A 56,711-nucleotide genomic window follows, 5' to 3' on the forward strand; every position below is an offset into this window, starting at 1 on the left:
CGAGCGAACCGGTCCGCTGACTGGTCAGCCACCCCGGCCCGAGCTCCCCCGCCCGTTCCAGGAGCCGCCCCCGCAGCTCCGACTTGACCGCCGCGCTCGCCCGGTGCGCGGCGAGCTCGGTCAGCCAGGAGACCAGCCCCCGCCCCGCCGCGACCACGGCGAGCAGCACCAGCGGTGTGCCCAGGTCGCCCACGGAGCGCCCGTCCTGGAAGGCGCCCACCACGATCTCGGCGATGAGCATCGCCTGCCCGACGACCAGGCCCGCCCCGGCCACGCCCAGGCCCACCACCGCAACGAGGAAGAAGCGAGTGGCGCGGGCGTACCGGAGCAGGCGCGGGTCGATCGGTTTCACGTGAAACACACCCTCCAACAGGATTGGTGAACGGCCTCAGTACGCGGCCTCAGTGAACGGCCTCAGTGCGCGGCGTCAGCGATGTGCTGCGTACCGATCCGCTTGCGGAACACCCAGTACGTCCACGACTGGTAGAGCAGCACGACCGGCGTCGCGACGCCCGCGCACCACGTCATGATCTTCAGCGTGTACGGACTGGACGAGGCGTTGGTGACCGTGAGGCTCCACTCCTCGTTCAGCGACGAGGGCATGACGTTCGGGAAGAGCGTCAGGAAGAGCATCGTGACGGCCGCGGCGATCGTGATCCCGGACAGCGCGAACGACCACCCCTCACGCCCGATCTTGATGGCCGCGATGGCGCCCACCAGGGCGACCACCGCCACGATCATCGCGACCAGGCTCTTGCCGTCGCCCTTGCCGGCCTGGGTCCAGATCATGAACCCGAGCGCCAGCACGGCAGTGACCAGACCGAGGCCCAGCGCCATCTTCCGCGCCCGCACCCGGATGTCGCCCACCGTCTTGAGCGAGGCGAACACCGCCCCGTGGAAGGTGAACAGCGTCAGGGTGACGAGGCCGCCGAGGATCGCGTACGGGTTGAGCAGGTCCCAGAAGTTGCCCACGTACTCCTTGTGGGCGTCGATCTTCACGCCCCGCACGATGTTGCCGAACGCGACGCCCCACAGCACCGCGGGGATCAGCGACGTCCAGAAGATCGCGTGTTCCCAGTTGGTCTGCCAGCGCTCCTCGGGCCGCTTGGCGCGGTACTCGAAGGCGACACCACGCACGATCAGGCAGATCAGGATGATCAACAGCGGCAGATAGAAGCCGGAGAAGAGCGTGGCGTACCAGTCGGGGAAGGCGGCGAAGGTCGCGCCGCCCGCGGTGAGCAGCCACACCTCGTTGCCGTCCCAGACGGGCCCGATGGTGTTGATGAGGACCCGCTTCTCGACCCGGTCACGGGCGAGCAGCTTGGTCAGAATGCCGATCCCGAAGTCGAAGCCCTCCAGGAAGAAGTAGCCGATCCACAGGACGGCGATCAGTACGAACCAGACGTCGTGAAGTTCCATGTCCTCGTCGCTCCTTCCTTCAGTAAGAGAAGGCCATGGGCCGGTCGGAATCGGAGTCGGAGTCCGAGTCGGAGCCCTTGCCCGAGCCGGGGCCGCCGATCTTGGTGGGCGGGTTGAGGTCCGCCTCCGTCAGCTCGGGCGGGCCCTTCCTGACGTACTTGAGCAGCAGCTTCACCTCGATCACGGCGAGGATCGCGTAGATCAGCGTGAACCCGATCAGCGAGGTGAGCACCTCACCCTGCGAGACCCCGGGCGAGACCGCGTCCCGGGTGCGCAGGACTCCGTAGACCACCCAGGGCTGCCGCCCCGTCTCGGTGAAGATCCAGCCCCAGGCGGTGCCGATGAGGGGGAAGATCAGCGTCCACTGCGAGAGCTTCCACCACCAGTTGCCGATCTTCGGCGCGAGCTCCCTGTTCTTGGTGAGCATCAGCTTGGGGATGTCGTCCGCCCCGGTGCGGTGCTCGGGCGCGAGCCAGAACTTCTTCCGCGTCAGCCACAGGCCCGCGGTGCACAGCGCCATCGAGACGCCGCCGAAGCCGATCATCCAGCGGTAGGACCAGTAGGCGGTGGGGATGTTGGGCCGGTAGTCGCCGGGCCCGTACTTCTCCTGTGCCTGCTTGTTGAGGTCGTTGATGCCGGGGATCTCGGCGTTGAAGTTGTTCTTGGCGAGGAAGGACAGGACGCCGGGCACCTCTATGGCGACGTCGTTGTGGCCCTTGGCCACGTCGCCGTACGCGAAGAGCGAGAACGGCGCCGGCTTCTCGGTCTCCCACAGCGCCTCGGCGGCCGACATCTTCATCGGCTGCTGCTCGTACATGACCTTGCCGAGGGTGTCGGCGCTGACGACGGTGAGCAGGGTGCCGACGAAGGCGGTGACCAGGCCGAGCCGCATCGACATCCGCATGGTGCGGATGTGCTGCTTCTTGCGCAGGTGGAAGATGGCGATGCCGGTCATGAAGGCGCCGCCGACCAGGATGGCCGCCGAGATGACGTGGAAGAAGTTGACGAGCGTCGTCTCCTGGAAGAGCACCTTCGCGAAGTCCGTGAGCTCCGCGCGCTTGCTGCCGTCCCGCTCCACGATCTTGTAGCCGACCGGGTGCTGCATGAAGGCGTTGGCGGCGATGATGAAGTACGCCGACAGCACGGTGCCGATGGAGACGATCCAGATCGTCGCGCAGTGCAGCTTCTTCGGCAGCTTGTCCCAGCCGAAGATCCACAGGCCGATGAAGGTCGACTCGAAGAAGAAGGCGATCAGCGCCTCGAAGGCGAGCGGCGCCCCGAAGACATCACCGACGAACCGCGAGTAGTCGGACCAGTTCATGCCGAACTGGAACTCCTGCACGATGCCGGTGACGACACCCATGGCGATATTGATCAGGAACAGCTTTCCCCAGAACTTGGTCGCTCTGAGGTAGTGCTCCTTGCCGGTCCGCACCCACGCCGTCTCGAGGATCGCCGTGAGGGCGGCGAGCGAGATCGTCAGGGGAACGAACAGGAAGTGGTAGACGGTCGTGATGCCGAACTGCCATCGCGCCAGTGTTTCGGGCGCCAGAGCCAGGTCCACTGCGTCTTCTCCTTACTCGCCGTGGTCATAGCGGCAGTTTGCCCCTTTTATCCGACTGATCTCCGGAGGAAACGGGACACGCTTGTGAACGCGTTCACATTCACAAGCATTATGTCGTACTGACTGTCGGCTCCCGAGCGGGGGGTCCCCCTTACCGACGGAAACGGGCCACGCCTGTCGACGAGGGCACGAAAAGGCCCCCGGAGCTCACCCCGGGGGCCTTCCCAAGAACTTCAACATATTGTTGAATCCGCGCCATGCAGATACGGATCTCCTGGCCCGCGGGCCATCTCACCGCGACCCTCGCCGAGACCCCGACCAGCCAGGCACTCGGCAAGGTCCTGCCGCTCTCCGCCAGCGCGAACACCTGGGGCGAAGAGGTCTACTTCGACACGGGCGTGAGCGTCCCGCGCGAACCCGACGCCCAGCAGGTCGTCGAGCCCGGCACGGTCGCCTTCTGGACCGACGGCGACGCCCTCGCGCTCCCCTACGGCCCCACGCCGATCTCGCGGGGCGACGAGTGCCGCCTCGCGAGCCCGTGCAACCTCCTGGGCCGCATCGACGGCGACCCCGGAGCGCTGGCCTCCGTGCGCCCCGGCGACCCCGTACGCGTCGAACTCGTCCAGGACTAGGGCACACCCGCAGGGCCGGGGCGCACCCGACGAGGACGGCCTACAGCTCCTTGCGGAAGGCCTCCGCCGCCTGCAGGAAGATGTCGTTGGCCTCGGTCTCGCCGATCGTGGCCCGCATCCCCTCACCCGCGAAGGGCCGCACGACCACGCCGGCCTTCTCGCACGCCGCCGCGAAGTCGGCCGTACGGTCCCCGAGCCGCAGCCACACGAAGTTCGCCTGCGTCTCGGGCACCGTCCAGCCCTGCCCGCGCAGCGCCTCGACCACCCGCGTGCGCTCGCCGACCAGCGAACCGACCCGGCCCATCAGCTCGTCCTCGGCGCGCAGCGACGCCACCGCCGCGTCCTGCGCGAGCTGGCTCACCCCGAAGGGCACCGCCGTCTTGCGCAGCGCGGCGGCCACCGGCTCGTGGGCGACCGCGAAGCCGACGCGCAGCCCCGCCAGGCCGTACGCCTTGGAGAACGTACGCAGGACACAGACGTTCGGACGGTCGCGGTAGATCTCGATGCCGTCCGGCACCTCGGGGTCACGGATGAACTCGCGGTACGCCTCGTCCAGGACGACCAGGACGTCGCTCGGCACCCGGTCCAGGAACCGCTCCAGCTCGGCCTTGCGGACCACCGTGCCCGTGGGGTTGTTGGGGTTGCAGACGAAGATGAGCCGGGTGCGGTCGGTGATGGCGGCGGCCATCGCGTCGAGGTCGTGCACCTCACCGTCCGTGAGCGGCACCCGCACCGACGTGGCGCCGCTGACCTGCGTGATGATCGGGTACGCCTCGAAGGAACGCCACGCGTAGATCACCTCGTCGCCCGGCCCCGAGGTGGCCTGCAGCAGCTGCTGGGCGACACCGACGGAACCGGTGCCGGTGGCGATGTGCGAGGCGGGCACCCCGAAGCGGTCGGCCAGCTCGCTCATCAGGGCGGTGCAGGCCATGTCGGGGTAGCGGTTGAAGGACCCGGCGGCGGCGAGCGCGCTCTCCATGACGCCGGGGAGCGGCGGATAGGGGTTCTCGTTGGAGGACAGCTTGTAGGCCGCCGGACCGTCCGCCGCCGCGGGCTTGCCCGGCTTGTAGGTGGGGATCCCCGCCAGCTCGGCGCGCAGCCTCGGGTTCATCTCGCTCACCGCAGTCCTCCTCGTGGCCAGTCACACTCTTGTCAGTCACACCAGTTCGAATACTGCTTACCTTATGAGGATTCGGCGCCGCTGCGAATGGGCTGCCGACATCGGCGTACGAACTTCCGGCTCCGCACCCCCGAAGGCGCGCAGAGAGGGGGGAGCGCCCCGTGCTCCCCCATGCGCCGGTGGCTCGCTCCGTGGCGCGCATCCCTCGTGAAGGTGAGTTGAGACCTCTTCGAGACCTGGCACCTTTGGCAGGCCCGCGCTCGACGATCAGGGGCAGCTATCCCTTGAACCGTTCAACTCCCTTGCATTCCAAGGCGATTGCCCCTCTTCCGCCATGCAGAAACGTGCCTGTCAACGAGTGAATATGCGCCCCTGCTACCCACCCTCATGAGCCCTACTATCGGCTCGCCATGACAGCAGCAGGGAAGCACCAGGTGAGCCGAGCGGAGACCGCACGCCGGGGCAACCGGCAGAGTCGAGCGGGCATCAGAGACGTCGCCGCCGCCGCCGGTGTCTCCATCACGACTGTCTCCGACGCCCTCAACGGCAAGGGTCGGCTGCCCGACGCCACCCGACGCCACGTCCGCGAGGTCGCAGAGCGGCTGGGCTATCGCCCGTCCGCCGCGGCCCGCACCCTCCGTACCGGCAAGTCCGGCCTCATCGGCCTGACCGTGACGACGTACGGGGATGAACCTTTCACCTTCACCGAGTTCGCCTATTTCGCCGAGATGGCCAGAGCCGCCACCTCGGCCGCCCTCGCCCGGGGCTATGCCCTGGTCATCCTGCCCGCCACCTCCCGACGCAGCCCCGTCGACGTGTGGTCCAACGTCGCACTCGACGGCACCGTGGTCGTCGATCCCTCGGACCACGACCCCGTGGTCAGCGAGCTGGTCCGACAGGGCCTGCCGGTGGTCTCCGACGGCCGCCCGGCAGGCTCCCTGCCGGTCACCGCCTGGGTCGACAACGACCACGAGGCCGCTGTCCTGGAGATCCTCGACCACCTGGCCGCCGCCGGCGCCCGCCGGATCGGCCTGCTCACCGGCACCACCACGGACACGTACACCCACCTGTCCACGACGGCCTATCTGCGCTGGTGCGAACGCGTCGGGCAGGACCCGGTCTACGAGTCCTATCCCGCGCACGACCCGTGCGCGGGCGCCGTCGCCGCCGACCGCCTGCTCGCCAGACCCGACCGCCCCGACGCCGTCTACGGCCTCTTCGACCCCAACGGCACCGACCTGCTCGCCGCCGCCCGGCGGTACGGCCTGCGCGTCCCCGACGACCTGCTGCTGGTCTGCTGCAGCGAGTCGACGGTGTACGCCACCACGGAACCGCCCATCACCACGCTCTCCCTCAAACCGCGGCGGATCGGCACAGCCGTCGTCCAGCTCCTCATCGACGCCATCGAGGGCCTCGATTCCGGGCGTCCCGTCGAGCAGGTGATACCGACCGAACTGATCGTGCGCACCTCGTCCGAGCGACGCCCGCCGCGCACGACGGTCAGCCCGCCCCGCTCGCCCGGCTCCGGCTGATCGCTCCCGTCCACGCTCCCGGCCCGGGCAGAGGTCGGCATACTCCCCGCCACCAGCGGGGAAACCTCTGCCCAATTCGGGAGAAAAGCGCGGTGAACCGGGGTCCGGCACCGATTCACCACCCCTGGTGCACCACACAGCGGGAGCCGCATTCCTATGATGGGCGGACGACACCGTGGGCCGCTGCGACCAAGCAGTCCGATCTCGGTGCAGATGCGGCGCAATGGTGGTGGAGGGGTCGATGACTCAGGGGGCCGGTCAGGGACCCGATGTGCGGACGGCGACGCTTCGCGACTTTCGCGTACCCGCGTACATCCATGAGACGACCGGTCCCGCCCCGGTGAGCCCCGGAGCTCCGGGCGAGGCGCCGGACGAGGGGTACACCCCCACCCAGCGCGATCTGCCGGTCATCAACCGCGGAGACACCGTCCAGGTGCAGATCATGCCGGAGCCCCCGCAGCCGCGGGCGAGCGAGGAGCACGGCCCCCTGTTCGTCGTCGGGGACGTGCACGGCTATCTGGACGAGCTCGTCGCGGCCCTCCAGGAGCAGGGCCTCGTCGACGCCGAGGACAACTGGTCCGCGGGGAACGCGCGCCTGTGGTTCCTCGGTGACTTCACCGACCGCGGGCCCGACGGCATCGGCGTCATCGACCTCGTGATGCGGCTGTCCGCGGAGGCCGCCGCCGCCGGCGGCTACTGCAAGGCCCTGATGGGAAACCACGAGCTGCTCCTGCTCGGCGCCAAGCGCTTCGGGGACACTCCGGTGAACTCCGGCGCGGGCACCGCCACCTTCCAGGCCGCCTGGCTCCTGAACGGCGGGCAGAAGACCGACATGGAGCGCCTGGAGGACCACCACCTGCAGTGGATGGCCCGCCTGGACGCGATGGAGGAGGCCGACGGCCACCTGCTCGTGCACTCCGACACGACCGCCTATCTGGATTACGGTGACTCGATCGAGGCGGTGAACGACACCATCCGCGAGACACTTACGCGCAACGACGCCGACGAATGCTGGGACCTCTTCCGCAAGTTCACCAAGCGCTTCGCGTTCCGCGACGAGTCCGGCCCCTCGGCCGTGCGCGAGCTTCTCGACATGTACGGCGGCACACGCATCGTCCATGGTCACAGCCCTATCCCGTACCTCCTGGGTGACGTCGGCTCCGAGGACGAGTCGGACGGCGGCGGCCCGGTCATCGAGGGCCCGCACGTCTACGCCGACGGCCTGGCCATCGCCATGGACGGCGGAGTGACCATGGCCGGAAAGCTACTGGTCCGCCAACTCCCCCTGGGTATCTGAGCGTTCTCTGGGCAGGCGCCCCTCTACACGATCACGCTGGCCAGGGGGGCAATTTCCGGAAACCCCCTGTCACCGCGTGCCGTCACGGCTCTACCATCGGCTTATCCGTAGCAGGCTCCCCTCCGTTTCTGCCCAACGGCTCGTAGCCATGCGAGCCTCAGCCCTACGGAGCATCGGGGGATGCACATGAACAGCGCTCCACACCTGCTCAATGAGGACCGCGCCGAGTACGAGCGGATCCTCGATGAGGCGCTGCGCACCGCACCGGACCGTCCCGAACTCGCCGCAGTGGGCCAGCGGCTCAACACCGAACAACTGCGCACCATGGCCCTGAACGCGACAGCACTGATCACGGCCGCGGCCGCGGCCGAGTACGCGCACTACGTGAAGGTTCGCGAGGAGTTGCGCGAACCTCGACCGAGGTCCACTTCGATCCGCGAAGGGAGCGGACAGAGCGCCGCGGAGTCGGGTTCCGGCGGCGTCAGCCTCGCCACCACGATGGGCGAGGTGGCGGAACCGGCGGCAGCGGGAGCCGGGGCGATCGCGATCGTCGCGGTCCTGGCGCCCGTCCTCGCGGGGACGGCCGCCGCGATCTTCCTGCTCGTCGGCTACATCCTGAAGATGCTCACCCCCGAGCCCGCCTTCGCGGACACCCTGCTCACCGCGGGATGGCTGTTCGGCGCGCTCACCGCGGGGGGCATCCTGGTCGCAGCGGCCGGTCTGCTCCTGACCGCCCTGCGCAACGGCTCCACCTCGCTCCAGGCAGGCCTGCACGGCGAGCTGCACGAGGAGGTGTCCCGCGCCAGGGAAGACTGGGGCCGGGCGCTCCTCGAGCGGGGCGTCGTGCCGTTCCTCCGGGAGGCCCTGACGGAACCGGGCGGTGCTCCCGCCCGCACGCCGTCGGTGCACCAGAGTGGTGCGGGGGCAAGCGGCCGCATGCCCCAACTCGGCTATCACAGGCCGGGGTTCAGCAGCCCGGACGGCGGCCAGACGGGGCCGCGGCCGAGCTACTCGAGCCCCGACTTCTCCAGCCCCGACTTCGGCGGGCCCGACCAGAAGCCGGAGTAGCGGCCCCGGCCGCACGCACCGCAACGCTTCGGGGCTGTGACACCGCTTCGTGGCCCCGCCACCCATCAGGGGCGGGACCACGGAGCACCAGTCACGGTGTCTCAGTCGGCGATCGGCAGATAGACCCGGTTGCCCGCGGCTGCGAACTCCTTGGACTTCTGCTCCATCCCGGCCTCGATGTCCTCGGACCCGAGGTCACCGCCGTGCTGACGCCGGATGTCCTGCGAGATCTTCATCGAGCAGAACTTCGGCCCGCACATCGAGCAGAAGTGTGCCGTCTTCGCGGGCTCGGCCGGCAGGGTCTCGTCGTGGAACTCCCGTGCCGTGACCGGGTCGAGGGCCAGATTGAACTGGTCCTCCCAGCGGAACTCGAAGCGTGCGTCCGAGAGCGCGTCGTCCCAGTCCTGGGCGCCCGGGTGCCCCTTGGCGAGGTCCGCCGCGTGCGCCGCGATCTTGTACGTGATGACACCTGTCTTCACGTCGTCGCGGTTGGGCAGGCCCAGGTGCTCCTTGGGCGTGACGTAGCAGAGCATGGCCGTGCCCCACCAGCCGATCATCGCGGCGCCGATGCCGGAGGTGATGTGGTCGTAGGCGGGCGCGATGTCCGTGGTGAGCGGGCCGAGCGTGTAGAACGGCGCCTCCTCGCAGATCTCCTGCTGGAGGTCGATGTTCTCCTTGATCTTGTGCATCGGGACGTGACCGGGGCCCTCGATCATCGTCTGTACGTTGTGACGCTTGGCGATCGTGTTGAGTTCCCCGAGCGTCCGCAACTCGGCGAACTGCGCCTCGTCGTTGGCGTCGGCGATCGATCCGGGCCGCAGGCCGTCGCCGAGCGAGTACGTCACGTCGTACGCCGCGAGGATCTCGCAGAGCTCCTCGAAGTGCTCGTAGAGGAAGCTCTCCTTGTGGTGCGCGAGACACCAGGCAGCCATGATCGAACCGCCGCGCGAGACGATGCCGGTCTTGCGGCGCGCGGTGAGCGGGACGTACGGGAGACGCACGCCCGCGTGGACCGTCATGTAGTCCACGCCCTGCTCGGCCTGCTCGATGACCGTGTCCTTGTAGATCTCCCAGGTCAACTCCTCGGCCTTGCCGTCCACCTTCTCCAGGGCCTGGTAGAGGGGGACGGTGCCGATCGGCACGGGGGAGTTGCGCAGGACCCACTCGCGGGTGGTGTGGATGTTGCGGCCCGTGGAGAGGTCCATGACCGTGTCGGCGCCCCACTGGGTCGCCCAGGTCATCTTGTCCACCTCCTCCTCGATGGACGAGGTGACGGCGGAGTTGCCGATGTTGGCGTTCACCTTCACCAGGAACTTCTTGCCGATGATCATCGGCTCGATCTCCGGGTGGTTCACGTTGGCGGGAATGACCGCGCGGCCCGCGGCGACCTCTTCCCGCACGATCTCGGGGTCCATGCCCTCGCGGATCCCGATGAACTCCATCTCGGGCGTGATCTCGCCGCGCCTGGCGTACGCGAGCTGCGTCACCGCCTGACCGTCGCGGCCGCGCCGCGGCTGACGGGGGCGGCCGGGGAAGACCGCGTCGAGGTTCTTGAGCCCGCCGCGGGGCGAGGTGTGCTTGATGCCGTCGTCCTCGGGACGCGGCGGTCGGCCGACATACTCCTCGGTGTCGCCGCGGGCGATGATCCAGTTCTCCCGCAGCGGCGCCAGACCGCGGCGGACGTCGGTCTCGGCCGACGGGTCGGTGTACGGGCCCGAAGTGTCGTACAGCGTGACGGCCTTGCCATTGGTGAGGTGCACCTGGCGGACCGGCACACGCAGGTCGGGGCGCGAACCCTCGACATACGCCTTGTGCCAGCCGATGGACTTTCCGGCCTCGTCGCTCTGGTTCTGCGTCGAGGCAGGCGTGCGTGCGTCCGATGTGGTCATGAGACCTACTCCCTACGCCGGCATTACCCGGTAACAGGTTCGGCGGTCGACGCAGCGGCTTCCGTACGATTCGTGCACATCTCGTGCCGATTCGTACGAAGGTCAGCGCCCTCTCAGCCCGGTGCTCCGAGCTCCCGCGATTGCAAAGGTGGCTCCACGCTAGCGTCATGTCGGGCGCGCTGAACAGAGGGCCCCTGCCGTTCTTGCGATGATCGGGCAGTGACCACCACAGAGCCGCCGCCCCCGCCGCCCCCGCAGCCGCCTGCCTCCGCGACGCCTCCGGAGGGCCATGGACACGGCCACGGACATGGGCATTCCCACAGCCACGGACCGGCCGCACCGGTCTCGAAGCACCTGCGCAAGGTCATCGCCGCGGTACTGATTCCCTTCGCCGCCGCGGTCGTCGTGGGCCTGCTGGTGCTGTGGCCGGGTGGCACGCCGAGCCACGAACGCACCGGCGTCGGATTCGACCGGCAGACGCAGTCGGCGAAGGTCACGAAGGTGCAGGAGCTGCCCTGCAAGGACCTCAGCCCCTCGCAGACCCCGCCGAACGGTGACACCTCCACGGCCGAGGGCCAGTCCGCGCAGTCCACGGCCACGGGCGTCTGCAAGAAGGCCACGGTCGAGGTGTCCAGCGGCGACGACAAGGGCCGCACCTTCACGGAGATCATCCAGCCGGACTCTCCGCGCCAACTGAAGCAGGGCCAGCAGGTGGTGGTCGCCTACGAGCCCAAGGCCCCCGAAGGCCTGCAGTACTCGGTCACCGATGTGAACCGCAAGTTCCCGATGGCGCTGCTCGCCGGGATCTTCGCGCTCGCCGTCGTGGTCGTGGGCCGACTGCGCGGCGTGATGGCCCTGGTCGCACTCGCCATCAGCTTCATGGTGCTCACGTTCTTCATCCTCCCGGCGATCCTCCAGGGGTCGAATCCCCTGGTCGTGGCGGTGATCGGGGCGAGCGCCATCATGCTGATCGCGCTCTATCTCTGCCACGGCCTCACTGCCCGGACATCGGTCGCGGTACTCGGCACGCTCATCTCCCTGCTGCTGATCGGCCTGCTCGGCTCGCTCTTCATCGGCTGGGCCGCGCTGACCGGCAACACGGACGACAACACCGGTCTCATTCATGGCCTGTACCCGTCCATCGACATGAGCGGCCTGCTCCTCGCGGGCGTCATCATCGGCTCGCTCGGCGTCCTCGACGACGTGACGGTCACCCAGACCTCCGCCGTCTGGGAACTCCATCAGGCCAATCCGACGATGGGCTGGCGCGGCCTGTACCGCGCGGGCATCCGCATCGGCCGCGACCACATCGCCTCGGTCGTCAACACCCTCGTCCTCGCCTACGCGGGCGCCGCCCTGCCCCTGCTGCTGCTCTTCTCCATCGCCCAGTCCAGCGTGGGCACGGTGGCCAACAGTGAGTTGGTCGCCGAGGAGATCGTCCGCACCCTGATCGGCTCGATCGGCCTGGTCGCCTCCGTGCCGGTGACGACCGCGCTGGCCGCCCTGGTCGTCTCGGCGGACCGCACCACCGGCCCCGACGCCGTCCGGGCGCCCCGTGGCGGGAAGGGCCGTCGCCGCAAGCGCTAGCTCCGGCGGCGACTCAAGCGCAACCTCGCGAAATGCACCAAAATGCCATCAGCTCCCGCCCGTTGACGCCATCGGTTCACCCCGCGTTCTGCTCCTCCCCGAGGATTCGGTCGAGCGCCTCGTCGAGATGGGTGTCGAAGTCGGCGAGCGCCCGCTCCTGCCCCAGCGGCACCAACTTGTCCGTACGGTCGAGGAAGGCGAGCAGCGGAGGGATGCCCACCCTGAACCGTGCCTGATCGGCGCCGACCTGAAGCCTGATCAGGGCCTCGTCGAGCATCGCGGAGTCGGTGGGTTCGACGCGCACATCCCCGTCCCCACACGGCCTGCCCACCCCGTCGACCAGCAGCTCCCGGCCGAAGGTCCAGGTCACCGGGGCGTCCCCCGGCAGATGGAACGTCAGCCGCACGGCATAGGGGTCCGCGAGCTCGTAGCGCAGCTCCACCGGGATGCGAAACGACAGCTCCTCGGAAACGAGGAAGCTCATCATGACCTCTGCCTGCACCGTCTCGCCCATCGCGCCCTACCCCGTCACTTGGCCCTCAAGTGGCCAGGAACCAGCTCCCTGACACACCTGGCATCTTGCTTAACGTGAGCACCAGATCACAAGGAGTGAGTTTTCAGATGCTGATAGAGAAGGCGAGTGTCCTTAGTAGCTTTCCGATCTCCCGCTGCAACTTCTCGGCTGCGGGCAGCAGTCGATCGGCTTGTGAGGAGGGGACGGAAATGGCCATGGTCGCCGCGGTGTCCCCGGCCGTGATCGGAACAGCCGCGCAGAGCGTCCCGAGTGCGTACTCCTGACGCTCCACGACGGGCCGCATGCGCTCCATCGCGTCGAGCCGCCGGATGAGCGTGCGGTCGTCCCGGACCGAGTAGCGCGTGATCGACTGCACCGGATACCGGTCGAGGTGGTCCTGTCGTGCCTTGTCGTCGAGCTGGCCCAGCAGGCACTGGCCGATCGCGTGGGCATGGCCCGTCTCCCGGAAGTCCGCCCACTCCTCGACGGCGGGGTTGCCCGGGGTATCCGCGACGGCCATGATTTCGATCTCCCCCTCGCGGTAGACGGCGAAGTACACGGGGACGCCGATGGTGTCGCGCCAGTGCGCCAGGGTCTCGTCGATCCTCGCGCGTCGATTCTGCTGTGCTCCGCTGCTGCTGAGCCGCTCGGCTGCCTCGCCGAGCACGAACACGCCCTTGTCCCGGCGCAGATAGCCCTCGTGGGTCAGGGTGCGGAGCAGGTGGTACGCGGTGGGGAGCGCGATGCCCGCTTCCCGAGCCAACTGCTTTGCGGGCGCCCCGTTCTGGTGCGACGCGGCGGCTTCCAGCAGGCGCATCGCCCGCTGCACGGAGCCGATGAGGGTCGGCCCGCCGGTGGGGTCCGTGCCGGTGGCGGTGGGGTCCGTACCGGCGCCGGTGGCAGGTTCCGTGCCGGTGGTGGTGGCGGGGTCCGTGTCCGCCGGTGCAGTGGTGGCGTCGACCGGCGAGCTGGTGGTGTCGACCGATGAGGTGCTGGTGTCGACCGCGGCCAAGGTTCACTCCCGAAGCGCGTGGAGGGCCCGCCCGTGCCCGGGTAGCGAGGAAAGAGCGGTACGCGTACGCCCTACGTGGGGATCTACCCCCACGTCGGATTCCGGACTCTAATCCTCAGCCACCGTCCTACGGCGCCTGACCGGGAAACTTCCCCCGCCCGAGGGAACCCTCTCGCAGAATCACCAGTCGGTGCGCGACGAGGACGAGCCGGATATGAACTTCCGTACGACATAGATGAGTCCGCCGACCAGGGCTACGAATAGCAGCGCCTTGAAGAGCAGGCCGACCACGAATCCGACCACGGTCGCTATCAGGCTGCCGAACACGACGAGTGCGACGACCGGAACGGCCACCCACTTCACCCACCACGGCATTCCCGTAAAGATCTCCTTGGCTGCCATCGTCCTTACCTCTCTCCGCTCTGTTTCCTGAATCTCCGCAGGTTCCTGGCTTCTTGCATTCGATGCTAAGGCGCCGAAGGGCTCCGCGGGGACCTCGGAGCCCTTGTCCTCCCCTGATCCGACCCCTAGGGAACCCCGAGGTCGCAGCCCTGAAGAGGTCAGCCTCCGGAGGGAGATCAGCACTGCCGAGGAGGAGGCCGGGGCCGCCGAGGAGGAGCTCAGGGCCGCCGGGAAGGAGCTCAGGACTCCGGGGGAGAGAACACGACGAGCACCCGCAAGTCCTCGCTGATGTGATGGAACTTGTGGGCGACACCGGCCGGCACGTAGACGACGCTGCCCCGCGCGACCTGTGTCGTCTCCATGCCGACGGTGATCGCCGCGCGGCCGCTGACGACCATGTACACCTCGTCCTGCCCGTGCGGCTGCTGCGGGTCGGTGTCCCCGGCATTGAGCGCGTACAGCCCGACCGACATGTTCCTCTCGCGCAGGAACTGCAGATACGCGCCGTCGTTCGCGGCGCGCTCCGCCTCCAGCTCGTCCAGTCGGAAAGCCTTCATCGCCGTCGTACACCCCTCGCTGATGACCGTGGTGCCACTGCGCGCCCTGCTGCTCGCGGGCCCACGTGAGCCGACTGTTCCCGACCCGTGTCTGCCACGATCAGACACATGAAGAATTTCGTAGTCAAGACGATCGCCAACGCCGCGGCCCTGGCCGTCGCCGTATGGCTGCTCGACAAGATCACCCTGACCGGCGACAGCACGGGCAAGAAGGTCGGCACGCTGATCATCGTCGCCCTGCTCTTCGGGCTGGTGAACTTCCTGGTCAAGCCCGTGGTGAAGGTCCTCACGTTCCCCCTGTTCATCCTGACCCTCGGCCTGATCACCCTTGTGGTCAACGCGCTGATGCTGCTGCTGACCTCGTGGCTGGCCGACAAGTTCGACGTCAGTTTCCACGTCGAGGGGTTCTGGACCGCCGTGCTGGGTGGCCTGATCATTTCGATCGTGTCCTGGGCCATGAACGTCGTCCTGCCCGACGACAACGACTGACCGAGGGGTCCGGGGCGTACCCGAGAATGGTGCAGGCGGCGAGTGAAGGCCTGCTCGACGCTGTACGTGAAGCAGTGGAAAGGCGGGCGGCATGACGGAATCGGGACCGGCGGGACCCATAGGCTCGGCCCGGCGCGGTGGCCCGGAGGGGGCCCACGGCAACGGTGCGGGTGTCGGCGACGGCACGCGGGCGGTCCGGGCCGGACTGCCCGAGCCGGTGAAACACGAGCCGACGCTGCCCGGCCCCGTCTTCGCCGCCCACTTCCACCTGCCGGGCGACCCCACGGGCGGCTACGCCTACGGGCGCGACGAGAACCCCACCTGGACGCATCTGGAGCGCGCCATCGGCGACCTCGAGGCGCCGGACTCGGGTGGGGAGGTCGAGACCCTGGTCTTCGCCTCCGGCATGGCCGCGATCTCGGCGGTCCTGTTCTCGCAGCTGCGCGCCGGTGACGCGGTGGTCCTGCCGGACGACGGCTATCAGGTCCTTCCGCTGGTCCGCGAGCAGCTCACGGCGTACGGCATCGAGGTGCGCACCGCCCCTACCGGCGACGACGCCCAGCTCGACGTCCTGGACGGCGCCAAGCTGCTGTGGATCGAGACTCCGTCCAACCCCGGGCTCGACGTGTGCGACGTGCGACGGCTCGCCGACGCGGCACACGCGCGCGGCGTGCTGGTGGCGGTCGACAACACCCTGGCGACACCGCTCGGCCAGCGCCCTCTCGAACTCGGCGCGGACTTCGCGGTGGCCAGCGGCACCAAGATGCTCACCGGCCACGGAGACATCCTCCTGGGGTACGTCGCCTGCCGTGACGCGGAACTGACGGCGTCGGTGCGGCGCTGGCGCAAGATCGTCGGGGCGATCCCGGGGCCGATGGAGGCCTGGCTCGCGCACCGCTCGCTGGCCACGCTGCAGCTGCGTGCCGACCGGCAGAACGCGAATGCCCTGGTCCTCGCCGAGGCCCTGCGCGGCCGCACCGAGGTGACGGGACTGCGTTACCCCGGGCTGCCCGACGATCCCTCGCACAAGGTCGCCTCGCGGCAGATGCGCCGCTTCGGATGCGTGCTCTCGTTCACGCTGCCGACGCGCGCGCGTGCCGAGCGTTTCCTCGAAGCACTGCGTCTGGTCGACGACGCGACCAGCTTCGGCGGCGTGCGGTCGACGGCCGAGCGCCGCGGACGCTGGGGTGGCGACGCCGTTCCGGAGGGCTTCATCCGCTTCTCCGCGGGCGCCGAGGACCCCGACGACCTCGTGGCGGACGTGCTGCGTGCGCTGGACGAGGCGTCCGTTTCCGCCGACTGACCGGCCCAGGGCCGTCGCTCCGACGCCCCGGCTACGCACAACGAACGGTCCGAGCCTCCCCCCTCGTGGCTCGGACCGTTCCGGTTCTGCGCGCGAAGAACCGCGCGAACAAGGCTAGTTGACTCTGTGTCAGTGTCCAATCACAGTAGCGACAGAAAGCTATCGACATATTTATAGTTGGGCGCGCCCTGAGGACACGAAGGGGAGGCACGTCGCCATGGATCTGGCCCTGCTGCGCACCTTCGTGACGGTGCACCGGGCCGGCTCCTTCACGCGCGCGGCAGCTCTGCTGGGCCTGTCACAACCCGCCGTCACCTCCCAGATCCGCACGCTGGAGCGGCAGTTGGGCCGCCCCCTCTTCCTGCGTCAGGCCCGCGGGGTGACCCCCACGACCATCGGCGACGAGCTAGCGCACAAGGCCGCACCCCATCTGGACGCCCTGGTGGAGATCGCCGAGACCGGACTCGAAGAGGACTCGTCGGTGCGCACCCTCCACCTCGCGGGACCGCCGGAGTTCATCGCGGAGCGCGCACTGCCCGCACTGACCGCACTGACCGGCCAGGACGGCCACAGCCACGCCCTGCGCGCCTCGTTCGGCACCGCCGAGGAGACGCTGGAAGGCCTCGCCGCAGGCCACCACGACCTGGCGATCACCACGGCCAGGCCACGCGGCCCGCTGCTCACCGCGACACCGCTCTGCGACGAGGAGCACGTCCTGGTCGCGGGGGAGCGCTGGGCGGCCCGCGTCGAGGCCGCCAGGCTGCGTCACCGGGCAGCCCTGCCCTTCGAGAACCTGCCGGTGGTCGAGGTCCACGAATCGCTGCCGTTCGTCTCCCGCTACTGGGCCGCCGTCTTCGACGCCCGCCCCACGGCGTCGGGCGCCGTCATCGTGCCGGATCTGCGCGCCGTCCTCGCCTGTGCGACCGCGGGCGCCGGGCTCGCCGTCCTGCCCCGCTACCTGTGCGCCCCGGCCCTGGAGCGCGGCGACATCGTGGCTCTGCTCGATCCCCCGGTGCCCCCTCTGCGTACGTACTTCCTGGCAGTGCGCACCGGGACACTCGCCATGCCGCACATTGCGCGGGCGCACGAGTGGCTGCTGCGCGCTGCGGTCGACTGGGCTTGATGGGGGCCGCGACTGGTTCACGATGTTTCACGTGGAACAGTCCGGGCCACATTTCCCCCATGACCGTCCGACCCGTGGTCAAGCGCACCGCACGCGCCGTCCTGCTGGACGGAGACGACCTGATCCTGATCAAGCGCACCAAGCCGGGCGTGGATCCGTACTGGATCACTCCCGGAGGCGGCGTGGAGGCAGAGGACGACTCTGTCGTCGACGCGCTTCATCGTGAGGTCCACGAAGAACTCGGCGCCAAGATCACCGATGTCGTGCCCTGCTTCGTCGACACCGTCGAGCACATCGGCGAGGACGGCGGCGCGACGGGCGTGAAGGTGCAGCACTTCTTCGTCTGCCGCCTGGAGTCCATGGACACCGGCCTGCGACACGGCCCCGAGATCGAGGAGCCGTGCGGCGAGTACGAGATCGTGCACGTGCCCTTCACGAGGGTCGGCATCGCCTCGGTCCATCTCGTACCGCTGTCCCTGCGGCACTATCTGGACGGCAACATCGAAGGCGTGCGCGCGATGCACGCACCGGACCTGGGTTAGCGCCGCCGCCCCGGGACGGGACTCGCATCGGGGTCAGGGGCCGGCTAGTCCGACGTCACCAGTTCCTCGACGGAGTCGTGGCGGATCCGCCCCTCCGGTATGCCGATGTCCCTCAAGGCGTCCACGCCGTTGCGGATCATGCCGGGCGGTCCGGAGAGGTACGCGTCGTACTCGTTCCACGGGCCGTACTCGCGCACGGCGTCCGGCAGCTGGGCCCGCTGGTCGACGACCGGCCGCACGGCGAGCCAGGGGTGGGACTGCTGCAGGCGCAGCATCGTGTCGATGTCGTACAGATCGTGGTCGGTGCGCGCTCCGTAGAAGACCTCCACAGGGCGCCGTCTGCCGTGTTCCGCGACGTCCTCGACGAGGGCCTTGATGGGTGCGATGCCCGTGCCGCCGCCCAGACAGAGCAGTCCGCTGTCGGTGGTGTGGTCGACGGTCATCGAACCGGTGGGCGGGCCGAGCCGCAGGACGTCACCGGGACGGGCGTGGTGCACCAGGGCGTTCGAGACCCAGCCGGCCGGCACCGCCCTGACGTGGAAGGACAGCAGACCGTCCGGGCGCGGGGCCGACGCGAAGGAGTAGTGCCGCCAGACGCGTGGCCACCACGGGGTCTCCAGGCTGGTGTACTGCCCCGCGAGGAAGGGGTACGGCTGGTCGGGCCGGACCGTGACGACAGCGATGTCAGGGGTCCGCAGATCGTGCGAGACGACCTCGGCGAACCACCAGGCCGGGGCGCGCAGCTCGTCCTCGGCGGCCGCGTCGATCATCACCTGGGAGATCGTGGTGTACGTCCGGACCCAGGCGGCCTCGGTCTCCTCGTCCCAGACCGCGCTCGCGTACCGGCTCAGCGCGCCGATCAGGCACTCGCCGACGGCCGGATAGTGCTCGGGCTGGGTGCCGTACTTCCGGTGTCCGCGCCCGAGGTTCTTCAGGTACGAGACGAGCACGTCGGTGTGGTCGATGTGCTCGGCCGCGGTCAGCAGCGCCTTGAGGATGCGGTCTCGCTGGGTGTCCATCGCCACGGGGAACAGGGCGCGGAGCTCGGGGTGGCGGGTGAAGAGCAGCGCGTAGAAGTACGAGGTCACCTTGTCGGCGACGGGCGTTATTTCGGCCATGGTGCGCTGCACCAGAAGGGCATCGGGGGAGGCCTTCTGCACCGGCTTCGCCTGCTGGGCGGATATCGGGGGCGCTGTGGACTGCGCCTGCGGAGGCACGGTCAGCTGCTCCGACGGAACCGCCGAGGCGGCGGGTATTCGCCTGTCTTCCGGTTCGGCGGCGGGCGGTGTGAAGGCACCTGGACGGGCTTCACCGGCGGGCGGTGCGGAGGCGTCGGGCCGGCGCTGCTGCTCCCCGTCCTCCGGGCCCCTCGACGGCTTGCGCGGGGTGAACCAGCCGCCTCCGTCGCCGGAAGTGCTGTCGTCCGCCGACGTGGTGGTCGGAGCGTCCATGCTGTGCCTCGCCTCGAACATCTCTCGGTCGGTCTGCGCACTCCCTGCCGGAAGCTGCCTGCTGTCCCCGCCCTGTGCCGTCCCCGCCTGCCCCTGTCCCTGCCCTGTCCTGTCCTGCTCTGCGTCCTTGCTTCTGTCTCGATGGCCGATATGGCCACATTGAACCTCGACCTCGGACCCTACGGACAAGTAGGTCGAGAATGTGACATTGACCGCAGCCACCTCATCGCAGCATCCCATTCCCCGCCGCCGCGTCGGCCGCATAACAGGAAGTACGGGTTCTTGATCTCTATGCCCCGTTAAGCTTCATTCACCTGCGCGCCGCGCCCCGGAGTGTGAAGAGACCCACCCGGTACGGACCTTGATCGACCATACCGGCAGCCGCCAGACGCACAAGTCCCTCTCTCCTTCGCCTTGAATTCCAGGGGCCCGGCTACCAATTGCCTCAATTACCGGTCGTGCCGGACCAATTCGTACGCCTTACGCAGATCACGCCCGACATAGGAGTGGGTGGCCAGGCTCACCAGCCGTTGATCCGCATTGATCGCCACGGAAACAGGCACGGCGCCGAACAACTCGAGGTCGGAAAGCGAGTCACCGTACGCGACGCAATCGCTCCTGCCCAACCCGAACTCTTCACAGAGCCGGTCCGTGATCTTCACCTTGGCCGCCGCGTTGAGGATGCCTGCGGGATCGACGGGCTCGGTGAAGGGCACGGCGGGGAACAGCGACCCGTGCGCGGCATGCGCGCCCCATCCGACGAGCCGCTCCACGAAGAACGACGGCGAGAGTGACACCACCGCGCAGTAGTCACCGCCCTCGCGGATCTCGGCCCAGGTCTCCTGGATGCCGTCGAGCCAGGGGGCGCCCTCGAAGGCCGCCGCCACTTGTGTCTCCGTGAGCTCCGCCCACAGGGCGTGCACCCGCTCCGCGTACTCGGGTGAGCCGAGGTGCCCGGCGACGAAGTCCCGCTCGAGTTCGGCGATCTCCGCGTCCAGACCGAGTTGCCGGGAGATCTCCACCGGGGCCGCCGTGCCGTGCAGCAGCGTCCCGTCCAGATCGAAGAGGTGTAGGCGTGCCATGTCCGCCGAGGCTAGTACCCGCGGCACTTCTGCCACCAGAAGCCCCCGTCTCCTCCCTCGGTGCCGTGTTTCACGTGAAACGAGCAGCTGAACCGTGGCCAAAAGCTACGTGCTTCTGCCCACAAACGGGTGGACGCCGACGATGTACGTCAGACAGCCTGACCCGCGTGTCGACACCTTCCCTCTCCGCACCGCCCATCCGCCGACTGACCCCCCGCGATCTGCAGGCCTGCGCCGATCTGTCCGAGGACCGGGGCTGGCCGCGTGAAGAACACAAGTGGGGCCTGCTGCTGTCGGCCGGAACGGGCTACGGCATCGACGCCCCTGACGGCAACGGCCTCATGGGCGCCTACGTAGTGACCCAGTACGGCCCTCATGAGCGCCCCGCCCTCGCGGCGATCGGCATGGTCCTCGTAGCCGAGCGGTACGCCCGCCAGGGCATCGGCCGTCGGCTGATGCAGTACGCCATCGAGGAGTCGGGCACTACCCCCCTGACCCTCCACGCGACCCCGAACGGGCGACCGCTCTACGAGCAGCTCGGCTTCCAGGTGATCGGCCGGGCCGAGATGGTCAAGGGGCACTTCGCTCCGGTGGGCGCACTGCCCGATGTCGCCACCCGGCCGGCCACCGCGGAGGACCTGACCGCCATCCTCCGGCTCGACACCGAGGTCTTCGGCCAGGACCGCATGCATGTGATCACCCGACTCCCCGCCTTCACGGACCAGCTGCGGGTCGCGGAGACCAACGGCAAGATCGTCGGCTACGCGGGCGCCTGGCCCAACATGGAGACGCATGTCGTGGGCCCGCTCGTCGCGCCGGACACCGAGACCGCGAAGGCCCTCATCGCCTCTCTCGGCGCCGGTACCGACCGACCGCTGCGCACCGACATCGACGTCCGGCACGAAGAGCTACTGGCGTGGGTGAAGGAGAACGGCCTCCAGTCCGTCGCCTTCAACTCCGTGATGGCGTACGGAACGCCGGAGCTTCCGGGTGACTGGTCCCGCCGTTTCGCCCCGCTGACGGTCGCGGCGGGCTGATCCGGTAGTCGCCGCATCGCAGAAAGGCCCGCCCCCCGTAATCTCCGGGAGCGGGCCTTCTCGTACGCCTCGGACCTGCTACGCGAGGGCCTCGACAGCCGCCGTCGCGAAGCCGTGGTCCTGCTCGGGGGCTCCGCCGCCGACACCGACCGCACCGATCAGACGGCCGTCACGGTGGACCGGAACCCCGCCCGCGATGAAGAGCAGGGGGCGGTCGAGGGCGGTGGGCAGCGTGTGGAAGAGGCCGCCGGGCTGGACCGCGTCGACGAGGTCGGCGGTCGGGGCGTTCAGCTGGAGGGCGGTGTACGCCTTGCGGGTGCTGGTCTCACCGGAGATCAGGACGGCGCGGTCGTCGCGCCGGAAGGCGAGGAGATGACCACCGGCGTCCAGGACGGTGACGCTGACCGTGACTCCGGCTTCCTCGGCGGCGCGACGGGCCGCGGAGACGAGGGCCTCGGCATCCCCGATGGTCAGCGGGGCGACGGCGGTGGGGGTGGTGGTGCTCATGAGGGGTTTCTCCTTGCGGGGCAGTGCTTGGGGGTACAGAGGGGTCAGTGGTGGACGGGCATCCGCTGCTTCTACGGGGTCCGTCAGTGGTGGACGGGCGTCCGCTGCTCGACGGGGGCCGCGCTCGCCACGATCGGGCTGGGGGCTCCGGAGCGACGCTCCAGGGCGGCCGAGACGAAGGCCAGGACGAGGGCGGAAGCGGCGAGGACCGCGCCGACCCAGTTGGGGGCGGTGTAGCCGAGCCCGGCGGAGATGACGAGCCCTCCGAGCCAGGCAGACAGTGCGTTGCCCAGGTTGAAGGCGCCGATGTTGACCGCGGAGGCAAGCGTCGGGGCGCCCGAGGCGTGGTCCAGGACACGCTTCTGCAGTGGCGGCACGGTCGCGAAGCCCAGCGCACCGATCAGCAGCACGGTCACGGCGGCCGCGACCTTGTTGTGCGCGGTGAGGGTGAACAGGCCGAGCACCAGGGCGAGGGAGCCGAGCGTGACGTACAGCATCGGCATCAGCGCGCGGTCCGCGAACCGGCCCGCGACGAGGTTGCCGCCGACCATGCCGATGCCGAAGAGGACGAGCAGCCAGGTGACGGAGGAGTCCGCGTAACCGGCGACGTCCGTCATCATCGGCGTGATGTAGGTGATGGCCGCGAAGACGCCGCCGAAGCCGAGGACCGTCATCGCCATGGCGAGCAGCACCTGTACGTTCCGGAAGGCACCGATCTCGTCGCGCAGCCGCACGCCTTCGGGCTTGGGCAGGTCCGGCACGAGCTTGGCGATGCCGAACAGGCCGACCACGCCGAGCACGGCGACGATCACGAAGGTGATCCGCCAGCCGATGGCCTGGCCCACCAGCGTGCCGAGCGGAACGCCGATCACATTGGCGACCGTGAGGCCGGAGAACATCATGGCGATCGCCCCGGCCTTCTTCTCGGGAGCGACCAGCTCGGCCGCGACGACCGAGCCGATGCCGAAGAAGGCGCCGTGCGCGAGGGAGGCGACGACACGGCCGGCCAGCATCACGCCGAAGACCGGAGCCACGGCGGAGAGCAGGTTGCCGACGACGAAGAGGCCCATCAGCAGCATCAGCATCCGCTTGCGCGGGATGCGGGTGCCGAGCGCGGTCATCAGCGGGGCGCCGAGCACGACGCCGAGGGCGTAGCCGGTCACGAGGAAGCCGGCCGTCGGGATGGAGACACCGAAGTCACCCGCGACCTCGGGAAGCAGCCCCATGATCACGAATTCGGTGGTTCCGATTCCGAAAGCCCCGATCGCGAGGGCCAGAAGCGCGAGAGGCATGGATCTACCTTCCAAACGATTGCAGGTGCGCTTAACGTGCGTCCACAATAATTGCAGACGCGGGCTATATGCAAGCGCTGGATATTGCACCGGGTGGACTACTCTGGGTGCAGCCGCTCCGGGACGGAGGAACAAGAGCCATGACAGCGACAGACCCCGCACTCACCGCGCTCGCCCAAGGCTGGTGCGCCCTCTCTTTGCTCCACGGGAAGATCGAGGCACACGTAGAGCGCGCTCTCCAGGCCAAGCACGGCCTGAGCGTGCGGGAGTACAGCCTTCTGGACGTACTCAACCGCCAGCACGACGGCGAGGGCGGCCACCTCCAGATGAAGCAGGTCGCCGACGCCGTGGTACTGAGCCAGAGCGCGACCACACGCCTGGTGACCCGGCTCGAGGAGCGCGGCCTGCTGGCCCGCTATCTGTGCCCCACCGACCGCCGAGGCATCTACACCGACGTCAGCGAGACCGGCGCGGCACTCCTCGCCGAAGCGCGCCCCACGAACGACACCGCCCTGCGCGAGGCGCTCGACGAGGCCGCGCTGAACCCGGAGCTCGCCCCCTTGGTCAATGCGGTCGAGACGCTGCGCGTAGCCGCGTAGACCCGGAGTTACAGAGGCCCGGAGCCCGCGCAGGCCCATAGGCCGGGCCGAGGCCGCCGCATAGGCTGCGGTCCATGGGAGATCTTGAAATACGCCCTGCTGTCGCCGCGGACCTGCCCGCCATCGTGGGCATGCTCGCCGATGACCCCCTGGGCGCAGCGCGCGAGTCGCCGGACGACCTCGCTCCGTACGTCACGGCGTTCGAGCGGCTGGCCGGTGACCCGAACCAGCATCTCGTCGTCGCCGTACGCGAAGGGCGTGTCGTCGGCACGCTCCAGCTCACGATCGTTCCGGGGCTCTCCCGGAAGGGCGCCACTCGCTCGATCATCGAAGGCGTGCGCGTGCACACCGACGAGCGCGGCAGCGGACTCGGCACTCAGTTCATCGAATGGGCCGTAGCGGAATCCCGGCGCCAGAACTGTCGGTTGGTACAGCTGACGTCCGACGCCACCCGCACCGATGCCCATCGCTTCTACGAGCGGCTCGGGTTCTCGGCGTCGCATGTGGGCTTCAAGTTGCAGCTCTGAAGCCGCTCTTGGTCTCCGCGGCGGCCGAGCCTGTTTCACGCGTGAGCGGGCCTGTTTCACGTGAAACAGGCCCGCTCACCGCACATTGCGAAGAGCCGGAGGAATCCGGCAGCTAGAAGCCCCGCCACCCCTGCGGGTCCACCCCGCCCGGGACCGGCGCTCCCTCGTCGTACGGCTTTCGGGTGAAGACGAACGACCCCAGGTCGAGATGGCTCACCGAACCGTCGGGCCGCCGCACCGCCTTCAGCAGCTCCCCCGCGTAATACCCGTTGAGCCCCGTCCACGTGCCGTCACCGTTGGGCCGGAACCGGGCCTGACGCCCCGCCCCGGACAGCGGCCCCAGCTCCACCCCGCCACCGGCCGTCAGCCGCAGCACGAGCACCTGGGTCCCCCAGTACCAGGGGCCCGCCAGCTCCAGCACCTTCTGGTCGATCTCGGGCAGCGGCCGCCACGGCTCCGGAATCCGGGGCTCGGCATCGGCCACGATCTTCACCAGGTCCACGGCCAGCGCCGCCACCGGCGGCCCGGACGTGCAGTTGGCGAGCGCGACCGCGGCCACACCGTCCACCTCGCTCACCCACAGGGCGGCCAGGAAGCCCGGCAGCGAGCCCCCGTGCCCCGCCAGGCTGCCCCTCTCCCACCGCAGTAGGTCCACTCCCAGGCCGTACGCCCTGTCCCATTCCCCCGTCAGCAGCGGCGCCGACGGCGTCCGCATCTCCCGTACGGAATCCGCACCGAGCACCCGGTCGTCGCCCGTGACCAGGAAGTGCCCGAAGCGCACCAGGTCCGCCGTCGTGGACCACAGCTGACCGGCCGGCGCCATCAGACCCAAGTCCTCGACGGGCTCCGGCATCATCACGTCCGCCCAGGGGTGCACGGCCCAACCACCGGCATGCGGAGCCTGCGGCTGCGCGCTCGTACGGCTAAGCCCCAGCGGTTCAAGGACCTCGCGGCGCAGCACGTCGTCCCACGGAGCGCCCCGCAACGCCTCCACCAGCGAACCCAGCAGCGTATAGCCGGGGTTGGAGTAGTGGTGGAGCCTGCCGACGGGATGCTTGAAGGGCTCCTCACCGAGGACATCGGCGAGCTCCGGGCGGGTCGTCCCCGGGGTGCGCTCCCACCACTCTCCCGGCGTCTCGGCCGCCAGCCCGCCGGTGTGCGCGAGGAGTTCGGCGATCGTCGCCTCGCCCGCGCCGGTACCCGGCAGGTGCTTCTCCAGCGGGTCACCGAGGTCCAGGACGCCCTCGTCACGCAGCCGCATCACCAGGACGGCGGTGAAGGTCTTGGTGATCGAGCCGATGCGGTACTGGACGTTCTCGTCCGGCTCGTGCCCGTCCACCATGCTGCGGCCACCGGCCCACACCAGCTCGCCGTCCCGGGCCACTGCGGCCACCAGCGAGGGGGAGCGGCCCTCCGCCTGGGCGGTGGCGACTCGGTGGAGCAGGGCTCGACGGGTGGAGGGAAGCAGATCTTCACTAGGTGTTGTCATGGGACCAGTTCACCTGCGAGGCGCCCGTGCGTCGAGCGAATTCGACGGGCCCCACCCTGTCAGCACTCCCAGGGCTGTGAGCCGGCGAACCGCCGCGTGGTGATGTTGATCCTGTTGAGCATGTTGGCCACGCCGATGGCGAGGACGATCGCCGCCAGCTCGCGCTCGGTGAAGTGCTTCGCGGCCTCGTCCCAGATCGCGGCCGGCACCGGGTCGGGCCGGTCGGCGAGCCGCGTCGCGGCCTCCGCGAGCGCGAAGGCGGAGCGTTCCGCGGCCGTGAAGCAGGACGAATACCGCCAGGCGGCCACCGCCGAGCGCTGCTCCGCGGTGGCGCCCGCGGCGGCCGCACTGCGCACGTTCCCGTCCACGCAGACGCTGCTTCCGTTGATCTGACTCACGCGCAGCTGCACCAGCTCGATCGTCGCCTGTGACAGCCCCTGCTTCCTGGTGACCTGGGACAGGCTCAGCAGGGCCTTCATGGCCTCAGGGATGATCACGGCGGGGTTCTGCATACGAGCCTGCATGAGTTTTCTCCTCAAGCGTCTGCCCGGCGCCGCTGTTGGCCGCAGTGGCGTCGTTGTGGTCCGTCATTGCACCGACGAATCGCGACGCGGAGATGTGAGCGGCCCCGGCGACCAGAGACCGGCGGCCGTCCCGTCGCGCAGGTGCTGCTCGTAGGTGACGACCTTGCCGTGTATGACCTCCAGACAGGCGCTGAGGTCGTCGATCTTCGCGCGCACGTCGCGCTCGTGCTCCTGGAGAAGCGCCAGGCGATCCCGCTCGTTGCCGGGCCCGGAGCGCACGAGCGCCGCGAACCTCTTGATCGTGGCGATCGGCATGCCGGAGGCCCGCAGCCGCCCGCACAGCAGGAGCCAGTCCACGTCCGCCTGTTCGTAGCTGCGCTGCCCTCCGCCGGTCCGCGGGATCTCGCGCAGGAAGAGCCCTTCCCGCTCGAAGAACCGCAGGGCGTGCACGCTCAGGCCCGTCGCCTCGGCGACCTTCCCGATGGGCAGGCCACTCGCGTTCCGCTCGGGGGCAGCGCCCGGATACTCGCTCATGACGCGACCGTACGTTGCCGGGCCAGCCACCTCTTGACCTAGCGCACGCTCTAGGTTTTAGCGTCGCAGACATGATCACCGAACAGCGGAAGCTCGGCACGGGCTTCGGCGCCCACAGCACGGCCGACGACGTCCTCGCAGGCTTGGACCTGGCGGGCACCACGGCCCTTGTGACCGGCGGATACTCCGGCCTCGGGCTCGCGACGACCCGCGCTCTCGTCCACGCGGGCGCACACGTCGTCGTCCCTGCCCGGCGGCCCGACACGGCCGAGGACGCCCTGCGCGGCCTGCCCCGGACCGAGGTGCATGCCCTCGACCTCGCGGACCTGGAAAGCGTCCGCGTCTTCTCCGAACGCTTCCTCGACACCGGCCGCCCGCTCGGCATCCTCATCAACGGCGCGGGCATGATGGCCTGCCCGGAGACACGCGTCGGCCCCGGCTGGGAGGCGCACTTCGCCGTCAACCACCTCGGACACTTCGCGTTGACCCAGCGTCTGCGCCCGGCCTTCGCACCGGGCGGGGTCCGCGTCGTGGCCGTCGCCTCCTCCGGACACTTCCTGTCCGACATCCGCTGGACCGACCTCCACTTCCGCACCGGCTACGACCGATGGCTGGCCTACGCCCAGTCCAAGACCGCCAATGCCCTCTTCGCACTGCACCTGAACCACCTCGGCGCCGACCATGGCCTGCGCGCCTTCGCCGTGCACCCCGGCAGCATCCTCACTCCGCTGCAGCGCCACATTCCGCGCGAAGAGTGGCTCGCGCAGGGCTGGGTGACTCCGGACGGGACGCCGGCCGTCGGCTTCAAGAGCCCGGAGCAGGGCGCGGCAACGGCGGTGTGGGCGGCGACATCGCCCCTGCTGGACGGCCGCGGAGGGGCGTACTGCCAGGACTGCGACATCGCCGAACCGGCCACCACCGACGACATGCTGATCGGCGGCGTCAAGCCCTGGGCGGTCGACCCCGACGCGGCGGCCCGGCTCTGGGACCTTTCCTGCGAACTCACCGGACTGAGCACGTTCTGAGTCTCTGGGGCCGGTCGAGATCCGAGCACTGCCGCACGTCCGAACGCTGCCACAAGATGGACACGTGCAGCTTCCCTACACCTACCGCGTGACCAAGTACGACCCTGCCGACCGCGACGACCACGGTCACTACACCGGCGCCGAGGACACCGTCAGCGACCACGGCATCCAGGAGGCGGCCTATCTCGGAGCGGTCGAGGCGTTCGCCGCGGAGGCCGGCATCGACCGGCTGTCCGTGCGCGAACCGCAGGTCCCGTCCCTCGGGCTCGGCGCGCTCCCCCCGGCCGGTGCCGACGGCCTCGACGGGCTCCTCGACCTCCTCGACCTCCACGACGGAGCGGAAGTGCCGCTCGCCGTCGGGCTCGAGCTGACACGCCTCATGCTGCGCGAGTCGGGCGTCTGGTGCCGACTGGAGTGGGAGGGCGTGTTCGCCGTGCACGTGGGCTGGGACCAGTACCTCTACGTCGGCAGCGACCGGCCCGTCGAAGAGGCCTTGGCCCGGACCCGCGCGCTGGGGCTTTTCCCGGAGCGCCTGGAGGCCTCTCCGTACGCAATGCGGATCGACGACGAGGGCACGGCGCGGCCGGGCGACGACGATTTCTGGGCCACGGTGTCCTGGGCGGTCGCCACCGGCCGTGCCGGACTCCTGGAAGAGGCGTACGTCGAGGGCGCGACGCGCTGGCACCGTCTCACCCACAGAACCGTCGACGAGGTCCGCTCCCGGATCGCTCCCCGCGCCCGTCTGGCCGTGTGGCCCGGCCTGTCGTGGGACACAGCCGCGGTCCTCGACAGCCTTCCAGAGGACGGCCTGGTCGAGGGGGTCTGGCAGGACGAGGACGGCCTGATCCACAGCGCCGTCGTCGACGAGACCGGATTCGAGCAGCTGGCCGACCTGATGTCCGGGGCCGAAGGGGCGGCGCTGCTGTCCGTGTACGCCGACGAGCGCGTGCCGTTGTTCACCGCCGTCGTGCCGGACAGCGACGGAGTGATCCGCGCCCGCTGGCGGACCGACACCGCGCCGGGCGACCGCACGTACGCCTTCCTCAAAACGCTTCGGCGAGGTGACGTCATCAGCGGCACGGTGGCCCACGTCGCGGACTTCGGTGTCACCTTCGTGGACATCGGCGGCAACGATGAAGGCGACGGAACCGACGGCAACGCCGGCATTGCTGACGGCTCACGTGGAACCGGCAGCCCGGACAGCCCCGGCTTCAAAGCCATCATCAACATCCCCGAGCTGTCCTGGCGCCACCTCGACCACCCCTCCGAGGCCGTCTCCGTCGGCCAGCAGATCCGCGCCGAGATCCTCGACGTCGACCTCACGCGCGAACGCGTGTCCCTGTCCCTCAAAGCCCTCCACGAAGACCCGATGCCTCAGCTCCGGGCGCTGATCGGCCGGACGGTGGTCGGCCCCGTCACCAAGGTCGTGCCGTTCGGCGTCTTCGTACGCATCGAGGAGCGGGCGGACGGCTTCGAGGGGCTGGTGCACAACTCCGAACTGGAGGAGGCGCCTTCGGACGGCCCTCGGCCCGGCATCGAGGTCGGCGACACCCTCCGGGTCAAGATCCTCGACGTGGACCCGACCCGACGACGCATCACCCTCTCGCAACGCGAAGCCGTCCCGGAAGCGTGACCCTCCTACTTCGGCGCCTGGAAGCCGCCGATCTCTTGCTCGAGCAGCTCGGCCAGCCGAAGCGGGGTACGGTCCTCGAACATCGGGCCGACGAGCTGCACTCCCACCGGCAGGCCCTCGGAGGACCGGCCCGTGGGGATGGCGGTGGCGGGTAGGCCGGGCATGGTGGCCAGACCGGCCCAGACGAGCTGGTCGAAGTACGGGTACTCGACGCCGTCGACGTCGATCCGGCGCTCTCTTGGATCGGGGTTGTGGTCGTGCGGGAACGCGGGAGTGGGCGTGATGGGACACACCACGGCGTCGAACTCCGCGAAGAGCTGCCGCCAGCCGTGGCGGTGGACCTCACGCCGGTTGTTCGCCTCCATCCAGTCACGGTGGCTGCACACCATGCCGCGCAGCAGCGACGCATCGAGACTCTGGTCGTCCGCGCTCAGTCCGGCGACGCGCGCCCGCACCTGCTCGTACGCCTCGACGGGAAAGCGTGCGACGGAACTCGAGAACAGCAACTGCCTGTAGAGCATCGCGGCTTCGGTCAGATCGGGCAGCAGCGGACTGCGCCGTTCGACGTGGGCACCGCCGCTGACAAGCGCGTCGGCCACGCGCTGCACGCCCGCCCGCACGGCGGATCCGGTCGCAATGATCGGATGCTCGTCGAGGACCAGGACCCGGAAGTCGCCGAGCCGCTCGTGGCGCGCGGGCGGCAGCTTCAAGTCGTACGCCACACCGTGCGTCAGCGGATCCGGTCCGGCCATGACGTCGAGCAGGAGCGTGAGGTCGCGGGCGCTGCGCGCCATCGGACCGACGACGGCGAGGTCGGGTTCGGCAGGCAACGCCGGCCCGGGCGGCGGGACCATACCGCGGGTCGCGGCCAGTCCGAGCGTCGGCTTGTGTGCGTAGACGCCGCAGAAATGTGCGGGGGTGCGCAACGAACCGGCGATGTCGGAACCGATGGACAGCGCGCCGAATCCGGACGCCAGGGCCGCCGCCGATCCGCCGGACGATCCACCCGAAGTGCGGCTGTGATCCCACGGGTTGTTGGTGGTGCCGTAGATCTCGTTGAAGGTCTGTATGTCCTGCAGCCCCAAAGGCACATTGGTCTTGCCGAGCACCACCGCGCCCGCGGCCTTGATCCGCGACACCTGCACCGCGTCCTCGGCCGGCATGAAGTCCCGATGTTGCGGCATCCCCCAGGTCGTGGGCATGCCGACGACGTCGTAGGACTCCTTGACCGTCACCGGGATGCCGAGCAGAGGCCCGTCCTCACCGTCGGCGCGCGCCTGGTCGGCGCGGCGCGCGGCGTCCCGTGCACGGTCGAAGTCCGGCGCGCAGATGGCGTTGATCGGCTTGTCGTCCCGCTCGATACGGGCGATCGCCTCATCGGTCAGTTCTGCCGAGGTCACTTCACCGGCACGCAAGGCAGCCGTCATTTTCTCGGCCGTCGGATAAATCTGCTCCATGGGTCGGGGACCGTAATCGCACCTGGAGGAGGGCAGGAAATGCCGCTTCGCACAAGCGGTTGAACGGCCCCGTACTTGTGGCGCGGCCATCCGGCCACAGGGAGTGCGTCTCCGCCCGGACGGAGACGCACTGTCACCGGATCAGGTCTGCGCCATGTCCACGAAGCGCGAGTAGTGGCCCTGGAAGGCAACGGTGATCGTCGCCGTGGGGCCGTTACGGTGCTTGCCCACGATGATGTCCGCCTCGCCCGCGCGCGGTGACTCCTTCTCGTACGCATCCTCGCGGTGCAGCAGGATCACCATGTCCGCGTCCTGCTCGATCGAGCCGGACTCACGCAGGTCGGAGACCATGGGCTTCTTGTCCGTGCGCTGCTCGGGGCCACGGTTCAGCTGCGAGAGCGCGATGACCGGCAGCTCCAGCTCCTTGGCCAGCAGCTTCAGGTTTCGCGACATGTCCGAGACTTCCTGCTGGCGGCTCTCGGACCGCTTGGATCCGCCCGACTGCATCAGCTGGAGGTAGTCGATGACGACGAGCTTGAGGTCGTTCCGCTGCTTGAGGCGGCGGCACTTGGCGCGGATCTCCATCATCGACAGGTTCGGGGAGTCGTCGATGTAGAGCGGGGCCGCCGAGACGTCCGGCATGCGTCGGGCGAGGCGCGTCCAGTCCTCGTCGGTCATCGTGCCGGAGCGCATGTGGTGCAGGGCCACGCGCGCCTCGGCGGACAGCAGACGCATGGCGATCTCGTTGCGCCCCATTTCGAGCGAGAAGATCACGCTCGGCATGTTGTGCTTGATCGAACAGGCCCGCGCGAAGTCGAGGGCCAGCGTCGACTTACCCATGGCGGGACGGGCCGCGATGATGATCATCTGGCCCGGGTGCAGGCCGTTGGTGAGCTGGTCAAGGTCGGTGAAGCCGGTCGGCACACCGGTCATTTCCCCCGATCGCGAGCCGATCGCCTCGATCTCGTCTAGAGCGCCCTCCATGATGTCGCCGAGCGGGAGGTAGTCCTCGGTGGTGCGCTGCTCGGTGACCGCGTAGATCTCGGCCTGGGCGCTGTTGACGATCTCGTCCACGTCACCGTCGGCCGCGTATCCCATCTGCGTGATCTTCGTGCCGGCCTCCACGAGGCGGCGCAGGACCGCTCGCTCGTGGACGATCTCCGCGTAGTACTCGGCGTTCGCCGCGGTCGGGACCGTCTGGACCAGCGTGTGCAGGTACGATGCGCCGCCGACCTTGGTGATCTCCCCCCGCTTGGTGAGCTCGGCGGCCACGGTGATCGGGTCGGCCGGCTCGCCCTTCGCGTAGAGGTCGAGGATCGAGGCGTAGATCGTCTCGTGCGCGGGTCGGTAGAAGTCGTGGCCCTTGAGGACCTCGACGACATCGGCGATGGCGTCCTTGGAGAGCAGCATGCCGCCGAGCACCGACTGCTCCGCGTCGAGATCCTGCGGGGGGACGCGCTCGAACGACGAGCCCCCACCGTCCCAGCCGCCCTCGCGACCGCGGTCGTGCTGTTCGTCACGGCCCCGGCCGCCTTCGCGGCGCTGGCGGGAGACGGGCAGACGGTCACTGGGACCGCTGTCGGCCCAGGGGTCGTCCAAAGGCTCGGAGATACTCACCGGGCCACCTCCTCCCGTCCGCCGTGCGGACCTCGCCGTGCCCCTCTTTCCTACGGCACGACACTGACAAATAAGGGGGCCCAACTCCGGTTCTGACGCGTCGGTTTTTCGGTCTTTCCGAGGTCGTACGACGAGGCGGGCGCCGGACCACGGTAGGCCTGTGGGCACCGTCAGCCAATCTGGTTATCCACAGGCGGTGTGGATGACGGGCCCGATGCTGTGGAGAACTCCGCCAAACCTGTGCACGGCCCGGTGGACAGCCCTGTGAACAAGCCCTCAGCAAGTCCACTAAACACCTTCTGGCCTGCAGCTTTCCCATCCACCGGCTGTGCAGAAGAAAAACTTTCCCACTCGGACCAAGATCCCCGCAAACGGCACGTGACGACGCGCCCGGCGAGAGGTCAAGTAAGGGTCTAAATAACATTGCATCTCTTACCTGTGGAAGATTAGATTGGTGTCCATGACACAGGCTCCCGCGGTGCCCAAGACGGCCCGGCGAAAGCACGACCGAGAGATCATCGCCCTCGCCGTCCCCGCGTTCGGCGCCCTGGTCGCCGAGCCCCTCTTCGTGCTGGCCGACAGCGCCATCGTCGGACACCTCGGCACCGCCCAACTGGCCGGTCTCGGCGTCGCCTCGGCGCTCCTCACCACCGCGGTGAGCATCTTCGTCTTCCTCGCCTACGCCACCACGGCCGCCGTCGCCCGCCGAGTGGGTGCCGGGGACCTCCAGGCCGCAATCCGGCAGGGCATGGACGGCATCTGGCTCGCACTGATCCTCGGCGCCGCCGTCATCGCCGCCGTCCTGCCCACCGCCCCCGCGCTCGTGGATCTCTTCGGCGCCTCCGACACAGCCGCCCCGTACGCCGTCACGTATCTGCGGATCTCCTCGCTCGGCATCCCCGCCATGCTCGTCGTGCTCGCTGCCACCGGCGTGCTCCGCGGCCTCCAGGACACCAAGACTCCGCTGTACGTCGCGATCGGCGGCTTCGTCGCCAACGGCGTCCTCAATGTCGGCCTGGTCTACGGCGCGGACCTCGGCATCGCCGGCTCCGCCTGGGGGACCGTCATCGCCCAGTTCGGCATGGCCGCCGTGTACCTCTTCGTCGTCGTACGCGGCGCCAGGCGGCACGGCGCCTCGCTGCGCCCCGATGCCGCCGGGATCCGGGCCTGTGCACAAGCCGGTGCGCCGCTCCTGGTCCGCACGCTCTCGCTGCGCGCCATCCTGATGATCGCGACCGCCGTCGCCGCTCGCCTCGGCGACTCCGACGTGGCCGCCCACCAGATCGTCCTGTCCTTGTGGAGTTTGCTGGCCTTCGCGCTCGACGCCATCGCCATCGCCGGACAGGCGATCATCGGTCGCTATCTGGGCGCCGGTGATCCGGACGGCGCCCGTGCCGTGTGCCGACGGATGGTTCAGTGGGGCATTGCCTCAGGAGTCGTGCTCGGTCTGCTGGTCGTGCTCGCCCGGCCGGTGTTCATCCCGCTCTTCACCAGCGATGGCAGCGTCCAGGACGCCGCACTGCCCGCCCTCGTCGTGATCGCCCTCGCTCAGCCCGTCTGCGGCATCGTCTTCGTTCTGGACGGCGTCCTGATGGGTGCGGGCGACGGGCCGTACCTCGCCTGGGCAATGATCGTCACGCTGGCCGTCTTCACCCCTGTCGCCCTGCTCGTACCGACCTTCGGCGGTGGTCTGACCGCCCTGTGGGGAGCGATGACGCTGATGATGGCGGTGCGGATGCTGACCCTGTGGCTGCGCTCCCGCTCCGGCCGCTGGATCGTCACGGGCGCCACGCGCTGAACGCTCCGAAGCGCCTAGCTGAGCTCTCTAGCGCCTTGCTGAGCTCTTTGCGCTGTTTCACGTGAAACGGTCCGCGTTTCACGTGAAACGGTCCACCGTCCACGCCAGACGTTTCACGAAGCACGTTGGGCCGCACCCCGAGGGGTACGGCCCAACGATTGCTTCAGCTCTGCCAAGCGCAGTGCTTAGGCGGAGACGACCTCGACGTTGACCTTCGCGGCCACCTCGGGGTGCAGACGCACGGACGTCGTGTGGGCGCCCAGCGTCTTGATCGGCGCGCCCAGCTCGACACGGCGCTTGTCGACCTTCGGGCCACCGGCAGCCTCGATCGCCGAAGCGACGTCGGCCGGGGTGACGGAACCGAAGAGACGACCGGCGTCGCCGGAGCGAACGGCCAGACGGACCTTGACGCCCTCGAGCTGGGCCTTGATCTCGTTGGCCTGCTCGATGGTCGCGATCTCGTGGATCTTGCGAGCACGACGGATCTGCTCGACGTCCTTCTCGCCACCCTTGGTCCAGCGGATCGCGAAGTTCCGCGGGATCAGGTAGTTGCGGGCGTAGCCGTCCTTGACGTCTACGACCTCGCCGGCGGCGCCGAGGCCGGAGACCTCGTGGGTGAGGATGATCTTCATTAGTCGGTCACCCTTCCCTTATCGCGCGGTGGACGTGTAGGGCAGCAGCGCCATCTCACGGCTGTTCTTCACGGCCGTGGCGACGTCACGCTGGTGCTGCGTGCAGTTGCCGGTCACGCGGCGGGCACGGATCTTGCCGCGGTCGGAAATGAACTTCCGCAGCATGTTCGTGTCCTTGTAGTCCACGTACGTGACCTTGTCCTTGCAGAAAGCGCAGACCTTCTTCTTAGGCTTGCGCACAGGCGGCTTCGCCATGGTGTTTCTCCTGTGTGATCAAGAAGTGGGGTTACGGCCCACCCTCGGCCCGGAGGCCTGAAAGCCCTGGGGCTTAGAAGGGGGGCTCGTCCGAGTAGCCGCCACCGGAGCCGCCGGAGCTTCCGCCCCAGCCGCCACCGCCGCCGCCCTGCTGCTGGCCGCCGCCACCGGCAGGCGCGCCGGTCGCCCAGGGGTCGTCGGCGGGAGCACCGCCGCCACCCTGCTGCTGACCGCCACCGGAGCCACCGCCCCAGTTGCCGCCCTGCTGGCCGCCGCCACCGCCGCCGTAACCGCCCTGGCCACCGCGACCGGTGGTCTTGGTGACCTTGGCCGTGGCGTTCTTCAGGCTGGCGCCGACTTCCTCGACGTCCAGCTCGTAGACCGTGCGCTTGATGCCCTCACGGTCCTCGTAGGACCGCTGCTTCAGCCGGCCCTGCACGACGACGCGCATGCCTCGCTGGAGCGACTCCGCGACGTTCTCCGCCGCCTGACGCCAGACCGAGCAGGTGAGGAACAGGCTCTCGCCGTCCTTCCACTCGTTCGTCTGACGGTCGAAGGTGCGGGGGGTGGACGCGACACGGAACTTCGCGACCGCCGCACCGGAGGGGGTGAAGCGCAGCTCGGGGTCGTCGACAAGATTGCCGACGACCGTGATGACGGTCTCGCCTGCCATGGGGGAACCTCTCGGCGGGTTTGCTGCTGGCTGCTTGTTGCTGCTACTCGATTCCCGGGTGCTGCTGAGCTAGAAAGCTCAGTGCATCTCGGGACGGAGGACCTTGGTCCGGAGGACCGACTCGTTCAGGTTCATCTGTCGGTCGAGCTCCTTGACGACCGCAGGCTCGGCCTGCAGGTCGATGACCGAGTAGATGCCCTCGGGCTTCTTCTTGATCTCGTAGGACAGACGACGACGGCCCCAGGTGTCGACCTTCTCGACCTTTCCGTTGCCCTCACGGACGACGGAGAGGAAGTTCTCGATCAGCGGGGAGACAGCGCGCTCCTCGAGATCGGGGTCGAGGATGACCATCACTTCGTAGTGACGCATGTGGAACCCACCTCCTTTGGACTCAGCGGCCACGGTCGTTCCGTGGCAGGAGGGTCGTGATGCGTACGCAACGGTATCGGCCGCCACTGACAATCGGCTCCCGCGAGCGGGAGCTCCTGACGTGGCCTGGGCAGACACCGGTGCAGACGGTACAGAGTACCCGCACCGAGGCTTCCGGTTGAAATCCGGCGGGGGACGGGCAGAATCTGTACACATCGGGTGTCTATGGCGCTACGATGCGCCGCCTTCCGCAGGAGGTGCCTCTCATGGCACAGGTAATGCGACCGAACACCGCCACCTCTCTCTTCGCCACGGACGGCAAGCCCCATCCGCTCCAGGACACGCTGCTGGGCGTGACGCTGGTGCTCGGGGCGATCGCCTTCGTGACCGCGATGTTCCACAACCTCCACCTGATCAGCTCGTGGGCGGGCCTGATCGGGATCGCCACGGGTGCGTACGGCCAGTTCATCTCGGTGACGACGCGAGAGCGCTTCGGCCTGATCCTGGGGCTCGGAGCCTCGGCGGTCGGCTTCTTCCTGGGCATGGCGCACGGCGGACTCTTCGGCGGCGTCGTCGGCTGACGGCCTCGCGGCACCCCGGTCGCACGAGGGGGCCGGGGGCCTTAGTCCCGTACGCCCAGACGGGTCGCTCGCAGGGCGCAGTAGGCTTCGGCGCGAGAGCCGGAGCCCCTGTACCCATGGGGACACACCAGCCCGAGGAGCGCCCCGAATGAGTCTGACCCTGAGGACCATCAGTCGCGAGCAGCATCTGGCATATATCCAGACACTGCCGTCGGCGAGTCATTGCCAGGTCCCGGCATGGGCTGACGTGAAGAGCGAATGGCGCTCGGAGAACCTGGGCTGGTTCGACGACAGGACCGGTGAGCTGGTCGGTGCCGGCCTGGTGCTGTACCGGCAGCTGCCCAAGCTCAAGCGTTATCTCGCGTACCTTCCCGAGGGGCCGGTCATCAACTGGTACGCCCCGAACCTCGACGAGTGGCTGCAGCCGATGCTGGCGCATCTGAAGCAGCAGGGCGCCTTCTCCGTGAAGATGGGTCCGCCGGTCGTGATCCGTCGCTGGGACGCTCCGGCGATCAAGGCGGGCATCCAGAACCCCGACGTGAAGCGGCTGCGGGACACCGAGGCGACGTACATCGAGCCGCGGGCCTTCGAGGTCTCCGACCGGCTGCGCCGGATGGGCTGGCAGCAGGGCGAGGACGGCGGCGCCGGCTTCGGCGACGTACAGCCCCGCTTCGTCTTCCAGGTGCCGCTGGCCAACCGCTCCCTGGACGAGGTCCAGAAGGGCTTCAACCAGCTGTGGCGGCGCAACATCAAGAAGGCCGAGAAGGCCGGCGTCGAGGTCGTCCAGGGCGGCTACCACGACCTGCCCGAGTGGCAGCGCCTCTACGAGATCACCGCGGTCCGCGACAAGTTCCGCCCGCGTCCGCTCGGCTACTTCCAGCAGATGTGGCAGGCCCTCAACTCCGAGGACCCCAACCGCATGCGGCTGTACTTCGCTCGGCACAACGGCGTGAACCTGTCGGCCGCGACGATGCTCGTCGTCGGCGGCCACGTCTGGTACTCCTACGGCGCCTCGGACAACATCGGGCGTGAGGTCAGGCCCTCGAACGCGATGCAGTGGCGGATGCTGCGCGATGCGTACGCCATGGGTGCGACGGTCTATGACCTGCGCGGCATCTCCGACTCGCTGGACGAGACGGACCACCTCTTCGGCCTGATCCAGTTCAAGGTCGGCACCGGCGGCGAGGCCGCCGAGTACATCGGCGAGTGGGACTTCCCGCTCAACAAGCTGCTGCACAAGGCGCTCGACATCTACATGTCGCGCCGGTGATCCCGCACAATTTCCTTCCACAGCTCTGATACACCGCAGATACGAGAAAGGTTCCGGGATCCAGCCATGGCGCTCACGCTCTATGTCGACACCGCGCGCTGGCGGGCACACCAGAAGCACATGCTGGAGCAGTTCCCGGGCATCGTCCCGGTCTGCAAGGGCAACGGCTACGGCTTCGGTCATGAGCGCCTCGCCGAGGAAGCCACGCGCTTCGGCTCCGACGTGCTCGCCGTGGGCACCACCTACGAGGCCGCTCGCATCAAGGACTGGTTCAGCGGCGACCTGCTGGTCCTGACGCCGTTCCGGCGGGGCGAGGAGCCGGTGCCGCTGCCCGACCGCGTCATCCGCTCCGTGTCGTCGCTCGACGGCGTGCACGGCCTCGTGGGGGCCCGCGTCGTCATCGAGGTCATGTCCTCGATGAAGCGCCACGGCGTCAGCGAGCAGGAGCTCCCGCAGCTGCACGCCGCCATCGAGGACGTACGCCTCGAAGGCTTCGCGATCCACCTGCCGCTGGACCGCACCGACGGCTCGGACGCCGTCGAGGAGGTCATCGGCTGGATGGACCGGCTGCGCGCGGCCCGTCTGCCGCTGCACACGATGTTCGTCAGCCACCTCAAGGCCGGTGAACTGGCGCGCCTTCAGCAGCAGTTCCCGCAGACCCGCTTCCGCGCCCGGATCGGCACGAACCTCTGGCTGGGCGATCACGAGGCCACCGAGTACCGCGGCGCCGTCCTCGACGTCACCGCCGTCGCCAAGGGCGACCGCTTCGGCTACCGCCAGCAGAAGGCCGCTTCCGACGGCTGGCTGGTCGTGGTGGCCGGCGGCACCTCGCACGGTGTCGGCCTGGAGGCCCCGAAGGCGCTGCACGGCATGATGCCGCGGGCCAAGGGCGTGGCGCGCGCGGGCCTCGCGACCGTCAACCGCAACCTGTCGCCCTTCGTCTGGGCGGGCAAGCAGCGCTGGTTCGCGGAGCCGCCGCACATGCAGGTCTCGATCCTCTTCGTGCCCTCGGACGCGCCGGAGCCGAAGGTCGGCGAGGAGCTGGTGGCCCACCTGCGGCACACCACCACTCAGTTCGACCGGATCATCGACCGCTGAGACGGATCGATCCAGCACGCGGAAGGGCCGGTACGACGATTCGTACCGGCCCTTCCGCGTGTGCATACGCCCTCAGCGCGGCAGATCGGCCGCCGCGCCCGCACCCCACTTCACGGCAGGCGTCTGCGAGGTGTGCAGAGCGGTCCGCTTCGGATGGCCAGCGGACCCCAGCACGAAGACGTCCCGCGCGCCGTCCAGGACGCCCCCTGACGGGTCGTCGTCCCCTGCCTGCCGCACGACGTCCCGCTCCGGCATGAGGACGTCGCGCACGACCACGGCGCACAGGTACAGCGTGCCCAGGAGATGCACGACGATGGCGAGTTGGTACCCCTCGGTGGGCAGCCCCTTGTGGGCGTCTCCGCTCGTCGTGTACGCCAGGTAGAGCCAGATCCCGAGGAAGTACGCGACCTCGCAGGCCTGCCAGATCAGGAAGTCGCGCCAGCGCGGCCTGGCGAGCGCGGCGAGGGGGATCAGCCACAGGACGTACTGCGGCGAGTAGACCTTGTTCGTGAGGATGAAGGCGGCGACCACCAGGAAGGCGAGCTGCGCCAAACGTGGGCGGCGCGGTGCGGTGAGCCCGAGGGCACCGACTCCCAGACAGGCGAGGAGCATCAGCGCTGTCGCCAGGGTGTTGACCGTGTCGGTGGTCAACGGGGAGTCCATCCGCTGGGAGAGGATCAGCCAGAAGGACCCGAAATCGACGCCGCGCTCCTGGCTGAACGTGTAGAACTTCGACCAGCCGTCGCTCGCGAGCAGTATCACCGGCAGGTTCACCACCAGCCAGGCGCTCACCGTGCCGAGCAGCGCGATCCCGAACTCCCGCCACTTGCCCGCGCGCCAGCACAGGATCAGGAGCGGCCCGAGGATCAGTACGGGATACAGCTTGGCGGCCGTGGCGAGCCCGAGGAGCACACCGAAAGCGACGACGCGCGAGCGTGACCACATCAGCATCGCGGCGGCCATAAGAGCCACGGCGAGCAGGTCCCAGTTGATGGTGGCGGTCAGCGCGAAGGCCGGCGCGAGGGCGACGAGCAGTGCGTCCCAGGGGCGGCGCCGATGGGTGCGTGCGACGCAGACGGCGACGACCGCGGTGCAGACCATCAGTATCCCGGCGTTGACCATCCAGTAGATCTTTTCCTGGTGCTGGATGGATCCGCTGCCGGGCGTCACCCAGGACGCCATTTCCATGAACACCCCGGTGAGGACCGGGTATTCGAGGTACTCCATGTCGCCGGGCAGTCGGTCGAAGTACGGCACCAGACCGTCGGCGAAGCCGCGTCCCTGATAGAGATGCGGGATGTCGGAGTAGCACGCATGCGTGTACTGCGAGCTGGCGCCGAAGAACCAGGCGCCGTTGTAGCACGGCATCTTCTGGATCATCCCCAGCGCGAACATCCCGAGGGCGACGAGCGCGATGATGCGCACGGGAGTCCACCAGGACGCGGTGAACAGCACTCTTCGGCCGACCGGGCCGCCGATCAGCTCACTGCCGACCCGGGCGACCTCGTCCTCCTTCGTGGGGCGCACCGGCTCCTGTTCCTGCTCCTGCGGGCTCACAGGCTCGTACGCGCTCGTGCGCGGCGTCTCTGCGCTGGGGTCTGCACTCGGCATGCCCGACATCCTGCCGTACGCGACTGGGAACGCGGAGAGGGCCGCCGCACCCATCGGTGCGGCGGCCCTCGTTTCACGTGAAACATCCGCGGGGGAGCGCCTGCGGCGGCCCGCCGGGACACTCCGGCGGGCTCGGCTCAGCCTGTCGGCCCGCCGAAGATTCCGCCCCCTCCATTGCCATTGCCATTGTTGCCTGCGCCACCGGCCGGGTCTTCGGTGGCGGGTGGGGACTCCCCACCGGGCCCGCCGTCGACGCCGCCGTCGGCACCGCCGTTCTCCTGACCGCCGTCGTGGTTGCAATCCCAGTCGAACGGATCACAGCTCTCGCCGGGATCGGGGCTGTTCGTCGGCGGCTTCGTGGTCTCGGTCTCCGTGGGCGTCGGTGACGTGGTCTCCTCCGGCTCCTCGGTCTTCGTCGGCGTGGGCGGCGGGGGCGGGGTCTCTCCGACGACCTCACCGATCGGCCCGGGCGCCGGGAAGTTCACGACGGGCTTGCCCTTGAGCGCCTGCTCCATGTACTCCTGCCAGATCTGCGCGGGGAACGAGGCGCCGTGGATCTTCTCCTCGCCACCCGTGCCGAACATCTCCAGGAACTTGCGCTTCTTGTTGGTCTCGTCGTCGTCGAGCCGGTACATGCTGACCGCCGTAGACAGCTGCGGGGTGTAGCCGACGAACCAGGCGGACTTGTTGCCGTCCGTCGTACCGGTCTTGCCGGCGACCTGACGGCCGCTGAGCTGGGCGGAGGTACCCGTGCCCTTGTCCACGACGGTCCGCAGCACGTCGGTCACGTTGTCGGCGACCTCCGGGCTGTAGGCCTGCTTGGTCGTCTTCTCGTGGCGGTAGACCGTGTCGCCCTCGTGCTCGACCTCCTTCACCGAGTACGGCTCGTTCTGCTTGCCGCTCGCCGCGAAGGTGGAGTACGCCCCGGCCATCCGGATCGCGCTGGGCGACGAGGTGCCGAGTGAGAAGGACGGGTAGGTGGCGCCGGCCATGGAGCTGTCGTCCTTGAGACCGGCATCCATGGCGGACTGCTTCACCTTCTCCAGTCCGACGTCCATGCCGAGCTGCACGTAGGCCGAGTTGACCGACTCCCTCATCGCCTCGCGAAGGTCGATCTGGAAGCTGGGACGGTTGTACGACTGGTTACCGTCGTTCTTCTGGTTCCACTGCTTGCCCTCGCGGTCCGTCCAGACCTCACCGTTGTACTTCTGGATCTTCAGCTCGTTCTTGCCGCTGTAGAGGCTCTTCGGATTGACGATGGTGCGCTCGGCCTCGGTCTGCTCCTCCGGGCCGTCCGGGTCGCGCACGCCGTACTTGAACGCGGCGGCCAGCACGAACGGCTTGTACGTCGAACCGACCTGGGCACCGGTCTGGTCGGCGTTGTTCGTGAAGTGCTTGGTCGCGTCCTCGCCGCCGTAGATGGCCTTGATCGCGCCGTCCTTCGGATCCACCGAGGCCCCGCCGAACTGAACGTGCGTGTCCTTCTCCGGACGCACCTTCGGCTTGATCTTCTCCTTGCGGACCTTGTTCACCGAGGCCTCGAGATCCTTGACCTTCTTCTTGTCGAAGGTCGTGTGGATCTCGTAGCCGCCCTGCTGGAGCTGCTCGGCGGTGATGTTGGTGTTCCTGATGACGTACGCCTTGGCCAGGTCCACGAGGTAACCCGTCTGACCGGCCAGGTCCATGTTCGACCGCGGGTTCTGGAGCTTCGGGAACTCCTGGTACTTGGCCCGCTGCTCGGCGGTCAGGCGGCCGTCCTTGACCTCTTCGTCGAGGATCCACTTCCAGCGCTTCTTGGCGCGGGCGGTGTTGTCCTGCTTGTTGGCCCCGGGGTCGATCTCCGGGTAGCCGGCGGGGTCGTAGTACGTGGCGCCCTTGAGCACGGTCGCGAGGAACGCGCACTGGCTCGGGTCCAGCTCGCTGGCTTCCTTGTTGAAGTACGCCCGGGCGGCCGCCTGGATGCCGTAGGCCCCGCGTCCGTAATAAGCGGTGTTCAGGTAACCGGCCATGATGTCCTCCTTGGACACCGTCCGGCCGACCTTTATCGAGATGAAGAGCTCTTTGAACTTCCTGGTGAACGTCTGCGACTGATCGCCGAGTCGCGCGTTCTTCACGTACTGCTGGGTGATCGTGGAGCCACCCTGGGTCTGCCCGCCCTTGGCCATGTTGACCACGGCCCGGGTGATGCCCATCGGGTCGACGCCCTTGTCCTTCTCGAACGACTTGTTCTCCGCCGACATGACGGCGAAGCGCATCTCCTTGGGGATGTCGTCGTAGTCGATGATCTGGCGGTTCCGCTCACCACCGGTCGCGACCATCTGCTTGCCGTCGGCCCAGTAGTAGACGTTGTTCTGGGCCTTGGCCGCCTTGTCGACCTCCGGCACCTCCACCAGGGCGTACGCGATGCCCGCGACCGCCATCAGGCTACCGAGGAAGCCGAGGAACATGCCGGTGACCAGGCGCCACGACGGGACCCAGCGGCGCACGCCGCTCTTGCCCGCTCGCGGGTAGTCGATGAACCGCTTCTTACGGGGAGGCTCGGCACCGCGGCCCCTGCCACGGCCTGCGCCGCCCGGTCCACCGGGCCCACCGCCGCCACGGCGGCCACCGCCACCACCGCCCGCGCGTCCGCCGCCGTCGGGCGCCCTGCGGCGACCGCCGCCCGCGCCGACCGAACCGCTGCGCTGCGCTGCGCGGCGGGCCTCGGCCCTGCCGCCGTAGGGGCGGTCCCCATCGTCCGAGGCCCCGGAACCGGGCCCCGGTCCTCCGTAGGAGGAAGAGGGTGATCCTGTGTCGCCCCGCGGTGCCGCGCGTCGACCCGACGGCGCCCCTGGGGTACCACGCCTGGCCGCGGCGCGTCCGCCGCCCTGCGGCTGCGGCGGTTTGCGACGGTGCTCGCTCATCGAACGCTTACTCCTCGGGCAGGCGCAGCTGTCCACGCCTGGAAACGGCGGCTGGTTTCCAATCCCCCCGGAGTGCGGATGCGCCCGTTCCTGAACGCGCCCGCACTACACCGGGGACGACGACGCTCCCTGACGTCACTTGGTTCCCGGCGGCATGCATGGCGCACAGACTACGCACCGTCAAAACCCTCGTAGAGCCGAAGTTCACCCCAAATCAGGCAAGTTACTTCCTACGAATCGGTGATGTGACGCCGTTCACCGTGCCCCCTCTTGTATCAACCGGATCGCCGTTCTATCGTCTCGATGTATCGAGTCGATACATCAGCTCGACATAAAGGTCGTACTGAGGGACCGCGGCAGACGGGAGGCGAAGATGAGCAGGCGCTCCGGCATCCTGGAATTCGCCGTGCTCGGCCTGCTCCGCGAATCCCCGATGCACGGCTATGAGCTGCGCAAACGACTCAATACATCGCTGGGAGTGTTCCGCGCCTTCAGCTACGGGACGCTCTACCCCTGCCTCAAGACGCTGGTCGCCAACGGCTGGTTGATCGAGGAGTCGGGGAGCACCCCCGACGACGCCCTGGCGACTCCGCTCACCGGGCGTCGCGCCAAGATCGTCTATCGATTGACGGCGGAAGGTAAGGAGCACTTCGAGGATCTGCTCTCGCAGACCGGCCCCGATGCGTACGAGGACGAGCACTTCGCCGCCCGCTTCGCCTTCTTCGGGCAGACCTCGCGAGACGTTCGGATGCGGGTGCTCGAGGGCCGCCGCAGCCGCCTCGAAGAGCGCCTGGAGAAGATGCGCGCTTCCCTGGCCCGTACCCGGGAGCGCCTGGACGACTACACGCTCGAGCTGCAGCGGCACGGCATGGAGTCCGTGGAGCGCGAAGTGCGCTGGCTGAACGAGCTCATCGAGAGCGAGCGAGCCGGGCGGGACCAGCAACGGTCCGCCCCCGGCAGCTCCGCTCAGCAGAACAGCACATCTGGGGAGTCGGCGGGCCTGCCCCGGCGGCGGGAGAACGACCCGCCGCCGGATCCGTCCGATGACCCCGCCAAGTGAGACCCAGCGTTCCGCCGGGTCTCATCCGGAATACCGAGATCACACAGGGAGCAACCGGAATGGGTTCGGTTCGCGTAGCCATCGTCGGCGTGGGCAACTGCGCCGCCTCGCTGGTCCAGGGCGTCGAGTACTACAAGGACGCAGACCCGGACGCCAAGGTCCCGGGCCTGATGCACGTCCAGTTCGGCGACTACCACGTCGGTGACGTCGAGTTCGTCGCCGCTTTCGACGTCGACGCGAAGAAGGTCGGCCTCGACCTCTCGGACGCCATCGGCGCCAGCGAGAACAACACCATCAAGATCTGCGACGTGCCGAACTCGGGCGTGACCGTCCAGCGCGGCCACACCCACGACGGCCTGGGCAAGTACTACCGCCAGACCATCGAGGAGTCCTCCGAGGCCCCGGTCGACATCGTCCAGATCCTCAAGGACCGCCAGGTCGACGTTCTCGTCTGCTACCTGCCCGTCGGTTCCGAGGACGCCGCGAAGTTCTACGCGCAGTGCGCCATCGACGCCAAGGTCGCGTTCGTCAACGCCCTCCCGGTCTTCATCGCCGGCACCAAGGAGTGGGCGGACAAGTTCACCGAGGCCGGTGTCCCGATCGTCGGCGACGACATCAAGTCGCAGGTCGGCGCCACCATCACGCACCGCGTGATGGCGAAGCTGTTCGAGGACCGCGGTGTCCGTCTCGAGCGCACCATGCAGCTCAACGTCGGCGGCAACATGGACTTCAAGAACATGCTCGAGCGCGACCGCCTCGAGTCGAAGAAGATCTCGAAGACGCAGGCCGTCACCTCGCAGATCCCGGACCGCGAGCTGGGCGAGAAGAACGTCCACATCGGCCCGTCGGACTACGTGGCGTGGCTCGACGACCGCAAGTGGGCGTACGTCCGCCTCGAGGGCCGCGCCTTCGGTGACGTCCCGCTGAACCTGGAGTACAAGCTCGAGGTCTGGGACTCCCCGAACTCGGCCGGTGTCATCATCGACGCCCTGCGCGCCGCGAAGATCGCCAAGGACCGCGGCATCGGCGGCCCGATCCTCTCCGCGTCGAGCTACTTCATGAAGTCCCCGCCGGTCCAGTACTTCGACGACGAGGCCTACGAGAACGTCGAGAAGTTCATCAAGGGCGAGGTCGAGCGCTAAACAGCTCTCTCCTTGTTGCTTGCCGAGGGTCCCCGGGCATTCCGCCCGGGGACCCTCCTCGTATGTGAGGCTGTGATCCATGGCTGTCGTCGGTGACCTGCGGATACTGCTGCGGCTGCGGGACTTCCGACGGCTGCTCGCCGTACGGCTGATCTCCCAGGGCGCGGACGGCGTCTACCAGGTCGCGCTCGCCACGTACGTCGTCTTCTCCCCCGAGAAGCAGGCCTCGCCCGGAGCGATCGCTTCCGCCATGGCCGTGCTGCTCCTCCCGTACTCCCTGGTCGGCCCCTTCGCCGGCGTCCTCCTGGACCGCTGGCAGCGCCGCCAGGTCTTCCTCTACGGCAACCTCCTGCGGGCCGCCCTGGCGTCCCTGACCGCCGTACTGATGCTGAGCAGCGTCCCCGACTGGCTCTTCTACGCCTCCGCCCTCTGCGTCACGGCCGTCAACCGGTTCGTCCTGGCAGGGCTCTCGGCCGCGCTGCCCCGGGTGGTGGACGCCGACCGTCTGGTCGTCGCGAACTCCCTGTCGCCGACCGCGGGCACATTGGCCGCGACACTGGGCGGGGGCCTCGCCTTCGTGATCCGCATCGTGGCGTCGGACTCGGACGCGGCCGTGGTCCTCTGCGGAGCCGCCCTCTACCTCTGCGCGGCGCTCGCCTCGCTCCGCATGGCGCGTGAACTCCTCGGCCCCGACCCGGACCTGGTGCAGCCACGGCTGGCGGCCGCGCTGGCCGGAACGGCTCGCGGGCTGAAGGAGGGGGTGCGGCATCTGGCACAACGCCCCGCGGCCGCCCGCGCGCTGGCCGCGATGACGGTGCTCCGGTTCTGCTACGGCGCGCTGACCGTCATGGTCCTGATGCTGTGCCGGTACGCCTGGACGTCGACGGAGGCCGACGGGCTCGCGCTGCTCGGACTGGCCGTGGGGATCTCCGGCGCGGGGTTCTTCGTGGCGGCTCTGGTGACGCCCGCGGCGGTGGGGCGGCTCGGGGCGGGCGGCTGGATCGTCACCTGCGCGGGAACGGCGGCAGTCCTCGAACCCGCGCTCGGCCTCCCCTTCGAACCCATCCCTCTCCTCGTCGCCGCCTTCGTCCTCGGCCTGACGACCCAGGGCGCGAAAATCGCCACGGACACGGTGGTGCAGTCCTCGGTGGACGACGGCTTCCGCGGACGGATCTTCTCCGTCTACGACGTCCTCTTCAACGTCGCATTCGTCGGCGCGGCCGCAGTAGCGGCCCTGATGCTCCCCCCGGACGGACGCTCGGTTCCGCTGGTCCTCGTGGTGGCTCTTCTCTACGCGGCAATTGCTGGCGCTATGGCCCGCTTTGACGCGCAATAAGTGTCACATCAGTGACACAGAGCCCCTCTGGGCTTCAGAGATACCAGCGGACCCGGATAACTTACGGGCGTCGTATTCGCGCCATCGCGCTCTCGTTCGAGGGGGACCCCCAAAGTGACCACTCCGCCGCCCCAGGGCCAGACTCCGTACCCGCCCCAGGGCCAGAATCCCTATGGCCAGCCCCAGGGCGGAGCTCCTTACGGCCAGCAGGCGCCGACGGCTCCGTACCCCGCGCCTCAGGGTCAGCCCGGCATGCCGCAGCAGCCGTACCCCGCCTTCAACCAGGGTGGCCCGGTCCCCCCGCCGGCCCCCGCCCGCCGCGGTGGCGGCAAGAAGCTGGTCCTGCGCATCGTCGGCTTCATCGTGGTCGCCATTCTCATAGCCGTCGGCAAGTGGCAGTTCAGTAAGAGCGACGCCGAGTCCACCTCGGTCGGCAGCTGCATGCACAACAAGGGCACGCAGTTCTCGCCGGACCTGGAAGAGGTCGACTGCTCCTCGAGCGATTCCGAGTTCGAGGTCGTCGAGAAGTTCGACAACACCAGCGACAGCGACAAGTGCGAGGCCGTCAAGACCTCCGAGATCGCCTACTACCAGAGCGGCAAGGGCCACAACGTGGTGCTCTGCCTGAAGAAGACCAAGTAGGCACAGCAGGAACGACCGAAGGGCGTTGTTTCACGGTTTCACGTGAAACAACGCCCTTCGGCGCATCTCGGGAGGGTGGTTGTTTCACGTGAAACAACCACCCTCCCGCCTCAGTTCTGGGCGGCCCACCACTCCTTGAGCGCCGCGACGGCCGCGTCCCGCTCCATCGGCCCGTTCTCGAGGCGCAGTTCCAGAAGGAACTTGTAGGCCTGACCGATCACCGGGCCCGGTCCCACGTCCAGGACCTTCATGATGTCGTTGCCGTCCAGGTCGGGGCGGATCGAGTCCAGCTCCTCCTGTTCCTGGAGGCGGGCGATGCGCTCCTCCAGGCCGTCGTACGCGCGCGACAGGGCGTTCGCCTTGCGCTTGTTGCGCGTGGTGCAGTCGGAGCGGGTCAGCTTGTGCAGACGCTCCAGGAGGGGGCCTGCGTCGCGTACGTAGCGACGTACGGCCGAGTCCGTCCACTCTCCTGTGCCGTAGCCGTGGAAGCGCAGGTGGAGCTCGACGAGGCGCGAAACGTCCTTCACGAGCTCATTGGAGTACTTGAGCGCCGTCATGCGCTTCTTGACCATCTTGGCGCCGACCACCTCGTGGTGGTGGAAGGAGACCCGGCCGTCGCTCTCGAAGCGCCGCGTCCTCGGCTTGCCGATGTCGTGCAGCAGCGCGGCGAGCCGCAGCGTCAGATCGGGGCCGTCCGTCTCCAGCGCCATCGCCTGCTCGAGGACGATCAGCGAGTGGTCGTACACGTCCTTGTGGCGGTGGTGCTCGTCCCGCTCCAGACGCAGCGCGGGCAGCTCGGGAAGGACCCGCTCGGCGAGGCCCGTCTCGACGAGGAGTGCGAGGCCCTTGCGCGGATGTACGGAAAGAAGCAGTTTGTTCAATTCGTCCCGTACGCGCTCCGCGGAGACGATGTCGATGCGCTCGGCCATCGCCTTCATCGCGGCGACGACGTCGGGCGCCACCTCGAAGTCCAGCTGCGCGGCGAAGCGCGCGGCCCGCAGCATCCGCAGCGGGTCGTCGGAGAAGGAGTCCTCGGGGGTGCCGGGGGTGCGCAGGACACGCTCCGCGAGGTCGTCGAGCCCGCCGTGCGGGTCCACGAACTCCTTCTCGGGGAGCGCCACGGCCATCGCGTTCACCGTGAAGTCGCGACGCACGAGGTCTTCCTCGATCGAGTCGCCGTAGGACACCTCGGGCTTGCGCGAGGTCCTGTCGTACGCCTCCGACCGGTAGGTCGTCACCTCGATCTGGTAGCCGTCCTTCTGGCTGCCGACCGTGCCGAAGGCGATCCCGACCTCCCACACCGCGTCGGCCCACGGCCGGACGATCTTCAGTACGTCCTCGGGGCGGGCGTCGGTCGTGAAGTCCAGGTCGTTGCCGAGCCGGCCCAGCAGGGCGTCCCTGACCGAGCCGCCGACCAGGGCGAGAGAGAACCCGGCCTCCTGAAAACGGCGGGCGAGATCGTCCGCGACAGGGGACACACGCAGCAGTTCGCTGACCGCGCGGCTCTGCACCTGACTCAGGGCGCTGGGATTGTCTTCATTGGCGTTCGGCACAACAGAAAAGGGTACGTGCCCCGGCCGCCCGCGGCCGACCCGATTCCCGCCCCGCAGGGGGCGCGCAGCCGCTCCGCCCGCGTGTTGTGATCACGTGGAGCAGTCCGCGGCACTTCGCCACAGCGCGCATCGTTACCATGCGTGGACGCACAACCGACGACCACTGACGACGAGGGACGGGCGAACGCGTGGCCGAGGCGGCAGACTTTCCGGGGACGAGCCCCTCACCTGCTCGCCGGTGGCTGCGGCGCACCGCAGCACTGCTGGTGGGTACCCCTTTGCTGGCCGGACTGCTGCAGGCGCCGGCAGGCACTGTGGCGCACGCCACAGTGCCCGGCGCGAAGGCGGAGGCCGCGCAGTCACGCGTGAAGGCCGACGCCACCGGATCCCGCACCGTCGACGTCTCCCTGGACTCGCTCACCCCCACCGCGCCCGGTGAGGGCGACACGCTCACCGTCTCGGGCACGGTCACCAACAACGGCAAGCAGACGGTGACCGGGGCCCAGGTCGGGCTCCGCATCGGATCGCCCCTCAACAGCCGCAGCGAGATCGACAACGCCGCCAAGCGCACGGGCTACCAGCCGGGCGCAGACGGCACGGAGGTCGGCGGGAAGTACGTCGAGAAGATCGCCCGGCTCGCCCCGGGCGTGCGGCAGGACTTCAGCATCTCCGTACCGGTCAAGGCGCTGTCCCTCGGCGTCGGCGGCGTCTACCAGCTGGGGGTCTCCCTCACCGGTCAGAGCGCCGCCCAGCCCTACCCCCAGGTGCTCGGCATCGAGCGGACCTTCCTGCCCTGGCAGCCGGACGCCGCCGACACCAAGACGAAGATCACGTACATGTGGCCGCTCACCACCGCCACGCACCTGACGGCGAAGACCGGGTCCGACGACCAGCAGACGCCCGTCTTCAAGAACGACGACCTCGCCGACGAGCTCGCCCCGGGCGGCCGCCTGGAGCAGCTGTTGTCCCTCGGCAGCCGGCTGGACGTCACGTGGGCCATCGACCCGGACCTGCTCAACTCGGTCGAGGCGATGACGAAGAGCTACCGGATCGACAACGCGGACGGGACCACCAGGGCGGGCAAGCAGCAGGCGGTCGCCAATCAGTGGCTCAACGATCTCCTGACCGCCGTCAAGGACAAGAAGATCATCGCGCTCCCCTTCGCCGACCCCGACCTGGCCTCCCTCGCCCACACCGGCAAGGCGGTCGGCGGCTCCCTCGGTCACCTCAAGGAAGCCACTGACGCGGGCTACAAGGCGGTCACGACGATCCTCCAGGTGAAGCCGAGCACCGACTTCGCCTGGCCCGCCGACGGAGCGATCGACCCGTCGATCGTCGACGTCGCCACCTCCGCGGGCGCCCACACCGTGATCACCCGCAGCGACAGCCTGCGCGAGACCAACGACCTGCAGTACACCCCGACCGCGGCTCGGCCCATCGGCGGCGGCACGACCGCCGTGGTGGCCGACGCACGCCTCTCCACGGCCTTCCAGGGGGACATGACCGAGGCGGAGAACTCCACGCTCGCCGTCCAGGAGTTCCTCGCCCAGAGCCTGATGGTCAACCTGCAGGACCCCGACAAGGAGCGGAGCATCGTCATCGCTCCGCAGCGCATGCCCACGGCGAGCCAGGCGCAGACCATGGGGAAGGCGCTGAGCTCCCTCGCGGGCGGAAAGTGGTCGCAGTCGCAGGACCTGACCGCCGCGGCGAAGGCCAAGCCGGACCCGCGGGCCACCACCCGGGTCCCGTCGGCCGCCGCCTACCCCGACGCGCTGCGCAAGCAGGAGCTGCCGCGGTCGGCCTTCGAGAACATCCAGGCCACGCAGAACTCGCTCGACCGCTTCCAGGTGATCCTCACCGAGAAGGACCGCGTGGTCACCCCGTTCGGGAGGGCCATAGACCGTGAAATGGCGACGTCCTGGCGCGGCCACTCGGCCGAGGGGCAGGCCTATCGGGACAGCGTCTGGGCGTATCTGAAGGACCTCACCCGGCAGGTGTCCCTGATCAAGAGGTCCGACGCGAAGCTCTCCGGGCGCAGCGCGACCCTCCCCGTATCGGTACAGAACAACCTGGTTCAGGGCGTCGACCATCTGGTCCTGCGCCTGTCCTCCAGGAACCCCACCCGTCTGAAGATCGGCGACGGGCAGTTCGAAGAGAAGCAGATCAAGATCGCGGGCGGTCACTCCCAGTCCGTGAAGTTCACCACCACGGCCAACGCCAACGGCCCGGTTCCGGTGTACGCGCAGCTCTACACCGAGGACGGCGAGCCCTACGGCAGCGCCGTGAAGTTCGACGTCAACGTCACCGAGGTCACCCTCACGGTGATGCTGGTCATCGCAGGCGGACTCCTGCTGCTCGTGCTCGCGGGCTTCCGCATGTACACCCAGCGCAAGCGCGCGGCCCGCAAGCGCGCCCAGGAGGGTCCGGACGAGGGCCCGGATCAGGGCGAGGGCGAAGGCCCGGACAACGGCCCCGAGGGCGAATCCGGCGGTGAGTCCGGGACGGACGACCCCGGGCACCCGAGTGACCCGACACCGGACACCGCTCCGGAAAGCACCGACCCATCGGACACGGGTGAGAGAGTGGACCGTTGAGCGATGTCGTGGCCGGTGGGCCCGGGGACGATGAGGTGGGGTAACCATGAACGCGCCGTACGACGGTGACCGTGGCCAGGGCTCGGGCGGCTCCGCCTCGCCCGGGGGCCCGCCGCCCGGCTCCCCCGAGCACGGGCAGGTGCCCCCACAGCCCGCGCCGGACATGTACCTCCAGGACGCCTACGACCAGGACCCCTACCGGGCGCAGGACCTCTCCGCCCAGGACCCGGTGACCGAGGCCCTCTACGACCGCGCGGCGCACCCTCCGCCGCCGCCCGGCACCTATCAGCAGCAGCCGCTCTACGCCCAGCCGCCCTCCTCGCAGCACGCCCCCGACCCGCGCATGTGGGCACAGCCCCCGGCTCCCGAGCCGGAGGGCCCGACCCGGCACCTCCCGTACGGCGACGACGCCCGCACGACGCAGTTCGTGGGCGTCGACGACCTGGTCACCCAGGCCGGCGAGGAGCACCACGAGCCGGACGCGTTCGCTCACCTCTTCCGGGACCAGCAGCCGGGCGGCTACCGCAGCCAGCAGCAGGCGGGCCAGCAACAGGCCGCCTACCAGCAGAACGAGTACCAGCAGAACGAGTACCAGCAGGGCGGCTATCAGCAGGCCGGGTACCAGCAGGCAGGCCAGCAACAGGCCGGTTATCAGCAGGCGGGCCAGCAACACGCCGGGTACCAGCAGGGTGGCTACCCACAGGGTGCGTACCAGCAGGGCGGCTATCCCGAGAACGACGGCTACGCCCAGGGGAACGGCAACGGCTACCCCCAGGGCAGCGGCTATCCCCAGGGCAACGACTACCAGCAGCCCGTCAACGGCGGATACCCGCCGGTCGACCAGCCGGTCGTCCCGGGCCCCGCGGCCGCACCGGCGCCTGCCGCCAAGTCCGGCGGCCGCGCGTCCAGCCTGCTGAAGTCCAGCGCGCTCATGGCGGCGGGGACGATCGTCTCCCGGCTCACCGGATTCCTGCGCACCCTGGTCATGGCCGCCGCCATCGGCGTCGGCACGCTCAACGACTCGTACCAGGTCGCCAACGTCCTGCCGACGATGATCTACGTCCTCGTCGGTGGCGGTGCCCTGAACGCGGTCTTCATCCCACAGCTCGTCCGGGCCATGAAGAACGACGAGGACGAGGGCGAGGGCTACGCCAACCGGCTCCTCACCCTCGTGATGGTCCTGCTCGCGGCCGTCACCGTCCTCTGCGTGATCGCGGCGCCCATGCTCATCCGCATGATGTCGCCGACGATCGCCGAGAACCCCGCGAAGATGGACGTCGCGGTCACCTTCGCCCGGTACTGCATCCCCACGATGTTCTTCATGGGTCTGCACGTCGTGCTCGGCCAGATCCTCAACGCCCGCGGCCGCTTCGGCGCGATGATGTGGACCCCGGTCCTCAACAACGTCGTGGTCATCGCGACGTTCGGCGCCTTCATCTGGGCCTTCGGCAGCTTCACCGAGTCCGGCGTCAACGCGGGCAGCATCACGCCCGACGGCGTACGGCTCCTCGGCCTCGGCACCCTGCTCGGCCTGACCGTGCAGGCGCTCTCGATGCTGCCGTACCTGCGCGAGGCGGGCTTCAAGCTGCGGCTCCGGTTCGACTGGCGCGGGCAGGGCCTCGGCAAGGCCGCGCGCCTCGCCAAGTGGACGTTCTTCTTCGTCCTCGCCAACCAGCTCGGCATGATCGTCGTGACCCAGCTGGCCACCAGCGCAGGCGCGACGGCCGAGGACCTCGGCTACTCGGGCACCGGCATCACCGCGTACAACTACGCGCTGCTGCTTTGGCAGATGCCGCAGGCCATCATCACGGTCTCCGTGATGACCGCGGTACTGCCCCGCATCTCGCGCTCCGCCAACGACGACGACCCCGCTGCCGTCCGGGACGACATCTCCTACGGCCTGCGGACCTCCGCCGTGGCGATCGTGCCGTGTGCCTTCGCCTTCCTCGCCCTCGGCGTCCCCATGGCCACGCTGCTGTACGCCGGCTCCGGCTCGGGTGCGCAGAACATCGGCTACACCCTGATGGCGTTCGGGCTCGGCCTGATTCCGTACTCGGTCCAGTACGTCGTCCTGCGCGGCTTCTACGCGTACGAGGACACCCGGACGCCGTTCTACAACACCGTGATCGTTGCGGCCGTCAACGCGGCGGCCTCGGCGCTGTGCTTCTTGGTCCTGCCCGCCAGGTGGGCCGTCGTCGGCATGGCCGCCTCGTACGGCCTCGCCTACTCGGTGGGCGTCGGCGTCGCCTGGCGCCGACTGCGCGTGCGGCTGGGCGGCGATCTGGACGGCGCCCAGGTAGCGCGCACGTACACGCGTCTCTTCGGTGCCTCGATTCCGGCGGCCATTGTCGGTGGCGGCGTCGGCTTCGCGATCCTGAAGGCCATGGGCACCGGGGCGCTCAGCTCCTTCGTGGCGCTCGTCGCCGGCGGTGTCGCACTTCTCGGTGTCTTCTTCGTGGCCGCCCGAAAGATGCGGATCGCGGAGCTGAATTCCATGGTCGGCATGGTCCGAGGCCGTCTCGGACGGTGAGATGGGCGGGCCCGCACAACCATCGTCGGCCACCGTGTGTCGTGCATAGCGCCGGGTTGTGGGCACAATTGGCTTTGGCGTCCGACGAAGCGCAATGGATGGGGAGGCAGGAACGACGGTGGCGGAACGGAGCACGGCTGCCGTCGACGTGGCAGACAACAGCGGCGACGAGCCGCTGACCGCCAAGGCGGAGCAGGCCACGGCCGACGGGGTGGCCCAGACCCGGGAGCGGGACACGGCAGCAGAAGAAGAGGCGGCGGAGACCGACAAGCCGATGAGCCGCGGGGCCTCCTCACCCCCAGAACTGCACAGTGGCCACAAGCTCGCAAGACGCTATCGACTCGAAGAGTGCGTCACCCGTCTGGACGGTTTCAGCAGCTGGCGCGCGGTCGACGAGAAGCTCCGCCGTGCCGTCGGCGTGCATCTCCTGCCCGCCGACCATCCGCGGGCCCGTTCGGTCCTCGCAGCGGCCCGATCCTCGGCGCTGCTCGGCGACCCGCGCTTCGTGCAGGTCCTGGACGCCGTCGAGGAGAACGACCTCGTCTACGTCGTCCACGAGTGGCTCCCGGACGCCACGGAGCTCACCGCGCTCCTCGCGGCGAGCCCGCTCGAGGCCCACGACGCCTACCAACTGGTCAGCCAGGTCTCCCAAGCCATGACCGCGGCGCACCGTGAGGGCCTCGCGCACCTGCGCCTCACGCCGGGCGCCGTGCTGCGCACGTCCACGGGGCAGTACCGCATCCGCGGCCTCGCCGTGAACGCCGCGCTGCGCGGCATCAGCTCCGAGACCCCGCAGCGCACGGACACGGAGGCGATCGGCGCACTCCTGTACGCCTCGCTGACCCAGCGCTGGCCGTACGAGGACGATGCGTACGGCCTCTCCGGGCTGCCCAAGGACGTCGGCCTCATCGCACCCGACCAGGTGCGCGCGGGCGTCCACCGCGGCCTGTCGGAGCTCGCCATGCGCGCGCTCGTCAACGACGGCGCGACCGCTTCCCGCCAGGACCCTCCGTGCACGACGCCGGAGGAGCTGGTGAAGGCGATCGGTGAGATGCCCCGCATCCGCCCGCCGGAGCCCGTGTTCACCGCACCGCCCGAGTACCAGCGCACGACGTACCAGCAGGGCACGTACGGCCGCCCCGCGGCGCATCCCGGAGCCACCCAGCCCGTGCCCACCCCGCTGCCTCCACTCCAGAGCAGGACCGGCAGGGTCCTCAAGTGGGGTGTCTCCGCGCTGCTCATCGCCGCGCTCGGTCTCGGTAGCTGGCAGCTGGCGGACGCCCTGATGGACCGGGAGAAATCCGGGGACTCCGGTACGTCGCACACCAACGACGGTGACGACAAGGGACAGCCGAAGCCCGCGAAGCCGATCCAGATCGAGAACGGCCAGGAGCTCGTCGTCGACGGGTCGTCCCAGGACCCGACGAACGTCAGCCACACCTACGACAAGAGCAGTTCCTCGCTCTGGCGCACGAAGACGTTCAAGGCCGGGCCGAGGCTCGCGCCGTACAAGCCGGGTGTCGGTATCGTCTACGACCTCGGCTCGGAGCAGGACGTCTCCGAGGCGTCGGTGGCCCTTCGGTACAGCGGCGAGCGCACCACGATCTCTCTGTACGCCACGGACTCACTGACGCCTTCGGCGGACATCGGGTCCATGAAGAAGATCGGCTCCGGCACCACGTCGGACAACACCGTGAAGATCAAGGCCAAGAAGCCCGTGAAGTCGCAGTACGTGCTTCTCTGGATGACCGAAGTGCCTAACTCGCCTGTCGACGGGTACTACGGAGCGGGTTTCAAGCAAGCGATCACGGACGTGAAGCTCAAGGGCTGAGGGATCGGC

General features: G+C 68.9%; 49 protein-coding genes and 1 pseudogene. 25 read left to right on the plus strand and 25 right to left on the minus strand.

From position 1 onward, the window contains the following. The 3 genes and pseudogenes from AOK03_RS15045 to AOK03_RS15055 form a co-directional block, all read right to left on the minus strand. Window positions 1–352, minus strand: a pseudogene (locus AOK03_RS15045) (thiol reductant ABC exporter subunit CydD); the annotation flags it as partial. A 62-nt stretch (window positions 353–414) separates the two neighbouring features. Then, window positions 415–1,419, minus strand: coding sequence for a cytochrome d ubiquinol oxidase subunit II (gene cydB, locus AOK03_RS15050; protein ID WP_055565757.1), 1,005 nt, complete (start codon window positions 1,417–1,419; stop codon window positions 415–417). 19 nt (window positions 1,420–1,438) lie between these two features. Continuing rightward, entirely contained in the window at window positions 1,439–2,983 is a 1,545-nt protein-coding gene (locus AOK03_RS15055; protein ID WP_055565758.1) for a cytochrome ubiquinol oxidase subunit I, read from the minus strand. Between the two features lie 257 nt (window positions 2,984–3,240). On the opposite strand from AOK03_RS15055, the gene AOK03_RS15060 reads away from it, so the two are divergent. Beyond that, a complete protein-coding gene (locus AOK03_RS15060) occupies window positions 3,241–3,615 on the plus strand; it encodes a cyclophilin-like fold protein (RefSeq protein ID WP_055565759.1) in 375 nt (124 codons plus the stop codon). A 40-nt stretch (window positions 3,616–3,655) separates the two neighbouring features. Here AOK03_RS15060 and hisC read toward each other — a convergent pair whose 3' ends face one another. After that, entirely contained in the window at window positions 3,656–4,735 is a 1,080-nt protein-coding gene (gene hisC, locus AOK03_RS15065) for a histidinol-phosphate transaminase (RefSeq protein WP_055565760.1), read from the minus strand. Window positions 4,736–5,145: 410 nt separating this feature from the next. Between hisC and AOK03_RS15070 the strand changes: the two genes are divergently transcribed. The 3 genes from AOK03_RS15070 to AOK03_RS15080 all read left to right on the plus strand — a co-directional run bounded on the left by AOK03_RS15070 (window position 5,146) and on the right by AOK03_RS15080 (window position 8,632). After that, window positions 5,146–6,267: a LacI family DNA-binding transcriptional regulator gene (locus tag AOK03_RS15070; RefSeq protein WP_055565761.1), complete on the plus strand. Its 1,122-nt coding sequence runs from the start codon at window positions 5,146–5,148 to the stop codon at window positions 6,265–6,267. A gap of 241 nt (window positions 6,268–6,508) precedes the next feature. After that, entirely contained in the window at window positions 6,509–7,564 is a 1,056-nt protein-coding gene (locus AOK03_RS15075; protein WP_055565762.1) for a metallophosphoesterase, read from the plus strand. A gap of 180 nt (window positions 7,565–7,744) precedes the next feature. Continuing rightward, window positions 7,745–8,632 carry a hypothetical protein gene (locus AOK03_RS15080; protein WP_055565763.1) on the plus strand — a complete coding sequence of 296 codons (888 nt, stop codon included), beginning with the start codon at window positions 7,745–7,747 and terminating at the stop codon, window positions 8,630–8,632. Between the two features lie 101 nt (window positions 8,633–8,733). Here AOK03_RS15080 and thiC read toward each other — a convergent pair whose 3' ends face one another. Then, entirely contained in the window at window positions 8,734–10,521 is a 1,788-nt protein-coding gene (thiC, locus tag AOK03_RS15085; protein WP_055565764.1) for a phosphomethylpyrimidine synthase ThiC, read from the minus strand. A 219-nt stretch (window positions 10,522–10,740) separates the two neighbouring features. Here thiC and AOK03_RS15090 point away from each other — a divergent pair, with 219 nt between their 5' ends. Beyond that, window positions 10,741–12,108, plus strand: a complete 1,368-nt coding sequence (locus AOK03_RS15090; protein WP_055565765.1) for a YibE/F family protein — start codon at window positions 10,741–10,743, stop codon at window positions 12,106–12,108. 76 nt (window positions 12,109–12,184) lie between these two features. Here the strand turns inward: AOK03_RS15090 and AOK03_RS15095 are convergent, their stop codons facing one another. From AOK03_RS15095 to AOK03_RS15110, 4 genes are all read right to left on the minus strand, one after another. Next, entirely contained in the window at window positions 12,185–12,622 is a 438-nt protein-coding gene (locus AOK03_RS15095; protein ID WP_055565766.1) for an SsgA family sporulation/cell division regulator, read from the minus strand. Between the two features lie 103 nt (window positions 12,623–12,725). Further along, complete coding sequence (locus tag AOK03_RS15100) at window positions 12,726–13,439, minus strand: IclR family transcriptional regulator (RefSeq protein ID WP_208609541.1); 714 nt, start codon at window positions 13,437–13,439, stop codon at window positions 12,726–12,728. A 375-nt stretch (window positions 13,440–13,814) separates the two neighbouring features. Then, the gene (locus AOK03_RS15105) at window positions 13,815–14,036 is read right to left on the minus strand and encodes a DUF5326 family protein (RefSeq protein ID WP_055565767.1); all 222 of its coding nucleotides are present in this window, start codon (window positions 14,034–14,036) and stop codon (window positions 13,815–13,817) included. Between the two features lie 239 nt (window positions 14,037–14,275). Then, window positions 14,276–14,593, minus strand: a complete 318-nt coding sequence (locus tag AOK03_RS15110; RefSeq protein WP_055565768.1) for a cupin domain-containing protein — start codon at window positions 14,591–14,593, stop codon at window positions 14,276–14,278. A gap of 108 nt (window positions 14,594–14,701) precedes the next feature. Here AOK03_RS15110 and AOK03_RS15115 point away from each other — a divergent pair, with 108 nt between their 5' ends. The 4 genes from AOK03_RS15115 (at window position 14,702) to AOK03_RS15130 (ending at window position 18,050) form a co-directional block, all read left to right on the plus strand. Then, window positions 14,702–15,082: a phage holin family protein gene (locus tag AOK03_RS15115; RefSeq protein WP_055565769.1), complete on the plus strand. Its 381-nt coding sequence runs from the start codon at window positions 14,702–14,704 to the stop codon at window positions 15,080–15,082. Window positions 15,083–15,173: 91 nt separating this feature from the next. Continuing rightward, on the plus strand, window positions 15,174–16,385 hold the full coding sequence (locus tag AOK03_RS15120; RefSeq protein WP_055565770.1) for a cystathionine gamma-lyase: 1,212 nt from the start codon (window positions 15,174–15,176) through the stop codon (window positions 16,383–16,385). A 217-nt stretch (window positions 16,386–16,602) separates the two neighbouring features. Next, window positions 16,603–17,508, plus strand: a complete 906-nt coding sequence (locus AOK03_RS15125; protein WP_055565771.1) for a LysR family transcriptional regulator — start codon at window positions 16,603–16,605, stop codon at window positions 17,506–17,508. Between the two features lie 59 nt (window positions 17,509–17,567). Next, window positions 17,568–18,050: an NUDIX domain-containing protein gene (locus AOK03_RS15130; protein WP_055565772.1), complete on the plus strand. Its 483-nt coding sequence runs from the start codon at window positions 17,568–17,570 to the stop codon at window positions 18,048–18,050. A 44-nt stretch (window positions 18,051–18,094) separates the two neighbouring features. Here AOK03_RS15130 and AOK03_RS15135 read toward each other — a convergent pair whose 3' ends face one another. After that, a complete protein-coding gene (locus tag AOK03_RS15135; RefSeq protein WP_244177620.1) occupies window positions 18,095–19,501 on the minus strand; it encodes a globin domain-containing protein in 1,407 nt (468 codons plus the stop codon). Window positions 19,502–19,950: 449 nt separating this feature from the next. Further along, complete coding sequence (locus tag AOK03_RS15140) at window positions 19,951–20,583, minus strand: HAD family hydrolase (protein ID WP_055565773.1); 633 nt, start codon at window positions 20,581–20,583, stop codon at window positions 19,951–19,953. A gap of 167 nt (window positions 20,584–20,750) precedes the next feature. Here AOK03_RS15140 and AOK03_RS15145 point away from each other — a divergent pair, with 167 nt between their 5' ends. Then, window positions 20,751–21,620, plus strand: coding sequence for a GNAT family N-acetyltransferase (locus AOK03_RS15145; RefSeq protein WP_055565774.1), 870 nt, complete (start codon window positions 20,751–20,753; stop codon window positions 21,618–21,620). A gap of 78 nt (window positions 21,621–21,698) precedes the next feature. On the opposite strand, the gene AOK03_RS15150 is transcribed toward AOK03_RS15145, so the two are convergent. Next, window positions 21,699–22,127 carry a GlcG/HbpS family heme-binding protein gene (locus tag AOK03_RS15150; RefSeq protein WP_055565775.1) on the minus strand — a complete coding sequence of 143 codons (429 nt, stop codon included), beginning with the start codon at window positions 22,125–22,127 and terminating at the stop codon, window positions 21,699–21,701. Between the two features lie 83 nt (window positions 22,128–22,210). Then, window positions 22,211–23,419, minus strand: a complete 1,209-nt coding sequence (locus AOK03_RS15155) for an MFS transporter (protein WP_055565776.1) — start codon at window positions 23,417–23,419, stop codon at window positions 22,211–22,213. A 140-nt stretch (window positions 23,420–23,559) separates the two neighbouring features. Between AOK03_RS15155 and AOK03_RS15160 the strand changes: the two genes are divergently transcribed. Beyond that, entirely contained in the window at window positions 23,560–24,018 is a 459-nt protein-coding gene (locus AOK03_RS15160; protein ID WP_055565777.1) for a MarR family winged helix-turn-helix transcriptional regulator, read from the plus strand. A gap of 74 nt (window positions 24,019–24,092) precedes the next feature. Continuing rightward, complete coding sequence (locus tag AOK03_RS15165; protein ID WP_055565778.1) at window positions 24,093–24,545, plus strand: GNAT family N-acetyltransferase; 453 nt, start codon at window positions 24,093–24,095, stop codon at window positions 24,543–24,545. A 112-nt stretch (window positions 24,546–24,657) separates the two neighbouring features. On the opposite strand, the gene AOK03_RS15170 is transcribed toward AOK03_RS15165, so the two are convergent. The 3 genes from AOK03_RS15170 to AOK03_RS15180 all read right to left on the minus strand — a co-directional run bounded on the left by AOK03_RS15170 (window position 24,658) and on the right by AOK03_RS15180 (window position 27,092). After that, window positions 24,658–26,034: a serine hydrolase domain-containing protein gene (locus tag AOK03_RS15170; RefSeq protein WP_055565779.1), complete on the minus strand. Its 1,377-nt coding sequence runs from the start codon at window positions 26,032–26,034 to the stop codon at window positions 24,658–24,660. Window positions 26,035–26,093: 59 nt separating this feature from the next. After that, entirely contained in the window at window positions 26,094–26,558 is a 465-nt protein-coding gene (locus AOK03_RS15175; protein ID WP_055565780.1) for a carboxymuconolactone decarboxylase family protein, read from the minus strand. 63 nt (window positions 26,559–26,621) lie between these two features. Beyond that, the gene (locus AOK03_RS15180; protein ID WP_055565781.1) at window positions 26,622–27,092 is read right to left on the minus strand and encodes a MerR family transcriptional regulator; all 471 of its coding nucleotides are present in this window, start codon (window positions 27,090–27,092) and stop codon (window positions 26,622–26,624) included. 71 nt (window positions 27,093–27,163) lie between these two features. Between AOK03_RS15180 and AOK03_RS15185 the strand changes: the two genes are divergently transcribed. Together AOK03_RS15185 and AOK03_RS15190 are read left to right on the plus strand one after the other, a co-directional pair. Next, window positions 27,164–28,117: an SDR family NAD(P)-dependent oxidoreductase gene (locus tag AOK03_RS15185; protein WP_055565782.1), complete on the plus strand. Its 954-nt coding sequence runs from the start codon at window positions 27,164–27,166 to the stop codon at window positions 28,115–28,117. 64 nt (window positions 28,118–28,181) lie between these two features. Further along, on the plus strand, window positions 28,182–29,750 hold the full coding sequence (locus AOK03_RS15190) for a S1 RNA-binding domain-containing protein (protein WP_055565783.1): 1,569 nt from the start codon (window positions 28,182–28,184) through the stop codon (window positions 29,748–29,750). A 5-nt stretch (window positions 29,751–29,755) separates the two neighbouring features. On the opposite strand, the gene AOK03_RS15195 is transcribed toward AOK03_RS15190, so the two are convergent. Both AOK03_RS15195 and dnaB read right to left on the minus strand, forming a co-directional pair. Further along, window positions 29,756–31,207, minus strand: a complete 1,452-nt coding sequence (locus tag AOK03_RS15195) for an amidase (RefSeq protein WP_055565784.1) — start codon at window positions 31,205–31,207, stop codon at window positions 29,756–29,758. Window positions 31,208–31,348: 141 nt separating this feature from the next. Next, window positions 31,349–32,824 carry a replicative DNA helicase gene (gene dnaB / locus AOK03_RS15200; protein ID WP_055565785.1) on the minus strand — a complete coding sequence of 492 codons (1,476 nt, stop codon included), beginning with the start codon at window positions 32,822–32,824 and terminating at the stop codon, window positions 31,349–31,351. 460 nt (window positions 32,825–33,284) lie between these two features. On the opposite strand from dnaB, the gene AOK03_RS15205 reads away from it, so the two are divergent. Continuing rightward, window positions 33,285–34,622: an MATE family efflux transporter gene (locus AOK03_RS15205; RefSeq protein WP_055565786.1), complete on the plus strand. Its 1,338-nt coding sequence runs from the start codon at window positions 33,285–33,287 to the stop codon at window positions 34,620–34,622. A 185-nt stretch (window positions 34,623–34,807) separates the two neighbouring features. Here AOK03_RS15205 and rplI read toward each other — a convergent pair whose 3' ends face one another. The 4 genes from rplI to rpsF all read right to left on the minus strand — a co-directional run bounded on the left by rplI (window position 34,808) and on the right by rpsF (window position 36,551). Beyond that, window positions 34,808–35,254: a 50S ribosomal protein L9 gene (gene rplI, locus AOK03_RS15210; protein ID WP_055565787.1), complete on the minus strand. Its 447-nt coding sequence runs from the start codon at window positions 35,252–35,254 to the stop codon at window positions 34,808–34,810. A gap of 18 nt (window positions 35,255–35,272) precedes the next feature. Then, a complete protein-coding gene (gene rpsR, locus AOK03_RS15215) occupies window positions 35,273–35,509 on the minus strand; it encodes a 30S ribosomal protein S18 (protein WP_003949403.1) in 237 nt (78 codons plus the stop codon). Between the two features lie 73 nt (window positions 35,510–35,582). Beyond that, window positions 35,583–36,182, minus strand: coding sequence for a single-stranded DNA-binding protein (locus AOK03_RS15220; RefSeq protein ID WP_055565788.1), 600 nt, complete (start codon window positions 36,180–36,182; stop codon window positions 35,583–35,585). Between the two features lie 78 nt (window positions 36,183–36,260). Next, window positions 36,261–36,551: a 30S ribosomal protein S6 gene (gene rpsF / locus AOK03_RS15225; RefSeq protein WP_016644628.1), complete on the minus strand. Its 291-nt coding sequence runs from the start codon at window positions 36,549–36,551 to the stop codon at window positions 36,261–36,263. Between the two features lie 266 nt (window positions 36,552–36,817). Here rpsF and AOK03_RS15230 point away from each other — a divergent pair, with 266 nt between their 5' ends. The 3 genes from AOK03_RS15230 (at window position 36,818) to AOK03_RS15240 (ending at window position 39,500) form a co-directional block, all read left to right on the plus strand. Then, window positions 36,818–37,132 (plus strand): hypothetical protein, encoded by a 315-nt coding sequence (locus tag AOK03_RS15230; RefSeq protein ID WP_055565789.1) that lies wholly within the window; start codon window positions 36,818–36,820, stop codon window positions 37,130–37,132. Window positions 37,133–37,280: 148 nt separating this feature from the next. Beyond that, entirely contained in the window at window positions 37,281–38,402 is a 1,122-nt protein-coding gene (locus AOK03_RS15235; protein ID WP_055565790.1) for a lipid II:glycine glycyltransferase FemX, read from the plus strand. Window positions 38,403–38,468: 66 nt separating this feature from the next. Continuing rightward, window positions 38,469–39,500 (plus strand): alanine racemase, encoded by a 1,032-nt coding sequence (locus AOK03_RS15240; RefSeq protein ID WP_055565791.1) that lies wholly within the window; start codon window positions 38,469–38,471, stop codon window positions 39,498–39,500. A gap of 72 nt (window positions 39,501–39,572) precedes the next feature. On the opposite strand, the gene AOK03_RS15245 is transcribed toward AOK03_RS15240, so the two are convergent. Both AOK03_RS15245 and AOK03_RS15250 read right to left on the minus strand, forming a co-directional pair. Further along, window positions 39,573–41,111, minus strand: a complete 1,539-nt coding sequence (locus AOK03_RS15245) for a glycosyltransferase family 87 protein (RefSeq protein WP_107098011.1) — start codon at window positions 41,109–41,111, stop codon at window positions 39,573–39,575. Window positions 41,112–41,248: 137 nt separating this feature from the next. Next, window positions 41,249–44,014: a transglycosylase domain-containing protein gene (locus tag AOK03_RS15250; RefSeq protein WP_079074729.1), complete on the minus strand. Its 2,766-nt coding sequence runs from the start codon at window positions 44,012–44,014 to the stop codon at window positions 41,249–41,251. Between the two features lie 373 nt (window positions 44,015–44,387). Between AOK03_RS15250 and AOK03_RS15255 the strand changes: the two genes are divergently transcribed. The 4 genes from AOK03_RS15255 (at window position 44,388) to AOK03_RS15270 (ending at window position 48,194) form a co-directional block, all read left to right on the plus strand. Continuing rightward, window positions 44,388–45,074 (plus strand): PadR family transcriptional regulator, encoded by a 687-nt coding sequence (locus AOK03_RS15255; protein WP_055565792.1) that lies wholly within the window; start codon window positions 44,388–44,390, stop codon window positions 45,072–45,074. Window positions 45,075–45,133: 59 nt separating this feature from the next. Continuing rightward, a complete protein-coding gene (locus AOK03_RS15260) occupies window positions 45,134–46,216 on the plus strand; it encodes an inositol-3-phosphate synthase (protein ID WP_055565793.1) in 1,083 nt (360 codons plus the stop codon). Window positions 46,217–46,295: 79 nt separating this feature from the next. Continuing rightward, the gene (locus AOK03_RS15265; RefSeq protein WP_055565794.1) at window positions 46,296–47,552 is read left to right on the plus strand and encodes an MFS transporter; all 1,257 of its coding nucleotides are present in this window, start codon (window positions 46,296–46,298) and stop codon (window positions 47,550–47,552) included. Window positions 47,553–47,804: 252 nt separating this feature from the next. Beyond that, window positions 47,805–48,194, plus strand: coding sequence for an LppU/SCO3897 family protein (locus AOK03_RS15270; protein WP_341845807.1), 390 nt, complete (start codon window positions 47,805–47,807; stop codon window positions 48,192–48,194). Between the two features lie 110 nt (window positions 48,195–48,304). Here AOK03_RS15270 and AOK03_RS15275 read toward each other — a convergent pair whose 3' ends face one another. After that, entirely contained in the window at window positions 48,305–49,747 is a 1,443-nt protein-coding gene (locus AOK03_RS15275; RefSeq protein ID WP_055565796.1) for a CCA tRNA nucleotidyltransferase, read from the minus strand. Window positions 49,748–49,935: 188 nt separating this feature from the next. Here AOK03_RS15275 and AOK03_RS15280 point away from each other — a divergent pair, with 188 nt between their 5' ends. The 3 genes from AOK03_RS15280 (at window position 49,936) to AOK03_RS15290 (ending at window position 56,702) form a co-directional block, all read left to right on the plus strand. After that, window positions 49,936–52,341, plus strand: a complete 2,406-nt coding sequence (locus AOK03_RS15280; RefSeq protein WP_055565797.1) for a DUF6049 family protein — start codon at window positions 49,936–49,938, stop codon at window positions 52,339–52,341. Between the two features lie 46 nt (window positions 52,342–52,387). After that, window positions 52,388–54,871, plus strand: coding sequence for a murein biosynthesis integral membrane protein MurJ (gene murJ / locus AOK03_RS15285; protein ID WP_055565798.1), 2,484 nt, complete (start codon window positions 52,388–52,390; stop codon window positions 54,869–54,871). A gap of 118 nt (window positions 54,872–54,989) precedes the next feature. Next, window positions 54,990–56,702, plus strand: a complete 1,713-nt coding sequence (locus AOK03_RS15290) for a protein kinase family protein (RefSeq protein ID WP_055565799.1) — start codon at window positions 54,990–54,992, stop codon at window positions 56,700–56,702. Window positions 56,703–56,711: the final 9 nt, after the last annotated feature.

This window comes from Streptomyces atriruber, assembly GCF_001418325.1.
GTDB classification, from domain to species: Bacteria; Actinomycetota; Actinomycetes; order Streptomycetales; family Streptomycetaceae; genus Streptomyces; species Streptomyces atriruber.

What these genes read in the sequence shown, in the direction of transcription:
- rpsF (WP_016644628.1), bottom strand. Translation starts at nt 36,551, where the DNA reads ATGCGTCACTACGAAGTGATGGTCATCCTCGACCCCGATCTCGAGGAG.
- AOK03_RS15150 (WP_055565775.1), bottom strand. Translation starts at nt 22,127, where the DNA reads ATGAGCACCACCACCCCCACCGCCGTCGCCCCGCTGACCATCGGGGAT.
- AOK03_RS15095 (WP_055565766.1), bottom strand. Translation starts at nt 12,622, where the DNA reads ATGGGCGAGACGGTGCAGGCAGAGGTCATGATGAGCTTCCTCGTTTCC.
- rpsR (WP_003949403.1), bottom strand. Translation starts at nt 35,509, where the DNA reads ATGGCGAAGCCGCCTGTGCGCAAGCCTAAGAAGAAGGTCTGCGCTTTC.
- AOK03_RS15240 (WP_055565791.1), top strand. Translation starts at nt 38,469, where the DNA reads ATGGCGCTCACGCTCTATGTCGACACCGCGCGCTGGCGGGCACACCAG.
- AOK03_RS15245 (WP_107098011.1), bottom strand. Translation starts at nt 41,111, where the DNA reads ATGCCGAGTGCAGACCCCAGCGCAGAGACGCCGCGCACGAGCGCGTAC.
- AOK03_RS15135 (WP_244177620.1), bottom strand. Translation starts at nt 19,501, where the DNA reads ATGGACGCTCCGACCACCACGTCGGCGGACGACAGCACTTCCGGCGAC.
- murJ (WP_055565798.1), top strand. Translation starts at nt 52,388, where the DNA reads ATGAACGCGCCGTACGACGGTGACCGTGGCCAGGGCTCGGGCGGCTCC.
- AOK03_RS15235 (WP_055565790.1), top strand. Translation starts at nt 37,281, where the DNA reads ATGAGTCTGACCCTGAGGACCATCAGTCGCGAGCAGCATCTGGCATAT.
- AOK03_RS15120 (WP_055565770.1), top strand. Translation starts at nt 15,174, where the DNA reads ATGACGGAATCGGGACCGGCGGGACCCATAGGCTCGGCCCGGCGCGGT.
- AOK03_RS15060 (WP_055565759.1), top strand. Translation starts at nt 3,241, where the DNA reads ATGCAGATACGGATCTCCTGGCCCGCGGGCCATCTCACCGCGACCCTC.
- thiC (WP_055565764.1), bottom strand. Translation starts at nt 10,521, where the DNA reads ATGACCACATCGGACGCACGCACGCCTGCCTCGACGCAGAACCAGAGC.
- AOK03_RS15185 (WP_055565782.1), top strand. Translation starts at nt 27,164, where the DNA reads ATGATCACCGAACAGCGGAAGCTCGGCACGGGCTTCGGCGCCCACAGC.
- AOK03_RS15195 (WP_055565784.1), bottom strand. Translation starts at nt 31,207, where the DNA reads ATGGAGCAGATTTATCCGACGGCCGAGAAAATGACGGCTGCCTTGCGT.
- AOK03_RS15155 (WP_055565776.1), bottom strand. Translation starts at nt 23,419, where the DNA reads ATGCCTCTCGCGCTTCTGGCCCTCGCGATCGGGGCTTTCGGAATCGGA.
- AOK03_RS15165 (WP_055565778.1), top strand. Translation starts at nt 24,093, where the DNA reads ATGGGAGATCTTGAAATACGCCCTGCTGTCGCCGCGGACCTGCCCGCC.
- AOK03_RS15180 (WP_055565781.1), bottom strand. Translation starts at nt 27,092, where the DNA reads ATGAGCGAGTATCCGGGCGCTGCCCCCGAGCGGAACGCGAGTGGCCTG.
- AOK03_RS15205 (WP_055565786.1), top strand. Translation starts at nt 33,285, where the DNA reads ATGACACAGGCTCCCGCGGTGCCCAAGACGGCCCGGCGAAAGCACGAC.
- AOK03_RS15175 (WP_055565780.1), bottom strand. Translation starts at nt 26,558, where the DNA reads ATGCAGGCTCGTATGCAGAACCCCGCCGTGATCATCCCTGAGGCCATG.
- AOK03_RS15140 (WP_055565773.1), bottom strand. Translation starts at nt 20,583, where the DNA reads ATGGCACGCCTACACCTCTTCGATCTGGACGGGACGCTGCTGCACGGC.
- AOK03_RS15130 (WP_055565772.1), top strand. Translation starts at nt 17,568, where the DNA reads ATGACCGTCCGACCCGTGGTCAAGCGCACCGCACGCGCCGTCCTGCTG.
- AOK03_RS15115 (WP_055565769.1), top strand. Translation starts at nt 14,702, where the DNA reads ATGAAGAATTTCGTAGTCAAGACGATCGCCAACGCCGCGGCCCTGGCC.
- AOK03_RS15220 (WP_055565788.1), bottom strand. Translation starts at nt 36,182, where the DNA reads ATGGCAGGCGAGACCGTCATCACGGTCGTCGGCAATCTTGTCGACGAC.
- AOK03_RS15105 (WP_055565767.1), bottom strand. Translation starts at nt 14,036, where the DNA reads ATGGCAGCCAAGGAGATCTTTACGGGAATGCCGTGGTGGGTGAAGTGG.
- AOK03_RS15125 (WP_055565771.1), top strand. Translation starts at nt 16,603, where the DNA reads ATGGATCTGGCCCTGCTGCGCACCTTCGTGACGGTGCACCGGGCCGGC.
- rplI (WP_055565787.1), bottom strand. Translation starts at nt 35,254, where the DNA reads ATGAAGATCATCCTCACCCACGAGGTCTCCGGCCTCGGCGCCGCCGGC.
- AOK03_RS15075 (WP_055565762.1), top strand. Translation starts at nt 6,509, where the DNA reads ATGACTCAGGGGGCCGGTCAGGGACCCGATGTGCGGACGGCGACGCTT.
- AOK03_RS15250 (WP_079074729.1), bottom strand. Translation starts at nt 44,014, where the DNA reads ATGAGCGAGCACCGTCGCAAACCGCCGCAGCCGCAGGGCGGCGGACGC.
- AOK03_RS15070 (WP_055565761.1), top strand. Translation starts at nt 5,146, where the DNA reads ATGACAGCAGCAGGGAAGCACCAGGTGAGCCGAGCGGAGACCGCACGC.
- AOK03_RS15110 (WP_055565768.1), bottom strand. Translation starts at nt 14,593, where the DNA reads ATGAAGGCTTTCCGACTGGACGAGCTGGAGGCGGAGCGCGCCGCGAAC.
- AOK03_RS15255 (WP_055565792.1), top strand. Translation starts at nt 44,388, where the DNA reads ATGAGCAGGCGCTCCGGCATCCTGGAATTCGCCGTGCTCGGCCTGCTC.
- AOK03_RS15160 (WP_055565777.1), top strand. Translation starts at nt 23,560, where the DNA reads ATGACAGCGACAGACCCCGCACTCACCGCGCTCGCCCAAGGCTGGTGC.
- AOK03_RS15265 (WP_055565794.1), top strand. Translation starts at nt 46,296, where the DNA reads ATGGCTGTCGTCGGTGACCTGCGGATACTGCTGCGGCTGCGGGACTTC.
- AOK03_RS15080 (WP_055565763.1), top strand. Translation starts at nt 7,745, where the DNA reads ATGCACATGAACAGCGCTCCACACCTGCTCAATGAGGACCGCGCCGAG.
- AOK03_RS15230 (WP_055565789.1), top strand. Translation starts at nt 36,818, where the DNA reads ATGGCACAGGTAATGCGACCGAACACCGCCACCTCTCTCTTCGCCACG.
- AOK03_RS15100 (WP_208609541.1), bottom strand. Translation starts at nt 13,439, where the DNA reads ATGCGCCTGCTGGAAGCCGCCGCGTCGCACCAGAACGGGGCGCCCGCA.
- AOK03_RS15260 (WP_055565793.1), top strand. Translation starts at nt 45,134, where the DNA reads ATGGGTTCGGTTCGCGTAGCCATCGTCGGCGTGGGCAACTGCGCCGCC.
- cydB (WP_055565757.1), bottom strand. Translation starts at nt 1,419, where the DNA reads ATGGAACTTCACGACGTCTGGTTCGTACTGATCGCCGTCCTGTGGATC.
- AOK03_RS15170 (WP_055565779.1), bottom strand. Translation starts at nt 26,034, where the DNA reads ATGACAACACCTAGTGAAGATCTGCTTCCCTCCACCCGTCGAGCCCTG.
- AOK03_RS15270 (WP_341845807.1), top strand. Translation starts at nt 47,805, where the DNA reads ATGCCGCAGCAGCCGTACCCCGCCTTCAACCAGGGTGGCCCGGTCCCC.